Below are 45,947 nucleotides of genomic sequence, written 5' to 3'. Positions count from 1 at the left end.
CACCAGACCCCGCACCACATCCACCCCAGCCGCCACCGAAACCATCCCACCACGACCCGACAACACCACCAACGCCCGACTCCGCAACACCACCACCCGCGCCCCGTCCTCCAACGACAGAACACCCGCCACCACCGCCGCGGCAATCTCCCCCTGCGAATGACCCACCACCGCCGCCGGCTCCACACCGAACGAACGCCACACCTCAGCCAACGACACCATCACCGCCCACAACACCGGCTGCACCACATCCACCCGATCCAACCCCGGCGCACCCTCCACACCCCGCACCACATCCACCAACGACCAACCCACCAACGGATCCACCACCGAAGCACACGCCGCGAACCGCTCCGCAAACACACCCGAACCCTCCAACAACCCCACCGCCATCCCCACCCACTGCGACCCCTGACCCGGAAACACAAAGACGACGCGGTCGTCGGAGGTGACGGTGGTGCCGCGGACGACGGCGGCTGTGTCCTGGCCCGTGGCCAGCCTGTCGAGCGCGTCGCGCCGTTCGGCGGTGCTCGCGCCGAGGACGACCGCCCGGTGGTCGAAGTGGGCGCGGGTGGTCGCCAGCGCGTGGCCGATGTCGGTGGTGGACGTGTCTCCGGTGAGCAGCGGCAGCAGCCGGCGGGCCTGCTCCCGCAGCGCGGCCTCGGACTTGGCCGACAGCGTCCAGGGCGCGACCGTGTCCTCGGGGACGGCCCGGTTCTCCGGGGCCACGCCGTCCGGGCTCTGTTCCAGGATGACGTGGGCGTTCGTACCGCTGACGCCGAACGAGGAGACGCCGGCGCGCCGCGGGCGCCCGATGTCCGGCCAGTCGCGCGGCTCCGTGAGGAGTCGCACGGCGCTGGAGGACCAGTCGACGTGGGGCGAGGGTTCGTCGGCGTGCAGGGTACGGGGGAGCTGTGCGTGGTGCAGGGCCAGCACGGTCTTGATGACGCCGGCGACTCCGGCGGCGGCCTGGGTGTGCCCGATGTTGGACTTCACCGACCCCAGCCACAACGGCCGCTCCGGATCCCGCCCCCGCCCGTACGTGGCCAGCAGCGCCCCCGCCTCGATCGGGTCACCGAGCTTCGTACCCGTCCCATGCGCCTCCACCACATCCACCTCACCCGCCGACAGCCCCGCGTCCGCCAACGCCGCCCTGATCACCCGCTGCTGCGCGGGCCCACTCGGCGCCGTCAGGCCGTTCGACGCACCGTCCTGGTTGACGGCGCTTCCCCGTACGACCGCCCACACCCGGTGCCCGTTCCGCCGGGCGTCCGACAGTCGCTCGACGACCAGCACGCCCACTCCCTCGGCGAAGCCCGCCCCGTCCGCGTTCGCGGCGAATGCCTTGCTGCGGCCGTCGGCGGCCAGCCCGCCCTGACTGGTGAACTCGGTGAAGACGCCCGGGGTGGACATGACGGTGACACCACCGGTGAGCGCGAGGTCGCACTCGCCCTGCTGGAGCGACCGGACGGCGAGGTGCAGGGCTACGAGGGAGGAGGAGCAAGCGGTGTCGACGGTGATGGCCGGGCCCTCTGTGCCGAGCGTATAGGCGACCCGGCCGGACAACACGCTGCCGATGTTGCCCGTGGCAACGTATCCGACGGCCTCCTCGGGAACGTTCGGGCCCATGGCGAGGTAATCTCCGCCGTTGGTGCCGGTGAAGACGGCCGCGCGGGTGCCGCGCAGTGCCGTCGGGTCGATGCCCGCGCCCTCCAGCGCCTCCCAGGAGGTCTCCAGCAGCAGCCGCTGCTGCGGATCCATCGCCAGCGCCTCCCGCGGGGAGATACCGAAAAAGGCCGCGTCGAAGTCGCCCGCGTCGTAAAGGAAGCCGCCCTCGCGGGTGTACGACGTGCCGGGCCGGTCGGAGCCGGGGGCGTGGAGGGCGTCCAGGTCCCAGCCGCGGTCGTCGGGGAACGGGGTGATGGCGTCGCCGTCCGCCTGGAGCAGCTGCCACAGGTCCCGGGGGGAGCGGACGTCGCCGGGGAACCGGCAGCTCATACCGACGATGACGACGGGGTCCGCCGCCTCTGCGCCCGTGGTGGGCGTGGTGGCCGTGGGCAGGGTGTCCGGGGCAGGGGTGTCGCCGAGGATCTCGCTGTGCAGGTGCGTGGCCAGGGCGCGGGCGTTGGGGTGATCGAAGACGATGGTGGACGGCAGCCGCAGGCCGGTGACGCTGTTGAGCCGGTTGCGCAGTTCGACGGCGGTGACGGAGTCGAAGCCCAGATCCCGGTAGGCCGTGCCGGGGTCGACCGCGTCGGGGCCCGCGTGGCCGAGCACCACGGCGACCTGCTCGCGGACGGCGGTCAGGAGGACGGCCTGCTGTTCGGCGCGGCCGCCCAGCGTGGTGAGCCGGGCGACGAGGTCCCCGGATCCGGTGGCGGCGCCTGGCGCCGGCTCGTCCGCCGGTGTGACCGCGGTGAGCCGTCGTACGTCGGGCAGGTCCGCGAGGAACGGGCTGGGCCGGGTGGCGGTGTAGGCGACGTGGAACCTGTCCCACTCCACGTCCGCGACCATGACGGTCGGCGCGGGCTCACCGGCCACCACGGTCAGGGCGGTGGCCGCGAGGTCGGGTGCCATGACGGGCAGGCCGTGGCGGCGGGCCAGCGTCCCGATGCCGCCCTCGGTGGCCATGCCCCGCTCGTCCCAGATGCTCCAGGCGACGGAGGTGGCGGGCAGTCCGAGGGCGTGCCGCTGTTCGGCGAGGGCGTCCAGGTAGGCGTTGCCGGGGGCGTAGTTGCCCTGCCCGGAGGCGCCGAGGGTGCCGGCCACGGAGGAGAACAGCACGAACGCGTCCAGGTCGCTGCCCCGGGTCAGCTCGTGCAGGTGCCAGGCGCCGTCGGCCTTGGCGCGGGTGACCCGGTCGATCTGGCCGGGGGTGAGGTGCTCGACGACGGCGTCGTCGAGGACGGCGGCGGTGTGCACCACGGCCGTCAGCGGGCAGTCGCCGGGAACGGCGTCGAGCAGCCGGGCGAGGTCCGCGCGGTCGCCGACGTCGCAGGCGGCCACGGTGACGCGTACGCCGGTGGCCTCCAGTTCGGCGCACAGCTCGGCGGCGCCGGGCGCGTCGGGGCCGCGGCGGCCGGCCAGTACGAGGTGTTCGGCGCCCGACCCGGCGAGGTGGCGGGCCACCCGGGCGCCGAGCCCTCCGGTGCCGCCGGTGACCAGGACGGTGCCGCGCGGGCGCCATGCCGGGTGCGAGCCGGTGGCGGCAGCGCGGGCCAGGCGGCGGACGAGGGCGCCGGACGGGCGCAGGGCCACCTGATCCTCGCCCGCGGTGCCGGAGAGGAGCGCCGCGAGGAGGCGGCCGGTTCGGGCGTCGGGCCGGGCCGGCAGGTCGACGAGGCCGCCGAACCGCTCAGGGTGTTCCAGGGCGAGGATCCTGCCCAGGCCCCACACCATGTGCTGTGCCGCCGCACTGTCGCGGTGGGTCCGTAGGTCCTGGTCGGTGGCGGTGACCGCGTCGTGGGTCAGGCACCACAGGGGGGCGCCGCTGCCGGTGTCGCCGAGGGCCTGGAACAGGGCGACGGTCGCGGTGAGCCCGGTCCGCGGAACGCCGTCCGCGGTGGCGGGGCCGTCCGCGACGGACAGCAGGGACAGCACGCCCGCGTACCTGTCCCCCGGCAGCCGGCGGGCGATGTCCTCCCGGGTGGCGGTGGCCGGCAGTTCGAGAGTGGTGACGTCACCGCCGTGGTCGCGTACGGCGGCGGCGACCTCGACGGCACGGTCGGCGGCGGCGGAACCGGCGGGTACGGCCAGCAGCCAGGCACCGGTCAGGGTGGGGGTGTCCGGCAGCGACGCGGGGACCCAGCGGGTGCGGTAGCACCACGAGGCGACGGTGGCCGCCGCCGTACGGTGCCGGTGCCAGGTGCGCAGGGCGGGCAGGACCGGGGCGAGGGAGACACTGTCGATGTCGAGGGTGTCCATCAGGGTCTCGGTGTCACCGCTCTCCACGGCCTCCCAGAAGCCTGTGTCGTCGGCGGGACCGGCAGTCTCCCGGGAGATGGCGGGCTTGCGCAGGGTGGCGGGGTCCCACCAGTAGCGTTCGTGTTGGAAGGCGTAGGTGGGCAGGTCGACGCCGCGGGCTCCGGAACCGGCGAACACCTGCGCCCAGTCCACCGGGACACCGTGCACGAAGACCTCGCCGAACGAGGTGAACAGGCGCTGGGCTCCGCCGTCGTCACGGCGCAACGTTCCGGCCACCACCGCCTCGTGACCGGCCGCCTCCAGCGTCTCCTGCACCGCCGCGGTCAGCACCGGGTGGGGGCTGCACTCGACGAACGCGCCGAAGCCGTCGGCGGCCAGCGCACGTACCGCTTCCTCGAAACGGACCGGGCGGCGGAGATTGTCCGCCCAGTAGGCGGCGTCCGGCACCTCCTCCAGCCAGGCGCCGGTGACCGTGGAGAAGAACGGAACCTCCGCACGACGCGCCCGTACCGGAGCCAGATCGGCGAGAATCCGCTCCCGCAACGCATCCACCTGAGCCGAGTGCGAGGCGTAGTCCACCGCCACCCGCCGCAACCGCACCCCCTCCCGCCCGCACCGGACCTCCAACTCGTCCAGCCCCTCCCGCGTACCCGAAACCACCGTCGTCGCAGGCCCGTTCACCGCCGCGACCGACACCACGTCCTTGATGTCCGCCATGAGACGGCGCACCTCGTCCTCTGACGTGGCCACGGCCGCCATGCCCCCCTGCCCGGCCAGTTCGGCGGCGATCGCCCGGCTGCGCAGGGCCACCACCCGCGCCCCGCCCTCCAGCGACAGAGCACCCGCGACCACGGCAGCGGCGATCTCACCCTGCGAATGACCCACCACGGCCGACGGCTCCACACCGTACGAACGCCACACCTCGGCCAACGACACCATCACCGCCCACAACACCGGCTGCACCACGTCCACCCGCTCCAGCGCAGCCGCATCACCCAGCGCCTCCAGAAGGGGCAGGTCGAGATGGCCTTCCAGCGCGGCCGCGCATTCCCGCATCCGCGCGGCGAACACCGGCGAATCAGCAAGCAACCCCGCCGCCATCCCCACCCACTGCGACCCCTGCCCGGGGAACACGAACACCACCCGTGGCTCGGCGTCGTCGTCGCGTACCTGACCACCGTCACCCGTGCCGCGGGCCAGCGCCCGTACCGCGTCGAGGAGTTCGTCCCGGGTCGCACCCACGGCCACCGCACGATGCTCGTGCACCGCACGGCCGGCGACCAACGAAGCCCCGACCTCGGTGAGCGACACCTCCGGCCGCGCCTCGACAAACGCCGCCAGCCGCTCCGCCTGACCCCGCAACGCCGCACCACCACGCCCCGACAGCACCCACGGCACCACCGGAACCTCACCACCCCCGCCCCCCGACCCGGCCACAGCCGGAGCCTCCTCCACGATCACATGCGCGTTCGTGCCACTGATCCCGAACGACGACACACCCGCACGCCGCACACGACCATCCCGCCCCGGCCACTCCCGCGGCTCCGCCAAGAGCCTCACGGTGCCGGGGGACCAGTCGACATGCGGCGTGGGTTCCCCGGCGTACGGCGAAGCGGGCAGCACACCGTGCCGCATCATCTGCACCACCTTGATCACGCCACCGACTCCGGCGGCGGCCTGGGTGTGCCCGATGTTGGACTTCAGCGAACCCAGCCACAACGGCCGCTCCCGATCCCGCCCCCGCCCGTATGTGGCGAACAGCGCATCGGCCTCGATCGGGTCGCCGAGGGTCGTGCCGGTGCCGTGCGCCTCGACCGCGTCCACCTCGCCCGCGGACAGCCCCGCGTCCGCCAACGCCGCCCTGATCACCCGCTGCTGCGACGGACCACTCGGCGCCGTCAGACCATTGGACGCACCATCCTGATTGACGGCCGAGCCACGGACCACTGCCAGCACCCGATGCCCATGGCGCCGGGCGTCCGACAACCGCTCCAGCACCAGAACACCCACACCCTCACCCCACGCCGTACCATCCGCCGCCGCCGAAAACGGCTTGCACCGCCCATCCGCCGCCAACCCTCGCTGCTGGCTGAACTCGATGAACAGGCCGGGAGTGACCATGACCGCCACACCACTCGCCAGCGCCAGATCACACTCCCCCGACCGCAACGCCCGACCTGCCAGATGCAACGCCACCAACGACGACGAACACGCCGTATCCACCGTCACCGCGGGCCCCTCGAAACCAAACGTGTACGCCACACGACCGGACAACACACTCGGAGTACTCCCCGTGAGAGCATGACCGGTGAGGTGCTCCGGAGCATGGTGCGCACGAGGGCCGTAATCCTGCGTGGTCGCACCGACATAGACACCGGTGGCGGAGCCGCGAAGGCCGCCAGGATCCATACCGGCCTGCTCCAACGCCTCCCAGGAGGTCTCCAGCAGCAACCGCTGCTGCGGATCCATCGCCAACGCCTCCCGCGGGGAGATACCGAAGAAGCCCGCGTCGAAATCGCCCGCGTCGTGCAGGAAACAGCCCTCGCGGGTGTACGAGGTGCCGGGATGGCCGGGGTCGGGGTGGTAGAGCCCGTCGAGATCCCAGCCGCGGTCGACCGGGAAGGGGCCGATGCCGTCGGCGCCGGTGGACACCAGCTCCCACAGGGCCTCGGGGCTGGTCGCACCCCCGGGATAGCGGCATGCCATGCCGACGATCGCCAGGGGTTCGTCGGTGCGGGCCGTGGGAGAAGCGGTGACCTTGGCGGTGACGGCGGCCGTGGGGACGAAAGGGGCGGCAGGGACGATGGGTGCCTCGGGGGTGGTGGGGGCGGTGGAGGCGGTGGGGGCGGGCCGTTCCTCGTCGGGCGTGGCGTCGGCCGCACCGGCCAGTTCGCTCACCAGGAACGTGGCGAGCGCGGTGGGCGTGGGGTGGTCGAAGAGCAGTCCGACGGGCAGCCGCAGGCCGGTCTCGGTGTTCAGCCGGTTGCGTAGTTCGAGCGAGCCGAGCGAGTCGAAGCCGATGTCCTGGAAGGGCCGTGTGGCGGGGACCCTCCCGGCCACCGCATGGCCGAGGACGGCGGCGGCCTTGGCCCGTACGAGATCGAGGGCCAGGCCGGGCCGCTCGTCCGGCGCGAGGGCCGCCAGGCGGTCGGCGAACGGAGAGTCCCCGCCGGTCGCACGCGGCGGGCGGACGATGCGGCGCAGCAGCGCCGGCACGCCGTTCCGCGCGGCCCGCTCACGGACCGGACGCACGTCCAGCTTCACGGGGACCATGAGCGGCCTCGGGTCGGCGACCGCGCGGTCGAACAGAGCGAGGGCCTCGTCCTCGGGCAGCGGCACCACCCCGAGCCGCGCCAGCCGCGTCCGGTCGGTGTCGTCGAGGCCCGATGCCATGCCACCACCGCTGGCGTCCTGGTCCCACAGGCCCCAGGCGTGAGCCTGTCCGGGCAGGCCCAGGTGGGAGCGGTGGGCGGCCAGCGCGTCGAGAAAGGCGTTGGCGGCGGCGTAGTTGGCCTGTCCGGCGGTGCCGAGCACGCCGGAGACCGAGGAGAGGACGACGAACGCGGTCAGCGGCTCCTCGCGGGTGAGTTCGTGCAGGTGCCAGGCGGCGTCCACCTTGGGCCGCAGAACCTTGGCGAGCTGGTCGGCCGTCAGGGAGGTGACCGCACCGTCGTCGGTGGCGCCCGCGGCGTGCACCACCGCGGTGAGGGGGTGCACGGTACGGACGCTCGCAAGGGCGGCGGCGAGCGCACCGCGGTCGGCCGGGTCGCAGGCGACCGTCGTCACCGCGCAGCCCGCCGCGGTGAGTTCGGCGGTGAGATCGCGGGTCGCGTCGGCTCCGCGCCGGCTGACGAACAACAGCTCGCGTACGCCGTGTTCGTGGACCAGGTGCCGGGCGAGCAGGCCGCCGATCCGCCCGGAGGCGCCGGTGAACAGGACCGTGCCGTCCGGGCCGAAGGGGGTGGTGGCGTCGGCCACGGCCGCGGCGCGGGAAAGCCGGGGAGTGTGGGCACGGCCGGCGCGCAGCGCGACCTGCGGTTCGGCGCTCGCGGCGACGGCGGGCAGGAGCCGCAGCGATTCCCGTTGCCGGTCGGTGTCGACGAGGAGGAACCGCCCAGGGGTCTCGGTCTGCGCGGTGCGCAGCAGACCCCAGACGGTGGCTGCGGCGACGTCGGTCACGGCGTCCGGGCCGGTGGCGCCCCCGGTGACGGCGAGGAGCCGGGTGGTGGTCATCCGGTCGTCGAGGAGCAGGGCGCGGGCGGTTTCCAGGGCCGCCGCCGCGTGCGCGTGGGCGTCGGTCACGGGGTCGCCGTCCGCGTGTGGAACGAGCCATACGAGAACGTCGGGTACGGCGGCGCCCGCGTCGAGGGCGGTGCGCAGATGGCCGACGTCCCGGTACGCGGCTGCGGTGGGCGGGAGGGCGCCGCTGTCCCGGAGGGCCGCTCGGGCCGGGCCGTCGTCACCGGCCAGCAGAGCCCAGTGGCCGGTGGGCGGCGAGTCGCCCGGCGACAGCGCGTCCCACTCCACGGCGAACAGCGACCGGGCCGCTGCCTCGGTCGGCGCGCCGAGCCGGGCGGTGTCGGCCGGCCTCATGGTGAGCGAGCCGATGTTCCCCACCGGGCGTCCGGCACCGTCGGCAAGGTCGATGGTGACCTCGCCCTCGCCGGTACGCGCGATACGGGCGCGCAGGGCACGGGCACCGGCGGCGTACAGGGCGACATCACCCCAGGCGTACGGCAGGCGCAGCTCGCCGCCCAGCACGCGGCCGGCCGGTACGGCGTGCAGGACGGAGTCGAGGAGGGCCGGATGGAGGGCGTATCCGTCGCCGTCACGGGTGCCCGTGCCTGTTCCGGTGCTGGTGCTGGTGCTGGTGCTGGCGCTGGTGCTGGTGCTGGTGCTGCTGGTGGCGTCGGCGTCCTGGTCCCGCTCCGGGAGGTGAGCTTCGGCGTAGACGGTTCCGTCGGAAGCCACCCACAGGCGGCTGAGCCCTTGGAAGGCGGGTCCGTAGGTGTATCCGGTGTCGGCCAGGTCGGCGTAGACATCGCCAGGGCCGGTCGGGGTGGCTCCGGCCGGCGGCCAGGTGGCGGCCCAGTCCGAGACGGGCCGGGCCCGGGCGGCGGGGGTCTCGGCGAGCGCCGCCGTGGCGTGGTGCGTCCACGGCGCGTCGGCGTCGTCCGTGGCGGGACGTGCGTGGACGGTGGCCGTGGCACGGCCCGGCTCGCCGGACGCGGTGACCGTGATCTGGAGGTCCGCGGCGCCGCCCGGACCGGGCAGCGCCATGGGGGCGTGGAGGACGAGTTCGCCGACGTGCGGGGTGCCGTACCGGTCCCCCGCCTGCACGGCCAGTTCGAGCAGAGCCGTCCCGGGCAGCAGGGCGAGGGTAGCGACGGTGTGATCGTAGAGCCACCGGTGGGTCTGCGCGGCGATCCGTCCGGTCAGGACGAGAGTGCCGCCGTCGGCGGTGCGGACGGCGGCGCCGAGCAGCGGATGCCGGGCGGGGGTGAGGCCGGCGGCCGACACGTCGAGGGTGCCCGTGTCGGTGTCGAACCAGTAGCGTTCGTGTTGGAAGGCGTAGGTGGGCAGGTCGACGCCGCGGGCTCCGGAACCGGCGAACACCTGCGCCCAGTCCACCGGGACACCGTGCACGAAAGCCTCACCCAGCGAGGTCAGCAGGCGCCGCGGGCCACCGTCGTCGCGGAGGAGCGAACCGACGACGACCGCGTCCTGACCGGCCGCCTCCAGGGTGTGCTGGATGTCCCCTGTCAGTACGGCATGGGGGCTGCACTCGACGAACGCGCCGAAGCCGTCGGCGGCCAGCGCACGTACCGCTTCCTCGAAACGGACCGGGCGGCGGAGATTGTCCGCCCAGTAGGCGGCGTCCGGCACCTCCTCCTCCAGCCAGGCGCCGGTGACCGTGGAGAAGAACGGAACCTCCGCACGACGCGCCCGTACCGGAGCCAGATCGGCGAGAATCCGCTCCCGCAACGCATCCACCTGAGCCGAGTGCGAGGCGTAGTCCACCGCCACCCGCCGCAACCGCACCCCCTCCCGCCCGCACCGGACCTCCAACTCGTCCAGCCCCTCCCGCGTACCCGAAACCACCGTCGTCGCAGGCCCGTTCACCGCCGCGACCGACACCACGTCCCGAAGGTCTCCGATGACCCGGCGTGCCTCGTCGGCAGGGACCCGCACGACCGCCATACCGCCACGCCCTGCCAGTTCGGCGGCGATCGCCCGGCTGCGCAGGGCCACCACCCGCGCCCCGCCCTCCAGCGACAGAGCACCCGCGACCACGGCAGCGGCGATCTCACCCTGCGAATGACCCACCACGGCCGACGGCTCCACACCGTACGAACGCCACACCTCGGCCAACGACACCATCACCGCCCACAACACCGGCTGCACCACGTCCACCCGCTCCAGCGCGGCCGAGTCGCCCAGGACCTCCAGAAGCGGCACCTCAAGATGAGGCTGCAAGGCCGCCGCGCATTCCCGCATCCGCGCGGCGAACACCGGCGAATCAGCAAGCAACCCCGCCGCCATCCCCACCCACTGCGACCCCTGCCCGGGGAACACCAGCACCACCCGGGAAGCGGTGTCGCCGCGCTCGCCCACCACGGCTCCGCCTTCTGTCGTGCCGCGGGCCAGCGCCCGTACCGCGTCGAGGAGTTCGTCCCGGGTCGCACCCACGGCCACCGCACGATGCTCGTGCACCGCACGGCCGGCGACCAACGAAGCCCCGACCTCGGTGAGCGACACCTCCGGCCGCGCCTCGACAAACGCCGCCAGCCGCTCCGCCTGACCCCGCAACGCCGCACCACCACGCCCCGACAGCACCCACGGCACCACCGGAACCTCACCACCCCCGCCCCCCGACCCGGCCACAGCCGGAGCCTCCTCCACGATCACATGCGCGTTCGTGCCACTGATCCCGAACGACGACACACCCGCACGCCGCACACGACCATCCCGCCCCGGCCACTCCCGCGGCTCCGCCAGCAGTTCCAGGCCGCTCGACTCCCACGCCACGCGCGGCGTCGGCTCTCCCGCATGCAGCGAAGCGGGCAGCACACCGTGCCGCATCGCCTGCACCATCTTGATCACGCCACCGACTCCGGCGGCGGCCTGGGTGTGCCCGATGTTGGACTTCAGCGAACCCAGCCACAACGGCCGCTCCGGATCCCGCCCCCGCCCGTACGCCTCCGCCAGCGCCTGCGCCTCGATCGGATCGCCCAGCCGCGTCCCCGTGCCGTGCGCCTCGACCGCGTCCACCTCGCCCGCGGACAGCCCCGCGTCCGCCAACGCCGCCCGGATCACCCGCTGCTGCGACGGACCACTCGGCGCCGTCAGACCATTGGACGCACCATCCTGATTGACGGCCGAGCCACGGACCACTGCCAGCACCCGATGCCCATGGCGCCGGGCGTCCGACAACCGCTCCAGCACCAGAACACCCACACCCTCACCCCACGCCGTACCATCCGCCGCCGCCGAAAACGGCTTGCACCGCCCATCCGCCGCCAACCCCCCTTGTCGGCCGAACTCGGTGAACATGCCGGGGGTGGCCATGACCGCCACACCACTCGCCAGCGCCAGATCACACTCCCCTGACCGCAACGCCCGACCCGCCAGATGCAACGCCACCAACGACGACGAACACGCCGTATCCACCGTCACCGCGGGCCCCTCGAAACCAAACGTGTACGCCACACGACCGGACAACACACTCGGAGTACTCCCCGTGAGGATGTGGCCGGCGAGGTGCTCCGGAGCATGGTGCGCACGAGGGCCGTAATCCTGCGTGGTCGCACCGACATAGACACCGGTGGCGGAGCCGCGAAGGCCGCCAGGATCCATACCGGCCTGCTCCAACGCCTCCCAGGAGGTCTCCAGCAGCAACCGCTGCTGCGGATCCATCGCCAACGCCTCCCGCGGGGAGACTCCGAAGAAGTCCGCGTCGAAATCGCCCGCGTCGTACAGGAAACCCCCGGCCGGGGTGTGGTCGCCGGAATCCGCTCCGTGCAGGATGTCGGGGGCCCAGCCGCGGTCGGTGGGCAGTCCGCCGATCGCGTCCCCGCCGGACGCCACGAGGCGCCACAGGTCGTCCGCCGTGGCGACGCCGCCCGGGTAGCGGCAGGCCATGCCGACGATCGCCAACGGCTCGTCAGTCACCCGCCGTTCACTGAGGTCCGGGGTGTGTTCGGTGCCGGTGAGCGCATCGCGCAGATGCTCGGCCAGGGCCGCGGGGGTCGGATGGCCGAAGACCACGTCCGCCCTGAGGGGCAGACCGGTGCGGGCGGCGAGCGCCTCCGCGAGTTCCTCGGTCATGAGCGAGTTGAAGCCGAGGTCCCTGAACGTCAGCGCCGCGTCGATGGGGCCGGAGTCCCGCATGATGGCGCCCGCCTGCTCCCGTACCAGTTCGAGCAGGTCGGGCAGTTCGCGGAAGGTGCGAGGGGTGCGAGGGGTGCGAGCGGTGCGGGGGGACGCAGCGGACGGTTCTTCGCTCGGAGCGGTTACGGAGGCCGGGATCGCGGCCGGAGCGGAAGTTGAGGCGGAGGCGGAGGCGGCCGGAGCGTCGACGTCCAGCCAGAACCGCCGCCGCTGGAACGGGTACGTCGGCAGATCCACCTGCCGCCCGGTCCCGAGCAGGGGCTCCCAGTCGACATCGGTCCCGCGCGCCCACAGTTGCGCGAGCGCCTCGACCAACGACTGTCCCTCGTCCAGGTCCCGGCGGCACAGAGGGACGGCGGAGACCTCGGGGCGCTGCTCGGCGCCGGGCGCCGACGCGGGTACCGAATCCTTGATCAGGGTGGTGAGGGCGGTGCCCGGGCCGATCTCCAGGAACGTCGAGATCCCTCGGGCCCGCATGGCGGAGACCTCGTCGGCGAACCGCACCGTCTCCTCGACATGCCGCACCCAGTAGGCGGGATCCCGCAGCAGCTCCGGCTCGGCGACCCGCCCCGTGACATTCGACGTCACCGCCAGCCGGGGAGCCGCGAACTCCACCGCCCCCAGCATCCGGCCGAACTGCTCCAGCATCGGCTCCATCAACCAGCCACGCGCCAGCACCACCCGCGCCGCATCCCGCAACGACCACACGCCCGCCACATGAGCGGCGATCAGCTCCCCCACCGAATGTCCCGCCACCACCGATGGCACCACACCCAACGACGACACCAACCGCCACGCCGCCACACCGAACGCGAACAACCCCGCCTGGGCCCAACCGGTCCCGCCCAAACCGGGTTCCCCGTCGCCGGCCCCCTCCGCCATCACACGCCGCAGAAGCGCACCGAACTCCCCCCGCTCCACACCGAACCGCTCGCGTGCCTCCTCCGACAGACCAACCTCGTCCGCGACCTCCCCAGCCACCTCGTCGAAGACCTGGCACACTTCGGCCAGCGCCTCGGCGAACGCCGGGAATCGAGCCAGCCCCGCCCCCATACCACCGCGCTCCGACCCCTGGCCCGAGAACACCACCCCCACTCCACCTGGCGCGGTTGTCCCGGTCAGGACACCGGGCGCGGTGGATCCTTCGGCCAGCGCCCGCACCCCGGCGAGGAGGCCGTCCCGTGAGGGCGCCACGATCGCGGCGCGGCGCTCGAAGGCGCTCCGGGACGAGGCGAGGGACCGGGCGACATCCGCCGCCGGAACCTCCGGGTCACACACCGCGTCGCTGTTCGCGAGTCGGGACGCGGCGTCGCGCAGGGCCGCCTCGCCACGCCCGGACAGCAGCCAGGGCACGGCGGGCACGGCCGGTTCGCGTCGGGCCGGTCCGGGCTCGGGGTGCCAGTCGCTCAGTACGACATGGCAGTTGGTGCCGCCCATGCCGAAGGAGCTGACACCTGCCACGAGTGACCGGTCGGCGGCGGGGTCGCCGGGCCATGGGCCCAGCCGTCGATGGACGCGGAGGTTGAGTGCGTCGAGGGGGATGCGCGGATGGGCGTGGTCGAAGTTGAGGCTGGGGGGCAGTTGCCGGTGGGCGAGGGCGAGCACGGTCTTGATGAAGCCGGCGATGCCGGCCGCGCCGCTCAGGTGGCCGATGTTGGTCTTCACGGAACCCACGGCCAGCGGGCGGTCGGCGGGGCGGTGCCGGCCGATGACCTCGCCGAGGGCGGCGGCCTCGACGGGGTCCCCGGTGGGGGTACCGGTGCCGTGCAACTCGACGTAGTCGACGGCGTCCGGGGCGATGCCGGCGTGCCGGTAGGCGCGGGCGAGGGCGTCGGCCTGGGCGGCGACGGTCGGCGCGGTGAGGGTTTCGCCGTCCGGGTCGTTGGTGGTGGCGCTGCCTCGGACCAGGCACAGGATGCGGTCGCCATCGGCGAGGGCGGTGCGCAGGCGTTTCAGCACGACGGCGCCGCCGCCCTCACCGGGCACGTAGCCGTCCGCCCGCTCGTCGAAGGTGAAGCAGCGCCCCCGCGGGGACAGGGCGCCCAAGCGTGCGGCGAGCAGCACGCTCTGCGGCAGCAGATGGAGGTTGACCCCGCACACGAGCGCCGTGTCGGACTCCTCGCCGCGCAGGCTCCCGCAGGCGAGGTGGAGCGCGACCAGAGAGGAGGACTGCGCGGAGTCGACGGTGATGCTGGGACCGCGGGCACCGATGAAGGCGGCGAGGCGGTTGGCGATCACGCCGCGCTGTACGCCGGGCAGAGCGTGCTGGGTGGCGAGGGTGTGGACGTGCGGGGACAGCAGTTGGGCGTAGTCGTCGCCGGTGACGCCGACGAACGTGCCGAGGCGGGTGCCGCGCACCCGGTCCGGCACGATCCGGGCGTTCTCCAGGGCCTCCCAGCCGAGTTCCAGGGCGAGCCGCTGTTGCGGGTCGACGTACGGCGCCTCACGCGGGGAGATGCCGAAGAACGCGGCGTCGAACTCCTCGGGGCGCTCCAGGAACGCGCCCCAGCGGGGCGTCTCCTCGGCGGCGGGGCCGGACCAGCGGCCGGGCGGCACCTCGCTGACGCTGCTCTCGCCCGCGGCCAGCAACCGCCACAGCCCGTCCGGGTTCTCGGCACCGGGGAATCGGCACGAGACGCCGATGACGGCGATCGTCGTATCCGGGTCGACGAGGTGCCCGGCTACTCCCCTGGAGTTTTCCGCTGCCTTCGTGAGTGCGCTTCTCGCAGCCATTTTCCTCGCGACCTTTTTCTCACGTCGGGTACTCGCCATACCCGATCGTTCGTCGCGCGGCCGCGCCGGGGCATCCGCGAATGCCGCCGTTACGGCCGCACGCAGGCACGTTTACCGAGGTACGGGCCTGGTCCCTTTCGTTCGGTATTGATTTCCCGAACCCCCGGTGCTAGACCGGTGGCAGCTCTGGTTTCAGTCAGCGCCTGCCACGTTTTTCCACAATTTCGCGGCACCGTCCTGGAGGGAAAAGGGAATGCCGAACGACAGCCTGGATTCCGACCTCGCCCAGATACGTTCGTCCTATGTCCGTGACCGTTACGCCTTCGTGCCCGGCGAGAAAATGGTCCGTATCGTGCAGGCCCTGGGTGCCACTGACGAGGATCTCGGCCGGCTCGTCACCGTCAGCGACGCACTGGAGAGCGATCCGACGCTGCCGTTCCGCAAGACCCGTACCGGTCGTTTCGGTTTCGATCCGGTGGCGATGGAGGTGCGGCGGCTGGAATTCCAGCCGTTCATGCTGTCCACGGAGGACGACTTCGTGCGGCACGACGCCGGAAAGGTGCGGATCTTCGACGAGATCCGCGACGATCTCCAGCTCAACACCGCGCTGAAGGCGCTGTTCGTGTTCAAGTTCCTGGTGTTCGACGGGATGACGATCGAGCACCGGCCGAAGCTCGACTACGGCAGCGACCGCTGGGTGTGCACGCTGCTGAACGTGCGGACCATCACCGACGGGGACCTGATCGGCGAACCGGCTCTGGAGGGCGTGCACAGCGACGGCGTCGATCACACCATGACGACGTACCTCGGCAGCCAGAACATGACCGAGGACAGCGCGGTGACGTTCCTGCACGAGATGGACGAGTCCAACGGCACCCGCTGGCACGACACGGATCCGAAGCTGGTGCGCGCCCGCGCCCAGCACCGTGATTTCCTCGACACGTGCCTGATCGTCGACCACGAGCTGAAGCACAGCGTGTCGACGCTGTACGCGGCTGACCCGGAGCGTCCCGCCACCCGTGACCTGCTGGCGTTTCTGACCCGCAGGCCGGTGACGGAGAGGCACCATTCGCGGGAGTTCGACTCCGCCGCGCCGCACCGGGCCATGCCGATGGCGGTGTCGCTGCGGGCCCTGGGCGAGGCGACGCGGGTGGGCTGACCCGCCTCGGCGACGTCGTCCTCCGTCACCGCCTCCAGGACGGCGACGTCGACCTGGAGGCGGGGCGTGCGCGCGTCAACCGGCGGATGTCTTCGACCGCTGCGTCACATGGTTGGCGGCGCGGCCCGACCGCCCTGATCTCGTCCAACGCCAAGCGGCGAGCTCGGCGTTGGGGAGCCCGTCCGTATGTCCGGCCACGATGCGCTGACCGTTCTGCGGGACAACCGCCTCGCGGCACGCCGCCGTATTACTTTCGTCCGCTCTTCATTGCGGCCCAGGATCGCATCCCAGCCCAGCGTCTTTGTGTCAGTTTTCCGCCAAGCGCCCGGGAATCACCTAAATTTGGCGGACATCCTGAATGCAATACAGGTTTCGAGCATGGTCAAAAACGTACGGTCACGAGATGAGGACTGGTCATGGGTGAATCCTTGCACACCGTCACCACGCTGCCGACGACGCGTCAGCCCGGCTCCCCCTTCGACCCGCCGGCAGAGCTGCTCGACGCCCGCCGGCACGGCCCCATCAGCCGCTACACCTTCCCCGGCGGAAGGTCCGGCTGGCTGCTCACCGGGTACGACCTGATCAAGTCGGTCCTGGCCGACTCGCGGTTCAGCTCACGCAAAGAACTCATGATCCACCCGACCGTCGACTACGGAGACATCGAGATCCCTCCGGCACCGCCCGGCGAGTTCCTCCTCATGGATGATCCCCAGCACAGCCGCTATCGAAAACCGCTGATGGGCAAGTTCACCGTACGACGGATGCGACTGCTTACCGAGCGCCTTGAGCAGATCACCACCGACCACCTGGACGCCATGGAGAAGGCCGGGCCGCCGACGGACCTGGTGACCGCGTTCGCCAAACCCATCCCCGCCATCATGATCTGTGAGCTGCTGGGGGTGCCCCACCAGGACCGGGACTCCTTCCAGAAGCAGTTCGAGTCGTTCATGAACGCGGAGGCGGACGACAAGGACGTGATAGCGGCCTACACCACGACCCAGTACCACCTCGCCGAGCTGGTGGCCGCCAAGCGTGCGCACCCCACCGACGACGTGCTCAGCGACCTCACCGACAGCGATCTGAACGATGAGGAACTGAAGGGGATCGCCCTGATCCTGCTCGCGGCCGGGCTCGACACCACCGCGAACATGCTGGCCCTCGGTACCTTCGCACTGCTGCGCAACCCGGAGCAGTTGGCCGCGCTGCGCGCCGATCCCGCGCTCGCCGACCGGGCCGTGGAGGAGCTGCTGCGGTATCTGAGCGTCGGCAAGACGTTCATGCGGACGGCGCGGGAAGACGTCGAACTCGGCGGCCAGACCATCAAGGCCGGCTCACCGGTGATCCTTTCGTACAACACCGCGAACCGTGACCCCGAGCGCTTCGCCGATCCCCACGTGCTCGACCTTCACCGGCAGGACGGCGGGCACCTGGCCTTCGGCCACGGCATCCACCAGTGCCTGGGTCAGCAGTTGGCCCGTGTCGAGATGCGGGTCGCGTTCCCCGCCCTGGTCAACCGCTTCCCCACGCTGCGCCTTGCCATACCGGCCGAAAGAGTCGCCCTGCGCACGGAGATCTCGGACATCCACGGGGTGAAGAGTCTCCCGGTCACCTGGGATGCGTGACCCATGGAAACGGGCCCGATACGGGCGGCACGCCTCCCGAGACGGGCACACGACCCGGGCATCGGATGCGGCGCCGACCGGTTGACGTAAAAGATCAACACGAAGCCGCAACGGGAGTACCCGGCGAGCGCGGGCGGACCTTCACCCACCCACAGGGAATACGGGCATCAAGCGGGCAACCCCAGAAGAGCAAACAAACAGAAGACCAGCGGGCACGCGGTATACATTGACCGTACCACCGAATGCTGGAACCACAATGTTTCAGGACCGTGCAAAGAATTGCTTGACCGAATGACAAGCAATTCCTCTCTTCAACCTCATTAGTTGCGACCGGCGGCCGCAGCCCCCACATATGAGCGTAGAAAGACGGTATGCCGTGGCGACCACTCGTTCAGTAGGCATCGCACGCGACAGAGATCGGGTGAAAGGCTCTCCCCCCGCCTCTCACCGCCTCACAGAGGGGTCCCCGCCGGATCCGCGTACCACCCCGGGCACGCACACGGCACACATCGGCCCCGCCATGCGCGTCCTCGCCGCGGAACCAGGGCCGGCCCGGCACTTCCGCACGTCGTCCAAGTGCGCCCGGACGACGGGGCCACCGCGGACCGGGCCGACGGGGACCCGGCCGTCCCGCGGGCCCGGTCACCGGGAAAGACCGACACACCCGTCCTCGACAGCGTGGTCGGCGGCGCGTCCGCCGTGCGGCGGCCGTCATGGCCGCGTCTCGGCCGACAGGACGCCGGTTACCGCGTAAGGCGCTGCCCCGCAAATCAACATGCCCGACCGGGCCGTGCTCGTATCACGTGCACTCTCCTGGAATACCGCCGGCCGGCCAGTGACCGCTGCGCGTGCTGACGGAATCAATCAAGCATACGGCCGGGAACGGGATCAGGTTCCCGGCACTTCTCCTGGTTCAGAGGGCGCATTCGGCATGCCCCATCACGTCGTTCGCGTACCGATCGGACGCCGGCCGCGTGACATGCCGTCGGCTCGACGGCGACCGCGCCACGCCGAATCCCCGCGCTCCCACCCACTTCCGCCATCGACGCGTCAGCCGTCCACCGCCGGGCGGGCACGCGTCGCAGCCCGGGGCGGCCCTTACCCATGCCCGACCTCACCGACAAAGGTAGGTGCTATGTCCGCTTCCCAGATGGCCACCTGCGACACCTGCGGCCAGCCGGTACACCCGCACCGACCGTCCGGAACCTCGCTGCCGCGGGCCCGCTACTGCTCCAACGCCTGTCGGCGGCGTTCCTACCGCATGCGGCAGAAGGCCGGCGGCATGGGCACCGCGCTCATCGAGGCGCCGCTGACCCAGATGAGCAGCTTCATCGGCCGTACGGACGAACTGATCGAGCTGGCACGGCTGTTGCGCGAGGTGCGGCTGCTGACGCTGACCGGCCCGGCGGGCGTGGGCAAGACCCGGCTGGCGCTGGAACTGGCCGGCCAGGAGGCCCGTCGCCGGCGCTACGAGGTGGCGGTGGTCCGACTCGGGCAGCTCTCCGAACCGGAGGAGATACGGCAGCGGATCCTGGCCGCGCTCGGGGAGATGCCCGACGGCACGGACGAGGCGGAGAAGGACCGGCTGCTCCTCCTCGACGACTGCGAACACGTCCTGGACACCTGCGGCTCCCTGCTGACCGATCTGCTGCCGTGCCGCCCCCGGCTGCGGATCCTGGCCACGAGCCGCGAACCGCTGCGCCTCCCGGGCGAGTCGGTCTTCCCGGTGGCCGAGCTGACACCCCCGGACCTGGACTCCGCGACCGTGTTCGCCGCATGCCTCCGCTCCGACGCGGTCGCCCTGTTCCTGGACCGGGCCCGTGCCGTCGCCTCCGACTTCCAGCTCACCGAAGCGAACGCGGCCGATGTGGGTGAGATCTGCGTACGGCTGGACGGGGTGCCGCTGCCCATCGAGATGGCCGCCCGGCTGATGCGCGTCTTCCCGCCCAGCGAGGTGCGGGCCCGGCTGGACGACCGGCTCGCGCTGCTGACGAACGGGTGGCGGCTGGCCGACGACCGCCACCGGAGCCTGCGTGCCTCCCTGGAATGGGGCTACGGCCTGCTGAGCGAGGCGGAGCGCGCGTTGCTGCGCAGGCTGTCGGTGCTGCCGGGCGGCTTCGGGCCGGACGCGGCCGCCGCGCTCGCGGCCGACGTGCCCGAGGTAGTGTCGGCGATGACCGAGATCCTCATCGGCCTGGAGGCGAAGTCCGTCATCACCCTGCTGCCCGGCACGGGCGGCCCGACCCGCTTCCGGCTCCTGGAGTCCCTACGGTGCCTCGGGCACGAGATGCTCGTCGCCCAGGGCGAGGACACGGGCGCGTACGAGCGGCTGACGGCCTGGCTGACAACGATGTCTCTGCCGCTGCACCACGAGGCCGTCGTACCGGCCAGGACACTCGCCATGCTGGAGAAGGAGCACGCCAACCTCACACAGGCCCTGCGCGTACTCCGGGCCGGCACCGATGAACGCCAGTTGCTGTTGGCCTCGGCGCTGGCGGCGACGGAGGAGGCCGACGGGCGGCACACCGGTGCCGCCGGACACGTGGCGTACGCCCTGGACCACACCGCGCCGGACTCCGGCTACCGCGGCGTCGCCCTGGAGGCGGCAGCCGCACTGGCGCGCAGGGCGGGCGACGACACCGCCGCGGCCCGGTGTGCCGACAAGGCGGTGGCACTGGAGCGCGAGCGCGGCGGCGGCCCGGCTCGGCTGGGCCGCCTGCTGCTGCTGCGCGGTACGGTCCGGCATCTGACGGACGAACGGGAGGCGTCCCGCGCCGACTTGGCGGAGGCCCTGGACATCGCACTGGAGCTGGACCACGAGCTGCTGACCACGCTGAGCCTGGGCGCCATCGCCCGAGCGGAGCTGGAGAACGGCGAACTGGGCGAAGCGGAGCGGAAGATCTGCCGCGTCCTGCCCGCGCTGCGCCGCCACGCGACCCCCTTCCGGCTGCACCCGGTGCTGGTCACGGCCAGTGCCCTGGCGCTGGAGAAGGACGACCTGGCGACGGCCGAGGCGTACTTCACCGAGGTGCTTCGGGCGCGCCCCACTCACCGCGGCGACACGGCCGCGGCGATCGAGGGGCTGGCACTGGTCGCCACCCGGGCCCGCCAGTTCGACCGGGGTCTGCAACTGCTGGGGGCGGCGGAGCGGATCCGCGACGGCACAGGACGGGACACCGAGTGGTGGCGCCGGCACCTGCGCGAAGCCCGGGAGGCGGCCCTCCTGGCCATGCCGTCCACCCGCGCCGAAGCCGGCCTCGACGCGGGACGGGGTCTGGCGGAGCAGCAGGCGATCTCCTTCGCGCTCGGCGACGACGAGCCAGGAGCGCACCCCAAGCGGCCCGGCCATCCGCTGAGCAGGCGGGAGCAGGACGTGGCCGAGCTGGTCGTGCAGGGTCTGACGAACCGTCAGATCGCGGCGCGGATGCATGTGTCGGTGCGGACCGTCGAAACCCACATCCGGCACATCCGCACCACGCTGGGGCTACGGTCCCGGGCACACATCGCCGCGTGGGTGGCGCAGAGGCAGCCGGAGCCTCCGGCCTCGCTCATTCCGCCCGCCCGTCGCCCGTCACCGCCCTCGATCGAACGGACTTCGCCCGCCCCACCCGCGGGGGACCGGATCCCCGCGGTGCGCAGCGCGGCCCGCGGGGTCCGGGTGCTGGGCGAGACCGACTCCCGTCGGGACAACGGCACCTGATGCCGGGTCCCGGGGGGGCAAGGCCGCGTCACCCTCACCCGTCCGTGGTCTCGGTCTCCACCCGCAGCAGCGCCGCCGCAGCCGCCAGCGCCGTCTCCACCTCCTGCTCCGTGTCACCGACCGCGATGACGTGGCCGAGCCGGTCGTAGGCGTCCATGGGCGGCCGGACGGCGCGGCCGGGCGCGCCGGTGACGACGACGGCGACCACGCCCGGCACCCGTTCGGCGGCGGCGGTGCCGGTGACGGCCACCAGCCGGCCGGCCTCCTGTGCGGTGAGGAACCGCAACCCCGCGTGACGGGCGCGTTGTGCTTCGAGGTACACGGGCAGCCCGGTGGCGGCGCGGACCTGCTGTTCCAGGAGGTCGGTTCCGGTCGCGGCGCGGACGATCTCGGGGATCATGCCGCCGGCTAGCCGCCCGTTGATCTCTATGACGACGGGCCCCCCTGCCGTCAGCCGCGCCTCGATGTGGGCCGGGCCGTGCTCGAACCCGACGGCCTTGAGTGCCTGCCGGGCGGCCTCCGCGAGTTCGGCCCGCCGCGCCGCCGGCAGGTCCGCCGGGAACAGATGCCCGGTCTCGACGAAGTGGGGCAGCGGGGTCGTCGTCCGCCGGGTGACCCCCACGCACACCGCCTCGCCACCGACGCAGAACATCTCCACGCTGTACTCGGGCCCGTCCACGAACTCCTCGACGAGGACCCGTCCGGCGCTCCGCTGCCCTCGTACGTTCTCGGTGACGGCCAGGACGCGTGCCGCGTGCGCGACGGCGGTCGCCTCGTCCGGACACCACCGCACGTCCTGCGAGCCCGACCCGTCGACCGGTTTGACGACACACGGCGCGCCGACCAGCGCCACCGCCCCCGGGACGCTCGCGGTGTCCTCGGCGACGGAGTACGCGGGCTGGGGCACACCCGCGTTCCCCAGGGCCGCCCTGGTCAGGGCCTTGTTCCGGCAGGCAGCGGCGGTCCCGCGCGCGTGACCTGGCACACCCAGCGCGTCGGCCAGGCGCGCCGTGTGTTCCAGGTAGAAGTCGCTGGTCGTGGTGGTACCCGCGACGGTGCGCCCAGCGGCGGCCGTGCGGACCGCGGCCAGCACGGCGGCGTCGTCCTCGGTGTCGCAGGTGACGGTCGTACAGCCGGTGGCGTCGAGCCCGGCGTACCTGCCGGGGTCCCGGGCCACCAGGACCGGGGCGAAGCCGAGCCGGGTGGCGGTGCGCAGGGCGAGCATGCCCGTGCCGGTGGTGTTGGACTCCAGGAAGACCAGCACCCGGCGGTCGGCGCGCGGTATCGACGCGTACGACCAGCGGGTCACGGTCGTTCCGAAGGGCACCCGCACGGGCTCCGTGACGATCGGTCCGGTGGGCTCGTGCCGGTAGACGGTGTCGGCGTAGCGGTCGCCGCGGTCGGGCATGATGCCGACCAGGCGGGTGCCGGGCGCGGCGTGGGCGGCCAGGTGGGTCAGGACGCGGTAGACGGAGCCGGAGGTGTTGCCGGCGAAGATCTGCTGCTCCCTCGCGAGACTCCGGGTGGCGTGGAACGCCTCGTCGTCGGAGCACCAGTGCACCTCGTCCAGGAGCCGGTAGTCGATGTTGTCGGGGAACAGGCTGTTGCCGAGGCCGCTCTGTTTGCGTGTCGCCAGGTCGGGCTGGCCGAACAGGACGCTGCCGACGCAGTCCACCCCGACGACCTTGAGAGCGGGGAAGCGGTCGAGGAGCGCCGCGGCCGTGCCGCACAGCGAGCCGCCGCTGCCGACGGAGCCGACCAGGACATCCACCGTCCCCAGGTCGGCGACGAGTTCGTCGGCGAGGGACCGGTAGGCGGCGGGGTTGTCAGGGTTGCTGTACTGGCGCGGCCAGTACGCGCCGGGCAGTTCCCGCATGAGGTCCGCGAGTCGCTCCAGCCGGGCGCTCTGCCACCCCTGGGACGTCATCGCCTCGACGATGTGGACCGTGCAGCCCATCGCCGTCAGCTTGGTGAGGGTGACGGGGTCGATGCGGGGATCGCTGACGATGTGGACGGGGTGCCCCAGACAGGTTCCGACCAGGGCGATGCCCAGCGCCATCGTGCCGGACGAGCTCTCCACGACGGGCGCGCCCTCCGCCAGGGCGCCCGTACGGCGTGCCTCCAGGATCATGCGGCGGGCGACCCGGTCCTTCATGGCGTACGGGTTCTGCAGTTCGAGCTTGGCGTAGACCTCCACACGCTCCGGGGCGTCCACACGCAGCCGTACGACCGGGGTGTTGCCGATGGCGTCGATGAGGGTGTCATGACGCATGCGTGCTCCCTGGGAAGGCCGGTGACGGGGTGGTGGACCGGTAGACGGACGTGGTGCCTGGCAGTCGGGCACAGGCGGCCCGGGCAGCGGCGAGTGTGCCGGGGTGGCCGGGGGCCGAGGCGTCCAGCAGGAGTCCGGCCATGGTGCCGCTGTGGGTGCAGACGACGCCCGGAGCGCCGAGGTCGTCGGCCATGCGGACGAGGGCGTCGAGGTTGCGCTTGGGCAGCCACCCCTGGTTGAGCCGGGCGCTGCGGGTGGCGACGGCGCCGACCGCGGCCAGGTCCTGGCGTCGGACCGCGGCGGTGAGGTCGTCGGCGAGCCGTGCGTACTCGGCGGCCAGAGCGGGCGGGACCCTCCGGATGCGCCGGTTGTGGGCGACCGTGTCGAGCAGGCCGCCCTCGTCCACGGCGACGACGGTGGTGGGCGGCAGGGCGCCGAGCCGGGCGCGGAGCCGGACGGCCCGGTGTTCGAACAGGACGATACCGGGGTGCATGACGCCGTCGGTGGGTTCGATGGGGCGCAGCCAGTCCTCGATGGCGGCGGGCGAGGTGTCCAGGCCGAGGACGGCGCCGACGGCCCGGGCCGTGGCGACCAGGTCGGCGGACGAGCTGGCGAGGCCCTTGCCGACGAGCAGGTCGCTGTCGAGGACGAGGGAGCCGCCGCCGGCCGCGTCGCAGGCGGCGAGCATGGCCCGGGTCAGGCGCAGCGACTTGGTCTTGTGGGCGGGGTAGACCCGCGGCGGGCCGCTCCGGTCGTAGCGGAACCATGCGCGGGTGCCGTGGGTGATGGGGAACGTGGCCAGGAAGTCGGTGCCGTCGGGGAGGACGCCCTGGAGCAGTTCGCCAAAGGTGCCGCAGGCGACGGCGGTGCCTTCGTTCAGGTCCACGGCCACGCGGCGGGCGACGAGTGCCGGTTCCGTCATGCCGGCCGCCGCCCGGGTACGGCGAGCGCGGCGTCGCGGCGGCCCTCGGCGGCGGCGCGGCGGGCGGCGTGCCCGGCCCAGGCCGCGCCGAGGGCGTCGAGTTCCACGCCCTGCCCGGCGAGCAGTTCCCGTACCCGCTGGGGGTGGGTGGAGCCCGCCGACTGTTTGGCGCGCAGCCCGTGGTCGACGTCGAACGCCTCGGCGAGCAGGGCACCGAGGGCGTCGAGGGCGTCGATGGGGTGGCCGGACTCGGCGGCGCAGTCGCGCAGCAGGGCGGCATCGGGCTCACCGGGGCGCAGCTCCCGCCGTACGGCGTGTCTGACGTACCGTCCGGCGATGATCTGGGAGGTGCGCCAGGGAATGCCGTACGTGAGGGTGAGCCGGTTGGCGAGGGTGAACCCCCCGAGGTGGTCCTCGGCGCACGCGGCGCGCATGCGGTCGGTCCGGAAGGTCGCTCCGGCGACGACGGCGTGGGCCAGCCGCAGCACGGAGCGCATGGCGTCGGTCTGGACCCGCAGTTGGCCGCCGGCCTCCTTCGAGACCTCGACGGTGTTGCTGTAAGGGGTGTTGCGCTGCCCGGCGGCGATGTCGGCGGCGCGGCCCGCGACGTGCGCGCAGCGGCCTCGGATGCGTTCCAGGATGGGGAAGTTGCGCTTCTGCGGCATGGCGGCGGAGATGCCGGCCAGTTCGTCGGGCAGGTCGAGAAATCCGGAGTCGCTGCCCGCCCAGGTCATGAGGTCGGTGGTGAAGCGGCTGAGGACGACCGCGTACTGGGCGAGGTCCCCCGCGATCAGGGTGGTCCAGGTGCGGGAGGCGACGGCCATCAGGGCGTGCGGCTGAGCGCGCGCGAATCCCAGGAGGTCGGCCATGCGGGCGCGGTCCCACGGCAGTTCCTGCCCCGCCATGGTGCCGGAGCCGAGCGGGCAGGCGTCGCACTCGTCGTAGGTGTGCAGCATGCGGCGCAGCGCGGTGATCGTCTCGGCGCCGAGTGCGGCCAGATGGAAGCCGGGGCTGACGATCTGGGCGGCCTGGCCGTGGGTGTATCCCGGCATGGGCGTCTCGGTGTACCGGCCGGCGAGGGCGAGGACGGCCCGGGCGAAGGTGGTCAGGTCCTCGGCGACGGCGGCGAGGGTGTCGCGGGCGGCCATCAACTGGGCGCACGCCTGGAGGTCGTTGCGGCTGCGGTCGACATGCCAGGCGGGGAAGGGCGGGGTGGCACCGTCCTGTACATGGCGCTCCACCGCGAAGGAGATGTCGGACATGTTCTGCTCGGGGTCGGCGCGCACGGCGTCGGGGCTGAGCGTGTCGAGGCGGGCGGCGAGGTCGGCCGCGCCGGAGGCGTCGGCCAGGTCCATGCGGACGTACTCCAGCAGCAGGACCTTCTCGATGGCGACATAGTGGCCGAGGAGATGCTCCGCCTCGTAGGCGAACTGCGGGGCGAGCACCTCCTCGTGCCAGATCTCGCTGGGGACGCCGTCGATCCGGCCGGTCACCGCCATACCGTCCTCCTGGGGCAGGTGCGCTGAAGTGCGGTGGCCAGTCCGGCCACCGTCGGGTCGGCGAAGAAGGTCCGCAGGGGTACTTCGGCGCGGAACGCGGCGGTGAGCCGGGCGAGCAGCCGCAGAGCCTGCAACGAGTGGCCCCCGAGGCTGAAGAAGTCCTGGTGGACGTCGGTGACCTCGATGCCCAGGAGGTCCCCCCACACCGTGGCCACATGCCGTTCGGCCGCCGTCCGCGGTGCGGTCGCGGCGGCCCGGCCGGCGGCCGGCCGCGGCGGCCGGGCGCGGCGGGGGCCGAGGAGGGCGCCCAGCCGGGACAGGCGGGCGTCCGGGGCGTCCAGGGCGGCGGCGAGCAGGCGAAGGTAGTCGGACAGCAGCGTCTCGACGGTGGCGCGGTCGAACAGGGCGACGTCGTAGACGATCCGGACCATGTCGTCGGTGACGTCCAGCAGCAGGTCCTCCTCGCAGGAGGACACGGGGACGCCCAGGGTGCCCGCGGGCGCGTGGTTGAAGGCGAGCTGGTACAGCGGCGGCACGCCGGGCGGGCGTGGCGCGGGCAGCAGTTCGACGAGGGTCTGGAACGGGATGTCGTACATCTCGTCGGCGCGGACCGCGGCGGCCACGCGGCCGACGAGCGTGGTGATGTCGGGGTCGCCGGTGGCGTCGACGCGCAGCACGCGCATGTTGACCAGCGTGCCGACCATGGGCAGTGTCTCGGCTTCGGCGCGACCCGCCACGGGCAGGCCGAGGACGATGTCGTCGGCGCCGCAGTGGTGGTGCAGCAGAGCGGCGTAGACGGCGAGCAGCAGCATGACGGGGCGGGTGTCGTGGTGCCGGGCGGCAGGCAGGGACGTGAGGACGTCTGCGGGCAGCGGGGCGCGCACCTCGGCGCCCCGGAAGGTGCGGGCCGGGGGCCGGGGCCGGTCCAGCGGCAGGGTGTGGACCGGTGGCAGTCCGGCGAGGCGGGCGCGCCAGTGGGCGGCGAGTTCGGCGCGGCGCGCGGAGGTGAGGCGGGCTCGCTCGTGCCGGGCGTGCTCGCTGTAGGTGCGCGGCAGGTGCGGAAGTCTGAACTCGCGGCCCTCCTCCGCGGCGGCGCAGATCTCGGTGAGTTCGGCGTGCACGTTGAAGCGGGAGGCGGTGTCGTAGACGGTGTGGTGCGCGGCGAGGAGCACCGACCAGGCCCCCTCCCCCAGTTCGAGGACCGCCGCGCGCCACAGCGGCGGCCGCTCCAGGTCGAACGGCCGGCGCGCCAGCGCCGCCCGCAGCGCACGGTGCTCCGTCTCCTGCTCGGCGGGGCCGTACCCGCTCAGGTCGGCCTGTTCGACCGGCGCCTCCACCCAGGGGCGTACGTCCTGGGTCAACTGCCCGCCCACCAGACGCAGTCCGGTGCGCAGCGGCTCATGGCGGGCGGTCAGCAGGGCGAGGGCCGCGACGAGGTCGGACGCGGCGATGTCCGCGTGCAGGGGGAACTCGTCCACCACACAGTACGTCGGCGGGTCGTGCGTGAGCCGGGAGGCGAACCAGGCGCGCTCCTGGGCGTAGGAGGCCGGCGGCGGGTCCGCGCCAGGGGGGAACCGGTCGCCGGTGACCACCGGCTCGCCTACCGTCATCGGGTGCGCTCCGCGGTGCGGCGCTCCAGCACGGGCACGAGGTCGTGAGCGCTGGGCGTGGCGAGGTTCTCCGCGCGCGCCCGCTCGGCCCGGGTCCTGAACGACGGCTCGTGGACGAGCCGTCGTACGCCTTCGCGCAGCACGTCGGCGGTAGGGTCGCCAGGGCCGGCGCCCCTGTCGGCCACGCGGAAGGCGCCGCAGCCGAGCGTGGCGTGGGCCGTCAGGCCGGGGCTGAGGGCGACGCCGGGTCGGCGAGGCGCCTCTGGCGGCCGGGTGGGGATCTCGCACGGCTCGTTGCTGGGGAGGTAGCGGACGGGCGTCCGTTCGACGGTGAGCGGGATGTGGAGGCCGGCGGAGATCTGGTCGATGGACCACTGGCCGACGACGATCTCCTCGTCGAAGTCGGCGCCGCGGCGGTGGAGGTGGGCGCCGAGCCAGTGTTCCATCGGGTCCGCCCGGCGCCCGGCCGGCCGTGCGGCGCGACGGTGGGGGAATGCGTCGCGCCTGGCCGAGCGGTTGCCGAAGCCGCACAGCGGGCGGGCGTGGGCGAAGTCGTGGTCCGCTCCTACAGCGACGGAGAGCGGCCCGGTGCTCTTGACGGCGTCGACGAGTGCGGGGCTGCCGGCGACCAGGACCTCGTGGCCCGCCGCGGACAGCGCCGGGGCGAGTGGGACCGTCGGCAGCGGCTGGGAGCGGTCAGACAGCGTCGCGAAGAGCACGCGCACGGTCGTCCTCCTTTCCACGGGTGCCGGGGCCGGGGCGCGGCGCAGCGCGCAGGGTGGTGCCGATGATCTCCGCGATCCGCGGCTCGTGTTCGCCGAGGAAGAAGTGGCCGCCGCTGAAGACCCGGAGGCCGAAGGCGCCCGTGGTGTGCCCGCGCCAGCCCTCGGCGTCGGCGATCCGGACATGCTCGTCGCGGTCCCCGGTGAGCGCGACGATGTCGCAGTGCACGACGGCGCCGGGTCCGGCGTCGTAGGTCTCGGCGGCCGTGTAGTCCGCGCGCAGCGACGGCAGGGCCAGCCCGACCAGGTCGGGGTCGTCGAGGACGCGGGCGTCCGTGCCCTCCAGCCGCCGCACCTCGGCGATCAGGCCGTCGTCGTCGAGGAAGCGGATCCCGCGGTCGGTGCCGCACGCGGGGGCGCCGCGGCCGGAGAGGAACAGGGCGTGGGGTGCGCGGGCGCGCTCGCGCCGGCGCAGAAGGGCCAGTTCGAAGGCGACGGCGGCGCCCATGCTGTGGCCGAACAGGGCGAAGGGCCGCCCCGCGACCAGGCGTTCCAGGTCCTCCGCGGCCCCTCGGGCGAGGTCCGGCACGCTGTCGAGACACGGCTCGTGCAGCCGGTCCTGGCGCCCCGGGTACTGCGCGGCGAGGACATCGGCGCTCGCGGAGAGACGCCGCGACAGGGAGAAGTAGCCGCTCGCGGATCCTCCGGCGTGCGGCAGGCAGACCAGAGCGAACTCGGCGTCCGGACGTGGGTGGAATCTGCGGAACCACGGGCTGGCGGGGGTGGCGGGCGGTGCCATGGCGGGGGTCGGTGTCCCTTCGGCTCGTCGGTGCCGGCCGTGATGCGGCGGGCGTGCGTGGTTGTCCGGCTGGTGCCTCCTGGTCCCCGGCGCTCAGGGCGAGTGCGTACAGGGCTGCCCGCGCCAGGACGGGGACGCCGAGGATGCGATCGCGCTGAGGTACACGCCGAGGGTGGTCCGCGGATACGCGAAGGGCGACCCGCCGGATACGCCGCAGGCGCCTGCCTGCCTGCCCGCCCGGCCGGGCGGGCAGGGTGAAGGAGTGCCGGCCGGAGGCGGGGCCGCGCCCACCGGTGCGAGGCGGGCGTCGCGCGCGGTGGATGAGGCCGCGTGCCGGTGAGCGTGTCGCGGTGGAAGGCCAGGTCCGTGCGGTGCTCCAGGGAGGTGAAGTACGGGACGCACCTCCTCACGTTCCGCGCACCGCGGGCGGAAGGTCTGGGGGCGTTCCAGGACGCGCGAGAAGCACGCGTGCGGCTGTCCCGTGTCCACCGGGACCGTCGCGTCGGCCTCTGGTGCATCGCGATGACGAACCGTGCGCTGCCCGGTGCCTGGGCCTCGGCGGCCCGGATCTCCTCCGGATACGGCGTCAGCGGATGCTCGTCCATACGTCGCGTGCCCCTTTCCGTGCGACGGCCTGGCGCGCGGGATGCCGTCCGTCCTTGGGTCAGGTGAGGTAATCCTCGGGTCCGCCGTCGCGGACGGTGTCGAGGGTGAAGCAGTGGAAGCCGCCGCCGAACAGCCGCCGGTGCCGGTGGCGGACCGGGACGACGGTGAACTTCGCGTCCTCCAGGGTCCGGACCAGTTCCGGGCTGGCCTCGTTGACCAGGACGGTCTCCGGGTCGACGGACAGCACGTTGAGGTCGATGAAGGGGCTGGTCAGGATGAGCGCGTCGGACTCGTATCGGGGGAAGTTGTTCTGCCGCGGCGCGGGGGCGACGATCCGGTCCCAGCGGCGCAGCGGGGGCGGCAGCGCGTCGGCCACCGCGTCGGAGCGGACCAGCAGCAGGCCGGGGCGCAGGGCCAGCACCATGCTGTCGATGTGGCTGTCGCTCAACTCGTGCACCCGGTGGATACGGAAGCGGCCTTCGAGGTGGCGCTCCAGCCAGGTGACAGCGAGCGCGTGGTGCTCGGTGGAGACGTTGGCGACGATGTCCCGGCCGAGCCGGAGGCACTGGGCCGCGTCGAACATCATCTCCACCCCCACGTCCCAGGGTGAGGGTCGCGGGTCCTCGACGGGCTCGGTGGGCCCGCCGGCGGTCGCCGTGCGCGCGTACGACAGGTCGAAGGAGGCGTCGGTCATGAGCGGCCGCGGCATGACGGTCCATCGGGCGCCGAGCCGGAAGTAGTCACGGAACAACGGCTTGAGGAACTGCGTCTCGAAGTAGCGGGAGCGGATCATCGGGGAGGTCTCGATGATCTCGTCGCCGACGATGAGCGTGTTGTCGCGGACGTTCAGCGGCGGGACGACGGACGCGGACCAGGCGGGGGTCGTGACCTCCGCGGTGTCCGCGGGCAGCGCGAGCGGCCGGTGGACGGTGACGCCGAGGGAGCGCAGGGTGTCGGCGAGCCCCGCCAGGTCCTCGTTCAGTTCGTCCACGTACCGCGCGGCCACCGGCGTGTGTCGCCGGCCGGATCCGCCACGGCGGGTGGTCAGCCGGGGGTAGTACCACTTGGACCGGCCGGATTCCGGCTGTTCGGCATTGTCGTGCACGAGATTGTCGTGGAAGAAAAGGTCGAAGGAGAGTTCCCGCTCGTGCGAGACATAGTTCTCGGCCGATCCGACGACGACCTCTCGCAAGGGTGACCACTCGTCAAAACTGTTCAAGCGCACGCGGGGAACCGCCTACTCGTCGGGGTGCCCCGATGCTCCGGGAGAGCGTCCGCCCACCGCACCAGTACTCACCGCAGTTACGGACCTGGAAGAGTCACCGCCCCGGCTTTTCCTGGTATGAAACCGGAGGGCTTTTCAAAAACCACCACCCTGCGGAGACTCATGAAGAACGCCCATGAAGACGACCCGGTTCTCGACCGGTTCCATTTCCTCGTCAACGCACCCGCACTGTTCAACGCCGTCGCCACCGCCGCCGAACTGCGCATCTTCTCCTTCCTGTCCGGGAAGCCGGGCGTCCAGGCGGAGGAGATCCGCGCGTTCAGCGGACTGCCCGCGCATCAACTGCGTGTCCTGCTACAGGCGGTGTGCACGACCGGGCTGTTGGTGCGCAGGGACGGCGGCTACCACAACTCCGCCGTCGCAGAGGAGTTGCTGGCCCCGGACGGGCCGGACAGTTGGCGGCACATCCTGACCGGCTGGAAGGAGGTGTACTACCCGGCGTTCGCCCACATGACGCAGGCCCTGCGGGCCGGCACCAACACCGCGCTGGACACCTACCCCGGCGACGAACCGACCCTCTACCAGCGGCTGGCGCACGATCCACCGCTGGAGGAGGTCTTCCACCGGGCGATGACCGCGTTCACGCTCCGCTCGGTGGACGCGCTGGTCGAGCAACCCGTGTTCGGGGACGTCCGGCACGTCCTGGACGTGGGTGGCGGCGACGGCAGCACGTCGGCGCGGCTGGTCGCGCGCCATCCAGAGCTGCGGTCGACGGTGTTCGACATGCCGAGTGTGTCGCGGCTCGCGGACAGCGCGCAGGCCGCCGGGCGACCGGACCGGGTGGACCTCCTCGTGGGCGACATCTTCACCGACCCCTTCCCGGACGGGCCGGACGCGGTGCTGTTCAGCCATGTCCTGGAGATCTTCGACGAGGAGGGCATCCTGCGTCTGCTCGGCAAGGCGTACGCGTCGCTGCCGTCCGGTGGGAAGGTGCTGCTCTACGGCTACAACGTCTCGGACGACGAGACGGAAGGGGTCTTCGGCGCCCGGCTCGGCCTGTACTTCAACGTCCTCGCCAGCGGCCGGGGCATGGCCTACCCGGCCCGGGACTACGAACAGTGGCTCGGCCGGGCCGGGTTCGAGGAGGTCAGGACGGTTGGCGGGCTGCCGTACGAGCACGGGCTGAGCCTGGGCGTCAAGCGCTGACACCCAGGCTCAGCCGTGGGACCGGGAGCGGCCGGTCAGCCGCCCATGGCCTCGATCAGGCTCTTGGGCCGCAGGTCCGTCCAGTTCTCCTCGATGTACGTCACGCAGGCCACGCGCGTGTCCTCCCCGTGGACGGCGTGCCAGCCGTCGGGGACGTCGGCGAACGCGGGCCACAGCGAGTGCTGCCCCTCGTCGTTGACCAGCACCAGGAATGTGGCATCGGGATCGTCGAACGGGTTCACCCCGCTCACCGCCTTTCTGTGTGCTCGGCACGGCAGGTCATCGCAGTGCCCGTCATCCTCGTGCCGGCCGTCCTGCCGGGCATCGGTGAGCGCCGCCGTTACGACACGTCGGTGGTGGCGACGGCGCGTACCGCGGCAGGGCCTCGGTGGCGGCGGCACGCTCGGTGAACAGGTCTGGAGCGGGAGGGAGATCAGCGGCACCACCCAGGACGGCAAAGCCTACCCGGCTCGTGGTGTGGCCGTCCTGCGCCCGCGCGGCGGGCTGACAGCGGCGGTGACGTTCTACCCGGACGACGTCGAGGACAGCTCGTCACTCGATACGGGATCCAGCCAACCATGGACAAGAAGCTGGGAGTTGTCTTCAAAAGATCTTGCATGGTGGATCATGCCAGGGTACTTTGCCGCCATGAACTGTCCGATGTCGAGTGGGAGTTCGTCCGCCCGTCGCATCCCGGCTCCGTACGGGGCGGGAAGCGGTTGGACGATCGCACGGTGCACAACGGGATCGTGTGGAAGTTCCGTACGAGGACGGCTTGGCCTGATGTACCCGAGAGGTACGGGCCGTGGGCCACATCGCGCACCCGGTTCCGCCCCCGGGCCCTGGACGGCGCCTTCGAGCGGATGAAGAAGTGGCCCAGCCCGAGGGCAGCCATCCGCGAACCACCTGCCGTCCGATGCGTGCTGCCTCCTCGTTCGGCGTACCGGCGTACGAGGGAAATCGTCGCTCCGGCCTCACCGGGCGGGGCCATCCGGTGTGCGCGGACGTGCCGGACTCCCCGCGCTTTCCGGTGCCTGCCCGGTACAGGGACGCGCACCGAGTTCTCGCCGACGGCCTTGCCACGTCGAGCGCGCCGGACACACACGTCCGGCCTTGCCCGCCGGCGAGGTGCGGACGGCCCACCGCCACTCAAGCCACTCAACCGGAGTGAGCGCCCGTTGTGCCCTGCGAAAGGCCGTCGCGTTCATGCCGCCCGGCCTTTCCCCCTCCGCCTCATGTCCGGCATCCCGAAAGGTGGGTGGCCATGTCTACTGCCACGTGCGACACCTGCGGTGAACCACTGTCCAGGCCCAAACAGTCCGGTACGTCCCTTCCCCGGGCGCGCTACTGTTCCAACGCCTGCCGACAGCGCTCCTACCGGTCACGGCAGAAGGCGGGCGGCATGGACACCGCCCTGGGCGGTGGACCGCTGACCCAGCTGAGCAGCCTCGTGGGCCGTACCGACGAACTGGTTGAGCTGGCTCAGCTGCTGCACGATGTACGGCTGCTGACACTGACCGGTCCCGCAGGGGTCGGCAAGAGCCGGCTGGCGCTGGAACTGGTCGGTCAGGAGGTCCGCGGCAGACGCTGCGACGTCTCGGTGGTGCGGCTCGGACCCAGCACCGAGGCCGACGAGATCCGGCGGCAGATGCTGGCCGCGCTCGGCGATACGCCCGGCGCCGCGCCGCCCTCCGTCGCCGGCGTCTCCGAGGGCCCCGAGAGCACCGGCCGGGACCGACTGCTCCTGCTCGACGACTGCGAACACGTGCTGGACATCTGCGGGACGCTGCTCACCGAGCTGCTGCCGGTTCATCCGCGGCTGCGTGTGCTGGCCACCAGCCGCGAGCCGCTGCGGATGCCGGGTGAGGCGGTCTTCTCGGTAGCCGGCCTGACCCTGCCCGGCGCCGGGTCCGACACCATGTTCAACGCGTGCCTGCGCTCCGACGCGGTCGCGCTCTTCGTGGGCCGGGCCCGCGCCGTTGTGCCCGGCTTCCAGCTCACCCACGACAACGCGGTACACGTGGGCGAGATCTGCGCCCGGCTGGACGGGCTGCCGCTGCCCATCGAGATGGCCGCCCGGCTGGTCCGGGTCTTCGCGCCGGCCGAGATCGTGGCCCGGCTCGAAGACCGGCTCTCCCTGCTGACCAACGGCTGGCGGCTCGCGGACGACCGGCACAAGAGCCTGCGTGCCTCCCTGGAGTGGGGATACGCCCTGCTGAGCCCGCAGGAACAAGCGCTGCTGCGCAGGTTGTCGGTGCTGCCCGGCGGTTTCGGGCCGGACGCCGCCGCGGCGGTCGCCTCCGACCTGCCCGGTTCGGCCGCCGCGATGCCGGAGATCCTCATCGGCCTGGAGGCCAAGTCCGTCATCACTCCGCTGACCGAAGCCGGCGGTCCCACCCGGTTCAGGCTCTTGGAGTCGATGTGCTGCTTCGGACACGACAGGCTCATCGCCGAGGGCGAGGACACGGGAACGTACGAACGGCTGGTCACCTGGCTGACCGCGATCTGCCTGCCGCTGCACGGTAGGGCCATCGTCCCCTCCGCCACACTGGACCGGCTGGCAAAGGAGCGCACCAACCTGACGCACGCGCTGCGCCGTCTGCAGGCCGGTACGGACGAACGCCAGCTGCTGCTGGCCAGCGCGCTCGCCGCGGTCGAGACGGCCGACGGACGGGTCACCGACGCCGCCGGCCTGGTGGCACAGGCTCTCGACCGCGCAGCTCCTGACTCGGTCTACCGCTCTGTCACCCTGGCGGCGGCGGCCGTGCTGGCGGTGCGGGACGCCGACGACGACTCCGCGTTCCGCTACGCCGACGAGGCGGTGGAACTGGAGCGCGGCCGGGACAGCCCGGAAGTGCTCGCCCGGGTGCTTCTGCTGCGCGGCACCGTCCGGCAGCTACGGGACGGGCGGAAGGCCTCCCTCACCGATCTGGAGGAGGCCCTGGCGATTGGTGCACGGTTACGCCACGACACACTGTTCGCACTGTGTCTGTCGGTAATTGCCCGGCATCGGGTGGAGAACGGCGAACTCGGCGCCGCGGAGCGCGAACTCGCCCGTGTACTGCCCGTGATGCGCCGCCACGCGCCACCGCACTGGCTGCACTGGGTACTGATGACGGCCGGTGCGCTGGCCCTGGAGAAGGACGATCTGGTAGCGGCCGAGCAGTACTTCACCGAGGCACTGCACAGCCGGGCCGAACACCGAGGCGACGCGGCGCGCGCGCTCGAGGGCATGGCACTGGTCGCGACCCGCGCCTACCGCTTCGACCGGGTACTGCGGCTGCTGGGAGCGGCGAAGCGGATGCGAGCACGAGCCCTGCGCGACAATTCCTGGTGGACCTCGCGTGTGACCGAGGCACGCGAGGCCGCCATCCGGGCATTACCCACGGCACACGCCGAAGCCTCACTGGAGGCAGGGCACGCGATGCCCCATGACCAGGCCCTCGCCCTGACGCTCGGCAACGGGCCGATCGGCACCCCGCAGGAGGAACGGTCCGGGCATCCGCTGAGCCAACGGGAGCGGGACGTGGCCGCACTGGTCGTGGAAGGACTCACCAACCGCCAGATAGCGGCCCGCATGCATGTGTCGGTGCGCACCGTCGAGACACACATCCGGCAAGTCCGTACCACCCTGGGGCTGCGCTCGCGGGCGCATATCGCCGCCTGGGCGGCACGGCAGTACGCTGACGCTCCGACCGCGCCCGGGAGCGCCCCCTGTTCCGGTTAGCGCATCAAGTCCACTTCTCACCCGGACAGCCCGACAAGGGTCGCACGTGCACACGCGTTGACTGACCCGGATCTTCAGAGGCCTGAGCCGCCTCGGCCGTACGAACCCGGTAACGGGCAGCCTGGCGGGCTCATCCTTCCGACCTCGGGGAGAAGTCCGTGGCGGGCTCGGTGGCGTAGCGGCCGGGCGTGCGCGGCGCGAGGACGGACTCGGCGAGCCCGAGGCGGTGCCCGGTGTTGCTGCCGTCTTCGAGGACCCGCAGTCGCGTAGTGCCCAGGAGGATCGTCTCACCGTCGCCCGGACCGACCACCGATACGGCGGGGTCGGCGATCGGCTCACTGGTCCTCGGTTCATCAGTCATGCTTCGATTCCACCGCCAGGGCGCTGCGGCTGTCCAAGACCCGTTCGGTGACGTCGATACCGTACGGGTATCGTTGCACCATGGAGCTACGCACGCTGCGCTATTTCGTGGCGGTCGCCGAGGAACTCCACTTCGGCCGGGCCGCCTCCCGGCCGCGCATGAGCCGGCCGCCACTGAGCCGGGCGATCAAGCGGCTGGAGACCGAGGTCGGCGCCGCGCTGTTCGACCGATCGTCCGCCGGTGTCAGGCTCACCGCGGTGGGTTCAGTGCTGCTCGAAGAGGCACACGCCCTCCTCGACCGGGCCGACCGGGCGCGCGTACGGGTGGCCGCGGCGGTCGGCACCGCGACCATCACCGTCGGCATCCTGGGAGACGGCACCGATCCGGGCACGACCCGTCTGGCCGCCGCCTACCGTCGGCGGCACCGGATGTCGAGGTCCGCATCCGCGAGACCGACCTGACCGATCCCACCTGCGGGCTGCACGCCGGACGGGTCGACATCGCCCTGACCCGCGGCTCCTTCGACGAGTCCGGCCTGACCGTACGCACGCTGCGCGCCGACCCGGTGGGAGCGGCCGGCCCCGTCGAGTCAGCGGCTCAGCTTCAGCTCGTAACCGATCTGCTGGGCCAGGCTCAGCTCCTGGCACATGTACGCTCGGCGGCCGTGTCGTTCATGTCGTAACTCGTTTCGGTGAGCCGGAAAGCGTGCCGCTGGGGTCCTCATGCCCCTTCGAGCGGCACACCTCCAGTCTCTGCCGACGAAATCTGATCCCGCGCCTCGAAGCCGGCCCCCGGGCCCGGGCCCCGGCTCAACGGGACCACCTTCACGTCATGGCCTGCTTCACGTCATGGTCCGGTCGAACTCGGTCTGGCCGAGGGCGGGGTGGGGCAGAGGAGTGGGGCTGTCCCGGTCGCGGCGAAGGCCGTCAAGGATGAGCGTCAGATAGCGCTTCCAGAGCTCGGGATTCACGGTCCGGCTCTGCTGAGCGACGGCCCCGAGCATGAGCTGAATGAGGGGGAAGTCGGTCGCCTCGATGTCGTCACGGAGCCGGCCGGAGCGCTGGGCGCGGGCGATCACGGCGCTGACGGCGGGTTCGAGGCGTTCCCGGAAGTCGGTGGCGCGGGCCTTGCCGTGTGCGCTTTCCAGCATGACCTGGCGCAGACCGCGGTCCTGGGCGAAATCCTGGCCGGCGGTCAGGAACAGCTCCGCGAGGCCATCCCACGGATCTTCGTGGGTCAGGGCTTGTTCCGCCAGGCCGATCAGGTGCTGCAGGGCGCTTTCGAAAACCGCGTCGATGAGCTCCTCGCGGCCCGCGAAGCGGCGGTAGGCAGTGCCGACGCCGACGCCCGCGTGGCGGGCGATGTCGTCGAGCGTGACCTCCAGGCCCCGCTCGGCGAAGACCTCCTGAGCTGCGGTGATGAGGCGTTGCCTGTTGCGTTCCGCGTCCGCTCGCAGGGGTCGGGACGGCGGCGGCTCGGGGGGCGGGGTGGATGTGGTCCAGCGGCTCATGGCACCCATTTTACCCAAACAAGTGGAGATGACATCTCCGCTTTGATGTTACGGTGGATCCGTCAAGCGGAGAAGCTCTCTCCGATTGAATGTCCGGTGTTTCCACAGGTGACCCCGTACCTCCCTGAAGACCGACTCCCCGAACGAGACGAGGACCGACATGAACAACACGCCCCGCGCCCTGATCGTGGGCATGGGTATCGGAGGCCTGGCCACAGCGATGCGTCTGCACGAGATCGGCTGGGAGCCGGTGATCGTCGAACGCGCCTCCGAACGCCGTCCCGCCGGATACTTCATAGGACTCTTCGAGACCGGCCGCGCCACCGCACAGCGCATGGGCGTCCTCGACGCCATAGGCAACCGGCTGGGCGCGGACAGCATCACGTACGACATCGACCGCTCCGGCCGCCGTCGGCCGGGTACCGGCTACGGCGACCTTCCCGGAGACCCCCGCCTGATCCTGCGCGGGGACGTGGAAGCCGCCCTGTACGACACCGTCGCGTCCCGAACCGAGATCCGCTTCGGTACGACGCCTGTCACCGTGGACGAACACCCTGACGGCGTGGACGTCACCCTGCGTACCACTTCCGGCCAGGAGGCCACCGAGGCCACGGAGCGTTTCGGTCTGGTGGTGGGCGCCGATGGCCTGCGTTCCACTGTGCGCCGCCTGTCCTTCGGCCCCGACACGCAGTACCTGCGCCCGCTCAACCACATCATCGGCGCCACGATCCTCAAGGAGCATGTGCCCGGCTACCGCCCGCAGGACGGACTCGTCCTGGCCGAACCCGGCCGCTCCGCCTGGGTGTTCCCCTTCAGCGACCATCAGCCCGGCCTTCTGCTCAGCTACCGCACCGATGAGGAGGACGCCCAGTTCCGCCGCCCGCCCATCGAGTCGCTGCGCCGCGCCTTCGGCCCGGAGCCGGCCGGCCCGGTGCTGGAACACCTCCTCCAGCAGTTCGAGCAGACCGACGACGTCCTCTTCGACTCCGTCCACCAGGTGGAGATGGAGACCTGGCACACGGACCGCGTCGTTCTGCTCGGCGACGCGGCCTGGTGCCTGACGCTCTACTCCGGCATGGGCGCCTCCACCGCCCTGGCCGGCGCGGAGCTGCTCGGCACCCTGCTCCAGCGCAATCCCGGCAACACCGCCCGGGCGCTGCGCGAATGGGACCAGCGGCTGCGCCCCTTCATCACCCACCTGCAGCACGACGGCCGCACGAGCGGCCTGTCGATGTTCGTTCCCCAGTCCCGCCGGGACAAGGCGGTGCGGGCGTTCACTCAGAAGCTGGCCGTCCTCCCGGCCGGCAAGCGCGTACTGACGAGCCTGGCCGCCCGGCAGTTCAAGCAGAAGTCCCTCGACATCGCCGCCGTCTGACCACTCCCACAGCGTCGGCCGGAGACACCCGGCCGCCGGCCCCCAGGAGAGACGATGACCACGCCACACCCCACCCTGATCGACGCCGCCGAGCTCCCCGCAGGCTCCTCCCACCCGGTGGGCTCATCGTGTTCACCGCCCGCTCGCGCAGCGGCAACACCGTGTTCTGGGTGAAGATCCACGCACTGGTGGCGCAGGGCACCGTGTCAGCACAGTCGCGCTGCTTCAGGACTCCGTCAGGTACGCCGACGAGCAGCAGAAGGCCGAGGCACTCGCCCTCACCGACTCCACGGGCACCGCGTCGATAAGCCTGGCACTCCATCGCGACGGCCCCGTTCTCCACAACGGCGGATCCGCGCCTTTGTGGAGCTCGCGGCCGAAGGCCGGCCCGGTCTGCCGCCGGCCCGGCCAAACCGCAGGCAGTGGCGTTCTGGCCAGCCGCTTGGGGATCACTGTCCGGATGCCCCGCCCACGCAGGGCCCGGTGACGGTCAGAAAAGCCACGCGTTGAGCCGGCGTTCTCGGGCTGTGCGCTTCGCGGCGTGAGTTGCCGATCGCTTCCAGGAGCGCCTGGTTCTGCGGCCGGCCGAAGCGCCCGAAGATCGCCCCGGCCGGGCTGTGCACCTTCATCCGCTTCATGCCGCTGACCACGAAGGGCAGCTTGCCGTCGTACAGGTGGAAGCCCTCGCGCGAAGAAGCTGCCTTCGGGTGCTCGTGGGCGCTAGTTCATGGTGAGGGCGGCCGTGTTGTTCGCGGGGTCCGGGTCGTAGCGGAACTCGCCGAACGGGGGATGGATGCTGACCTCACCTGTTGCTCCGGGCACCACTGTGTCGATCCGGAGCTTGAAGTCGAAGGAGCGCTCCGTGTTCTCCAGCGCCCAGTACGGCAGCTCGCAGTCGTAACGCGGGGCGCCCGTGCGGTTCGGGTAGTAGCCGCCGGAGAGGGTTCGCGGGCCGCAGTCCTGCGGCACACCCGTGACCGTGGTGCCGGGCGGAACGATCAGCCGGACCGCGGCGACCGGGTCCCCGGATCCCAGGTTGCCCAGCCAGCCGGGCCCGTTGTTCCTGAAGGTGAGCGACGCGGTGACCGTCTCGCCCGCGGCTCCCGTGACCGCCGCGCCGGTCACCGAGAAGTCGGCGGTGTTGTCGGCGCCGATCTCCAGCGCCACATAGTCGTCGTAGCCTCCCAGGTCCGTCGCGCCGACCGGCTGTGCCGAGATATCCACCCGCTCCTGGAGCGCGTGCCCGGTGAGCGCGACCTGCAGCGGCTCGGGCAGTTCGAAGGAGGCTCCCGGGGCCAGCTCCTGGTCGAAGGTGCAGGTCGCGTACGACATCGGGGCGTACTCGTCCCCGTTCGACGTCGTATAGACGCAGGCGTCGTGCTGGTTGAGGTAGCGCACCCCGTACGAGGCCATCACCCTGATGGTGAAGCCGTGTGCGCTCTCGTTGCCGTGGTTGGTGAGCGTGAACGGGAGCGTGTGCCTGCTGCCCGGCCGGGATTGCTCGATGTGGCTGTCGGCCGTGATCCCGAGGTCGGGTCCCGACGCGACCGTGACCGTGGTGTCGAAGCTGTCCCGGGGAGCGGTGAGTGTACCGTCCGGGCCGCCGGTGGCCGTCGCCTCGAAGGTTATGCGGCCCCGCGCTCCGACGGCCACCCCGTCGGCCGCGCGGACCTTGAGACGCACGGCGTCGCCCGTGGTCCCGGTCACGGGTACCTCGGGCACGTCGCATACCGCGGTCGTGCCGTTCGGTGCGCAGTTGTCCGGCCAGGTGATCTCGGCGACCCCGGTGATGCCGGAGGCGTCCACGGTGAGCCGGCCGTCGGTCACCGTGAAGTGGTCGTTGTCGTGGTTGAGCCTGATATCGAGCGTGCGGGTCAGCGGTGTTCCGCCGTCGATGCCGAGCGGCAGGGACGGCTCGTACGGGGTGGCGATCCAGAGTTGGTCGGTCTCCGGCTCGGTCTCGGCGAACGCGGGAGCGCTGGTGAGCCCCAGGGTGACGAGTCCGGCGGCGAGCGTCGTACAGACTCCGAGCCGCAGTGCGCGGCGGGCGGAATCAACTCTCATGGCATCTCCAGGTGAGAGGCGGTCAGGTCACGCGCCCGGCATGGTCGCCGATCAGCGGCCCACGCCGGGCCACATCTTCTTGACGATCAAGGGGGTTTGGGGGTTGTACGACGATGCCGACCGATGGGCTCGGAGCACGGTCAGCCGGGTGACGGGTAGCGGAGATCCAGGCGTTGACGGTTGCCCAGGCGGGCTGACGGCCGGCGGGAAAGCGGCCCGGGATCTGCCGAGGGGCCGCTTTCCCGAGCTTCAGGAGACGAAATCCGTGACCGCGTTTGCTCACTTGGGTTCGTCGTTTCAGAGGAGACCGCCCCTGCGGTGCCTTTCATTCCGGAACTTGCCGACTCTCCACAAGTTCGGTGCAGGGTCACGGCACTTGAACCACTCCTGAAGATTCACACCGCTGAGCAAGCGCGGCCGGCCCCCGCGCCGTCCGGACCTGGAATTGGTCGACCGCGGCCACGACCACGACCACGACCACGACCACGACAAGTAACGCCGCCGGGTCCGGGACCTCGGCGTGAAACCGCTGATCGCCCGCCGGGGCACCGAACACGGCTCCGGACTCGGCACCCAACGCTGGGTCGTGGAGCGCGCGTTCGCTCACCTGCACTGGTTCCGCCGCCCGGTCCGGATCCGCTGGGAGATACGCGACGACATCCACGAAGCCCTCCTCACCCTCGGATGCGCATTGATCTGCCGGCGACGCCTGCTCGGGTTGCGTGAGGAGTGCTGGGTGGGATGACGCGTGGGACCTTCAGGATCTCGCGGTTGTGGTGATGCGTGACGCGGCGGTTGCTCAAGGTTCCTTGTCGTGCCGGTAGGTCGAGTCAACGGTTGAAGGCGACAGATGCCGCAAGGTCCTTCTGGGTCTCAAGTGCGGTGAGACGTTCGGTGAGTGCGGTGTGGATGGGGTCGTAGGTGTCGGAACCGAGAATGAGGCGCAGGGGCGGGTTCGGGTGGCGGGTCGTGTCGTAGATGGCGGCGGCGAGCTTGGCCGGGTCGCCGGCGAAGACGCTGTCGTCGGCGGTCTCCAGGTAACGCCGCGTCCGGCCGGCGGCGTTGTCGCGGTAGGCGGCCGTTTCGGTGGTGTAGTGCAGTGCCGAGGCGAAGCCGGTGCGGTGGCGCCGGGCTCGACCAGGGTGAGGTGAATGTCGAAGTCGGAGACTTCGCGGCTGACGCTCTCGGTGAAGCCTTCCAGCCCCCACTTGCCCGCGTGATAGGAGCTGTGTGTGGGGGTGCCGATCTGGCCGCCCATGCTGGAGATCTGGATGATCCGGCCTCCGCCCTGCTCACGCATCGGCTTCAGGAAGGCCTGGGTGATCAGCATCGGAGCGAGCAGGAGGACCTCGACCTGGTCGCGGATCTGCTCCACGGTCATCTCTTCCGCGGCGCCCACTACCGCGTATCCGGCGTTGTTGAACCACGATGTCCACCGCTCCGGTGACGAACCAGTGGCATACGGCCTTGTCGGAGGGGGGTGGGCATGGGTGTCTCCGTAAGTTGTCGGGTGGCCCGGGAGGGCCGGGTGTGGCTTTTGGGTCCTTGCCTTCAGTGGCTTCTCAGGAGTGGCCGCCCGGCTCTCCGGGGCGCCCTGGCTGCTGATTGAGATGTGCGCGCTTCGTGCGGTCGCTGATTACGGAGACGACAGCGGGGTGTTCCTCGGGCCGACGGCATGCCGTGCGGAGCGAGGAGGGGCAAGTGAGCGAGCGGAAGGCCCAGGTCTGGGCCGGCGTCGATGCCGGCAAGGGCCACCACTGGGCGGCAGTCGTCGATGAGACCGGCGCGCCCCTGTGGTCGAAGAAGGATGGCGTCGCGCAGGGCGACGCCAGGAAGCCTTCTCCGCTGGGGGGGCTGGTGGGGGTGCTGGCCAGGCCGCCGATGCATGGGGGGCTCAGTCGGTGCACCCGGTGATGTGGGATTTGCGGGCGTGTCCGTCGATGGTGATCCGGATGGAGGCCTCGACGTGGTCGGTTTCCCAGGCGTGGTTGCGAGGGTGATGTCGACGCCTGCCGTGGATGTCGGTGCCGCCCAAGAGGTGGGAACCGCAAGGGACACGCGGCGACCACCGTCGTTTCCCCGAGCAGACAACGGGCCGGGGGAATAATGCGTCACCACGAAAGCGCCCTGCGGACGGGATCGAATGAGTACTGGACACCGCAACACTCCGCCCCGGCGGGGCGGGCGGCCGGGCGGGGCGGGTAGCGCCGCCACCGACCGGCTGCTCCGTATCCTGCTGCGCCGCAGCAAACAGCCGCTCAGTGCCGAGGACGTGACGGTCACCGACCCTCCCGAGGTACGCAGAGCGGTGTCCGCGGCGGCCCTCGGCAATACCATGGAGTGGTTCGACTTCGGTGTGTACGCCTATCTGGCGGGCACGCTCGGCAAGGTTTTCTTCCCCTCCAGCTCCCCCGCCACTCAGGTCGTCTCCACCTTCGCCACCTTCGCCGCGGCCTTCCTCGTCCGCCCGCTGGGCGGACTGGTGTTCGGCCCGCTCGGTGACCGTATCGGCCGTAAGCGGGTACTCGCGGCCACCATGATCATGATGGCGATCAGCACCTTCGCCGTAGGACTGCTGCCCGGATACGCCACCCTCGGCCTGGCCGCGCCCCTCCTGCTGCTCGTCTGCCGACTGGTCCAGGGGTTCTCCACCGGCGGCGAGTACGCGGGTGCCACCACCTACATCGCCGAATACGCTCCCGACAAACGGCGCGGATTCCTCGGTAGCTGGCTCGACTTCGGCACCTTCGTCGGCTATTCGCTCGGCTCCGGCATCGTCACCCTCCTGACAGCCCTCCTCGGGGACGACGGCATGGTGCAGTGGGGCTGGCGGCTGCCGTTCCTGGTCGCGGGACCGCTCGGTCTCATCGGCCTCTACATGCGGCTGCGGCTGGAGGAGACCCCCGCCTTCCAGCAGGCGGCCGAACAGGCGGAGCAGGCGCGGCAGCAGCGCGGCGCCGAGGACCCCGCCGAGGACGCGAGGCAGTCCGGCAAGGGACGGCTCAAGGAGATCTTCACCCGGCACCGGGAAGCCGTACTGATCTGCATGGGGCTGGTGCTGCTCTACAACGTCACCAACTACATGGTGACCTCCTACCTGCCCACGTTCATGACGGAGACCCTCGGCCAGGACGCCCTCACCGCCCAGCTGCTGATTCTGGGGACCATGATCGTGGTGGTGCTCACCATCACCACCGTGGGCCGGACCTCCGACCGCTGGGGCCGCCGGCCCGTGTTCATGGCGGGCAGCATCGCGCTGATCGTGCTCGCCGCGCCCGCGATCCTGCTCATCAGGGCCGGTGGCATCCTGTTGCCCGCCCTCGGCTGTCTGATCCTCGGCCTGCTGCTGGTGTGTTTCGCCGGGACGTCCGCCTCGACGCTGCCCGCGCTCTTTCCCACGCGGCTGCGTTACGGGGCCCTGTCGATCTCCTTCAACATCTCCGTCTCCCTCTTCGGCGGCACCACTCCGCTGATCGTCTCCAGCCTGGTCGAGGCGACGGGCAGCACGATGGTCCCGGCGTACTACCTGATGGCAGCCGGTGTTGTCGGTCTGATCGCCACCTTCTTCCTCCACGAGACGGCGGGCAAACCGCTCAGGGGATCCGGCCCGATGGTGGAGAGCGAGGAACAGGCCCAGGAACTGGTGGCCCGCAGCCGGACCGAGGCCGGTCGTCGGGCCAGGGATGTGTGGATCCGTGTACGGCACCCGTGGGCCCACCATCACACGCACGGTGACCCTGAGGACCGCTGACGATCCGCGCCCGGCAGTCACGCTGGGAGACCTGCGGACGATGCTTGCTGGTCGTGGCCCTCAAGGGGTCGGGTCCGGCAGTTCGGTGGTGATGGCGCGGATCGCCCCCGGTCGCTGCTCCGGCGTGGGGCCGCGCCGTCCACCGGCCCTGTCTGTCGGCGTCCGGTGGTGATCAGCCGTCGGCCGGAGGCTCCTGGCTGCGCTGATTCGCGCGGTCGATCTCGGCCATGTGTTCCTCGGCCCACTCACGAAGCCTGGCCAGCGGTTCATCCAGTGTGAGACCGAGTGGCGTGAGCCGGTAGTACACGCGGGGTGGCACCGACGCTTCCACCCGTCGGTCGACCAGGCCGTCACGGGTCAGCCCTTGAAGAGTGACCGACAGCATCTTCTGTGAGACGCCGACCATCCTGCGCTGCAGTTCCGCGAAGCGCACCTCCTCCGGGGACGCCTCCGCCAGCACTTTGATGGCCATGGACGTCCACTTCGTGCCGATCCGATCGAGGAGACGGCGGGTCGGGCACTGCGGATCGAACAGATCTCCACGCTTCCCGTGAGGAGGGCGTCGTGTCGAGGAGGTCACCTGGAGCTCACCACCTGTGGCAAAAGTGCGGTCTTGGCTCTCTCATCCTAGTTACTGGCTTTATCGAGCAGTAGCGACGTCATTTGTCGATAGGTGTCCTTCGACAATGAAGTTAGTCGAGTGCGGGTGCGTGACCTGGGTGGACTTGGTTGGTTGGCAAGGAAGACCCGCAGTGCGGGCATTGAGGTA

The 45,947-nt window shown here is 71.6% G+C and carries 22 protein-coding genes and 4 pseudogenes; 11 read left to right on the top strand and 15 right to left on the bottom strand.

What is annotated here, in order from left to right; translation table 11 throughout:
• The coding region (locus tag ACIQ7D_RS35445; RefSeq protein WP_403945015.1) for a type I polyketide synthase at positions 1-15,048 on the bottom strand (15,048 nt) is incomplete at its 3' end.
• 253 nt (positions 15,049-15,301) lie between these two features.
• Between ACIQ7D_RS35445 and ACIQ7D_RS35440 the strand changes: the two genes are divergently transcribed.
• The 3 genes from ACIQ7D_RS35440 to ACIQ7D_RS35430 all read left to right on the top strand — a co-directional run bounded on the left by ACIQ7D_RS35440 (position 15,302) and on the right by ACIQ7D_RS35430 (position 21,529).
• The gene (locus tag ACIQ7D_RS35440) at positions 15,302-16,207 is read left to right on the top strand and encodes a 2OG-Fe dioxygenase family protein (RefSeq protein WP_403945013.1); all 906 of its coding nucleotides are present in this window, start codon (positions 15,302-15,304) and stop codon (positions 16,205-16,207) included.
• Between the two features lie 416 nt (positions 16,208-16,623).
• Positions 16,624-17,829, top strand: a complete 1,206-nt coding sequence (locus ACIQ7D_RS35435; RefSeq protein ID WP_403945011.1) for a cytochrome P450 — start codon at positions 16,624-16,626, stop codon at positions 17,827-17,829.
• 1,135 nt (positions 17,830-18,964) lie between these two features.
• Complete coding sequence (locus tag ACIQ7D_RS35430) at positions 18,965-21,529, top strand: ATP-binding protein (RefSeq protein WP_403945009.1); 2,565 nt, start codon at positions 18,965-18,967, stop codon at positions 21,527-21,529.
• 34 nt (positions 21,530-21,563) lie between these two features.
• Here the strand turns inward: ACIQ7D_RS35430 and ACIQ7D_RS35425 are convergent, their stop codons facing one another.
• From ACIQ7D_RS35425 to ACIQ7D_RS35395, 7 genes are all read right to left on the bottom strand, one after another.
• Positions 21,564-23,801 carry a pyridoxal-phosphate dependent enzyme gene (locus tag ACIQ7D_RS35425; RefSeq protein WP_403945008.1) on the bottom strand — a complete coding sequence of 746 codons (2,238 nt, stop codon included), beginning with the start codon at positions 23,799-23,801 and terminating at the stop codon, positions 21,564-21,566.
• The gene (locus ACIQ7D_RS35420) at positions 23,791-24,723 is read right to left on the bottom strand and encodes a kinase (RefSeq protein ID WP_403945006.1); all 933 of its coding nucleotides are present in this window, start codon (positions 24,721-24,723) and stop codon (positions 23,791-23,793) included. The genes ACIQ7D_RS35425 and ACIQ7D_RS35420 overlap by 11 nt, the downstream gene beginning before the upstream one ends.
• Positions 24,720-26,222 carry an argininosuccinate lyase gene (locus ACIQ7D_RS35415; RefSeq protein WP_403945004.1) on the bottom strand — a complete coding sequence of 501 codons (1,503 nt, stop codon included), beginning with the start codon at positions 26,220-26,222 and terminating at the stop codon, positions 24,720-24,722. The genes ACIQ7D_RS35420 and ACIQ7D_RS35415 overlap by 4 nt, the downstream gene beginning before the upstream one ends.
• Positions 26,213-27,832 carry a condensation domain-containing protein gene (locus ACIQ7D_RS35410; RefSeq protein WP_403945002.1) on the bottom strand — a complete coding sequence of 540 codons (1,620 nt, stop codon included), beginning with the start codon at positions 27,830-27,832 and terminating at the stop codon, positions 26,213-26,215. The genes ACIQ7D_RS35415 and ACIQ7D_RS35410 overlap by 10 nt, the downstream gene beginning before the upstream one ends.
• Positions 27,829-28,557 (bottom strand): hypothetical protein, encoded by a 729-nt coding sequence (locus tag ACIQ7D_RS35405; RefSeq protein ID WP_403944999.1) that lies wholly within the window; start codon positions 28,555-28,557, stop codon positions 27,829-27,831. The genes ACIQ7D_RS35410 and ACIQ7D_RS35405 overlap by 4 nt, the downstream gene beginning before the upstream one ends.
• Positions 28,529-29,353 carry a thioesterase II family protein gene (locus tag ACIQ7D_RS35400; protein ID WP_403944997.1) on the bottom strand — a complete coding sequence of 275 codons (825 nt, stop codon included), beginning with the start codon at positions 29,351-29,353 and terminating at the stop codon, positions 28,529-28,531. Before ACIQ7D_RS35400 ends, ACIQ7D_RS35405 begins: the two co-directional genes overlap by 29 nt.
• A gap of 664 nt (positions 29,354-30,017) precedes the next feature.
• On the bottom strand, positions 30,018-31,151 hold the full coding sequence (locus ACIQ7D_RS35395; protein ID WP_403944995.1) for a glycine amidinotransferase: 1,134 nt from the start codon (positions 31,149-31,151) through the stop codon (positions 30,018-30,020).
• A 195-nt stretch (positions 31,152-31,346) separates the two neighbouring features.
• On the opposite strand from ACIQ7D_RS35395, the gene ACIQ7D_RS35390 reads away from it, so the two are divergent.
• Positions 31,347-32,390, top strand: a complete 1,044-nt coding sequence (locus ACIQ7D_RS35390) for a methyltransferase (RefSeq protein WP_403944993.1) — start codon at positions 31,347-31,349, stop codon at positions 32,388-32,390.
• Between the two features lie 35 nt (positions 32,391-32,425).
• Here ACIQ7D_RS35390 and ACIQ7D_RS35385 read toward each other — a convergent pair whose 3' ends face one another.
• Positions 32,426-32,641 (bottom strand): MbtH family protein, encoded by a 216-nt coding sequence (locus ACIQ7D_RS35385; protein ID WP_403944991.1) that lies wholly within the window; start codon positions 32,639-32,641, stop codon positions 32,426-32,428.
• A 327-nt stretch (positions 32,642-32,968) separates the two neighbouring features.
• Between ACIQ7D_RS35385 and ACIQ7D_RS35380 the strand changes: the two are divergent.
• Positions 32,969-33,244, top strand: a pseudogene (locus tag ACIQ7D_RS35380) (transposase); the annotation flags it as partial.
• A 410-nt stretch (positions 33,245-33,654) separates the two neighbouring features.
• A complete protein-coding gene (locus ACIQ7D_RS35375) occupies positions 33,655-36,117 on the top strand; it encodes an ATP-binding protein (RefSeq protein ID WP_403944989.1) in 2,463 nt (820 codons plus the stop codon).
• Positions 36,118-36,298: 181 nt separating this feature from the next.
• Here the strand turns inward: ACIQ7D_RS35375 and ACIQ7D_RS35370 are convergent.
• Positions 36,299-36,478: pseudogene (locus ACIQ7D_RS35370) on the bottom strand (cupin domain-containing protein); the annotation flags it as partial.
• Positions 36,479-36,558: 80 nt separating this feature from the next.
• Between ACIQ7D_RS35370 and ACIQ7D_RS35365 the strand changes: the two are divergent.
• Positions 36,559-37,082 (top strand): annotated as a pseudogene (locus ACIQ7D_RS35365) (LysR family transcriptional regulator); the annotation flags it as partial.
• A 237-nt stretch (positions 37,083-37,319) separates the two neighbouring features.
• On the opposite strand, the gene ACIQ7D_RS35360 reads toward ACIQ7D_RS35365, so the two are convergent.
• On the bottom strand, positions 37,320-37,988 hold the full coding sequence (locus ACIQ7D_RS35360; protein ID WP_403944987.1) for a TetR/AcrR family transcriptional regulator: 669 nt from the start codon (positions 37,986-37,988) through the stop codon (positions 37,320-37,322).
• Positions 37,989-38,148: 160 nt separating this feature from the next.
• On the opposite strand from ACIQ7D_RS35360, the gene ACIQ7D_RS35355 reads away from it, so the two are divergent.
• The gene (locus ACIQ7D_RS35355; RefSeq protein ID WP_403944985.1) at positions 38,149-39,363 is read left to right on the top strand and encodes an FAD-dependent monooxygenase; all 1,215 of its coding nucleotides are present in this window, start codon (positions 38,149-38,151) and stop codon (positions 39,361-39,363) included.
• Positions 39,364-39,812: 449 nt separating this feature from the next.
• On the opposite strand, the gene ACIQ7D_RS35350 is transcribed toward ACIQ7D_RS35355, so the two are convergent.
• Together ACIQ7D_RS35350 and ACIQ7D_RS35345 are read right to left on the bottom strand one after the other, a co-directional pair.
• Positions 39,813-40,013: a hypothetical protein gene (locus ACIQ7D_RS35350; protein ID WP_403944984.1), complete on the bottom strand. Its 201-nt coding sequence runs from the start codon at positions 40,011-40,013 to the stop codon at positions 39,813-39,815.
• 70 nt (positions 40,014-40,083) lie between these two features.
• Positions 40,084-41,427, bottom strand: a complete 1,344-nt coding sequence (locus ACIQ7D_RS35345; protein WP_403944982.1) for a hypothetical protein — start codon at positions 41,425-41,427, stop codon at positions 40,084-40,086.
• Between the two features lie 412 nt (positions 41,428-41,839).
• Here ACIQ7D_RS35345 and ACIQ7D_RS35340 point away from each other — a divergent pair.
• A pseudogene (locus tag ACIQ7D_RS35340) lies at positions 41,840-42,172 on the top strand (hypothetical protein); the annotation flags it as partial.
• 54 nt (positions 42,173-42,226) lie between these two features.
• On the opposite strand, the gene ACIQ7D_RS35335 reads toward ACIQ7D_RS35340, so the two are convergent.
• The gene (locus ACIQ7D_RS35335; RefSeq protein ID WP_403944979.1) at positions 42,227-42,808 is read right to left on the bottom strand and encodes an SDR family NAD(P)-dependent oxidoreductase; all 582 of its coding nucleotides are present in this window, start codon (positions 42,806-42,808) and stop codon (positions 42,227-42,229) included.
• 320 nt (positions 42,809-43,128) lie between these two features.
• Here ACIQ7D_RS35335 and ACIQ7D_RS35330 point away from each other — a divergent pair, with 320 nt between their 5' ends.
• Positions 43,129-43,341 (top strand): hypothetical protein, encoded by a 213-nt coding sequence (locus ACIQ7D_RS35330; RefSeq protein ID WP_403945018.1) that lies wholly within the window; start codon positions 43,129-43,131, stop codon positions 43,339-43,341.
• A gap of 307 nt (positions 43,342-43,648) precedes the next feature.
• Positions 43,649-45,178, top strand: a complete 1,530-nt coding sequence (gene proP, locus ACIQ7D_RS35325) for a glycine betaine/L-proline transporter ProP (RefSeq protein ID WP_403945017.1) — start codon at positions 43,649-43,651, stop codon at positions 45,176-45,178.
• Positions 45,179-45,350: 172 nt separating this feature from the next.
• On the opposite strand, the gene ACIQ7D_RS35320 is transcribed toward proP, so the two are convergent.
• Positions 45,351-45,758 (bottom strand): winged helix-turn-helix transcriptional regulator, encoded by a 408-nt coding sequence (locus ACIQ7D_RS35320; RefSeq protein WP_403944978.1) that lies wholly within the window; start codon positions 45,756-45,758, stop codon positions 45,351-45,353.
• Positions 45,759-45,947: the final 189 nt, after the last annotated feature.

Source organism: Streptomyces sp. NPDC096310 (assembly GCF_044763125.1).
GTDB lineage: Bacteria > Actinomycetota > Actinomycetes > Streptomycetales > Streptomycetaceae > Streptomyces.
The sequence above is the reverse complement of the archived record's forward strand: the minus strand, read 5'-3'. Positions and strand labels throughout refer to the sequence as shown.

Coding starts and splice junctions, on each gene's coding strand:
- ACIQ7D_RS35415 (WP_403945004.1), bottom strand. CDS start 26,222: ATGGCGGTGACCGGCCGGATCGACGGCGTCCCCAGCGAGATCTGGCAC.
- ACIQ7D_RS35420 (WP_403945006.1), bottom strand. CDS start 24,723: ATGACGGAACCGGCACTCGTCGCCCGCCGCGTGGCCGTGGACCTGAAC.
- ACIQ7D_RS35410 (WP_403945002.1), bottom strand. CDS start 27,832: ATGACGGTAGGCGAGCCGGTGGTCACCGGCGACCGGTTCCCCCCTGGC.
- ACIQ7D_RS35355 (WP_403944985.1), top strand. CDS start 38,149: ATGAACAACACGCCCCGCGCCCTGATCGTGGGCATGGGTATCGGAGGC.
- ACIQ7D_RS35375 (WP_403944989.1), top strand. CDS start 33,655: ATGTCTACTGCCACGTGCGACACCTGCGGTGAACCACTGTCCAGGCCC.
- ACIQ7D_RS35345 (WP_403944982.1), bottom strand. CDS start 41,427: ATGAGAGTTGATTCCGCCCGCCGCGCACTGCGGCTCGGAGTCTGTACG.
- ACIQ7D_RS35425 (WP_403945008.1), bottom strand. CDS start 23,801: ATGCGTCATGACACCCTCATCGACGCCATCGGCAACACCCCGGTCGTA.
- ACIQ7D_RS35390 (WP_403944993.1), top strand. CDS start 31,347: ATGAAGAACGCCCATGAAGACGACCCGGTTCTCGACCGGTTCCATTTC.
- ACIQ7D_RS35335 (WP_403944979.1), bottom strand. CDS start 42,808: ATGACCGTGGAGCAGATCCGCGACCAGGTCGAGGTCCTCCTGCTCGCT.
- ACIQ7D_RS35435 (WP_403945011.1), top strand. CDS start 16,624: ATGGGTGAATCCTTGCACACCGTCACCACGCTGCCGACGACGCGTCAG.
- ACIQ7D_RS35400 (WP_403944997.1), bottom strand. CDS start 29,353: ATGGCACCGCCCGCCACCCCCGCCAGCCCGTGGTTCCGCAGATTCCAC.
- ACIQ7D_RS35440 (WP_403945013.1), top strand. CDS start 15,302: ATGCCGAACGACAGCCTGGATTCCGACCTCGCCCAGATACGTTCGTCC.
- ACIQ7D_RS35360 (WP_403944987.1), bottom strand. CDS start 37,988: ATGAGCCGCTGGACCACATCCACCCCGCCCCCCGAGCCGCCGCCGTCC.
- ACIQ7D_RS35430 (WP_403945009.1), top strand. CDS start 18,965: ATGTCCGCTTCCCAGATGGCCACCTGCGACACCTGCGGCCAGCCGGTA.